The 55159-nt window shown below is 65.2% G+C and carries 52 protein-coding genes, 2 tRNA genes, 1 other RNA gene and 1 pseudogene (2 of these 56 only partly in view); 28 read left to right on the forward strand and 28 right to left on the reverse strand.

Features of this window, described 5'->3' with window-relative positions; genetic code table 11:
• On the forward strand, positions 1-1099 hold the 3' end of the coding sequence (locus ADAD_RS16050; RefSeq protein WP_010414859.1) for a PAS domain-containing hybrid sensor histidine kinase/response regulator. It extends 1799 nt beyond the left edge of the window; 1099 of the gene's 2898 nt are visible here — the last part of the coding sequence; the start codon falls outside the window, past its left edge; the stop codon is at positions 1097-1099.
• A 175-nt stretch (positions 1100-1274) separates the two neighbouring features.
• Positions 1275-2942, forward strand: a complete 1668-nt coding sequence (locus ADAD_RS0113685) for a response regulator (RefSeq protein ID WP_010414860.1) — start codon at positions 1275-1277, stop codon at positions 2940-2942.
• Here the strand turns inward: ADAD_RS0113685 and ADAD_RS0113690 are convergent.
• Complete coding sequence (locus ADAD_RS0113690) at positions 2936-4363, reverse strand: WecB/TagA/CpsF family glycosyltransferase (protein ID WP_010414862.1); 1428 nt, start codon at positions 4361-4363, stop codon at positions 2936-2938. The two genes, ADAD_RS0113685 and ADAD_RS0113690, sit on opposite strands and share 7 nt — an antisense overlap.
• A gap of 298 nt (positions 4364-4661) precedes the next feature.
• Here ADAD_RS0113690 and ADAD_RS0113695 point away from each other — a divergent pair, with 298 nt between their 5' ends.
• The 5 genes from ADAD_RS0113695 (at position 4662) to ADAD_RS0113725 (ending at position 9413) form a co-directional block, all read left to right on the forward strand.
• Positions 4662-5936 (forward strand): oligosaccharide flippase family protein, encoded by a 1275-nt coding sequence (locus ADAD_RS0113695; RefSeq protein ID WP_010414865.1) that lies wholly within the window; start codon positions 4662-4664, stop codon positions 5934-5936.
• The gene (locus tag ADAD_RS0113700) at positions 5936-6868 is read left to right on the forward strand and encodes a glycosyltransferase family 2 protein (protein ID WP_010414867.1); all 933 of its coding nucleotides are present in this window, start codon (positions 5936-5938) and stop codon (positions 6866-6868) included. Before ADAD_RS0113695 ends, ADAD_RS0113700 begins: the two co-directional genes overlap by 1 nt.
• A 27-nt stretch (positions 6869-6895) precedes the next feature.
• Positions 6896-7885 (forward strand): glycosyltransferase family 2 protein, encoded by a 990-nt coding sequence (locus ADAD_RS0113705; protein ID WP_010414869.1) that lies wholly within the window; start codon positions 6896-6898, stop codon positions 7883-7885.
• Positions 7882-8913, forward strand: a complete 1032-nt coding sequence (locus ADAD_RS16055; protein ID WP_010414871.1) for a glycosyltransferase family 4 protein — start codon at positions 7882-7884, stop codon at positions 8911-8913. The genes ADAD_RS0113705 and ADAD_RS16055 overlap by 4 nt, the downstream gene beginning before the upstream one ends.
• A gap of 197 nt (positions 8914-9110) precedes the next feature.
• Positions 9111-9413, forward strand: coding sequence for a hypothetical protein (locus tag ADAD_RS0113725; RefSeq protein WP_158005195.1), 303 nt, complete (start codon positions 9111-9113; stop codon positions 9411-9413).
• Positions 9414-9431: 18 nt separating this feature from the next.
• Here ADAD_RS0113725 and ADAD_RS0113730 read toward each other — a convergent pair whose 3' ends face one another.
• The 3 genes from ADAD_RS0113730 to ADAD_RS0113740 are packed head-to-tail and all read right to left on the reverse strand — an operon-like array spanning position 9432 to position 13338.
• Positions 9432-10718 (reverse strand): membrane protein, encoded by a 1287-nt coding sequence (locus tag ADAD_RS0113730; RefSeq protein ID WP_010414875.1) that lies wholly within the window; start codon positions 10716-10718, stop codon positions 9432-9434.
• On the reverse strand, positions 10673-12094 hold the full coding sequence (locus ADAD_RS0113735) for a GumC family protein (RefSeq protein ID WP_010414878.1): 1422 nt from the start codon (positions 12092-12094) through the stop codon (positions 10673-10675). The genes ADAD_RS0113730 and ADAD_RS0113735 overlap by 46 nt, the downstream gene beginning before the upstream one ends.
• Complete coding sequence (locus ADAD_RS0113740; RefSeq protein WP_010414882.1) at positions 12094-13338, reverse strand: polysaccharide biosynthesis/export family protein; 1245 nt, start codon at positions 13336-13338, stop codon at positions 12094-12096. Before ADAD_RS0113740 ends, ADAD_RS0113735 begins: the two co-directional genes overlap by 1 nt.
• A 47-nt stretch (positions 13339-13385) precedes the next feature.
• On the opposite strand from ADAD_RS0113740, the gene ADAD_RS0113745 reads away from it, so the two are divergent.
• The gene (locus tag ADAD_RS0113745) at positions 13386-14141 is read left to right on the forward strand and encodes a heme NO-binding domain-containing protein (RefSeq protein WP_237700832.1); all 756 of its coding nucleotides are present in this window, start codon (positions 13386-13388) and stop codon (positions 14139-14141) included.
• Positions 14141-15559 (forward strand): sigma-54-dependent transcriptional regulator, encoded by a 1419-nt coding sequence (locus tag ADAD_RS0113750; RefSeq protein ID WP_010414887.1) that lies wholly within the window; start codon positions 14141-14143, stop codon positions 15557-15559. The genes ADAD_RS0113745 and ADAD_RS0113750 overlap by 1 nt, the downstream gene beginning before the upstream one ends.
• Before the next feature lie 172 nt (positions 15560-15731).
• On the opposite strand, the gene ADAD_RS0113755 is transcribed toward ADAD_RS0113750, so the two are convergent.
• Together ADAD_RS0113755 and sppA are read right to left on the reverse strand one after the other, a co-directional pair.
• A tRNA-Val gene (locus ADAD_RS0113755) sits at positions 15732-15806 on the reverse strand.
• Positions 15807-15944: 138 nt separating this feature from the next.
• A complete protein-coding gene (gene sppA / locus ADAD_RS0113760) occupies positions 15945-17831 on the reverse strand; it encodes a signal peptide peptidase SppA (RefSeq protein WP_010414889.1) in 1887 nt (628 codons plus the stop codon).
• Between the two features lie 111 nt (positions 17832-17942).
• Between sppA and ADAD_RS0113765 the strand changes: the two genes are divergently transcribed.
• Both ADAD_RS0113765 and ADAD_RS0113770 read left to right on the forward strand, forming a co-directional pair.
• Entirely contained in the window at positions 17943-18992 is a 1050-nt protein-coding gene (locus ADAD_RS0113765) for an aspartate carbamoyltransferase catalytic subunit (protein ID WP_029140152.1), read from the forward strand.
• Between the two features lie 10 nt (positions 18993-19002).
• Positions 19003-20232: a dihydroorotase gene (locus ADAD_RS0113770; RefSeq protein ID WP_010414894.1), complete on the forward strand. Its 1230-nt coding sequence runs from the start codon at positions 19003-19005 to the stop codon at positions 20230-20232.
• Positions 20233-20242: 10 nt separating this feature from the next.
• Here the strand turns inward: ADAD_RS0113770 and ADAD_RS0113775 are convergent, their stop codons facing one another.
• The 3 genes from ADAD_RS0113775 to ADAD_RS0113785 are packed head-to-tail and all read right to left on the reverse strand — an operon-like array spanning position 20243 to position 23041.
• Positions 20243-21607 carry an SPOR domain-containing protein gene (locus ADAD_RS0113775; protein WP_010414899.1) on the reverse strand — a complete coding sequence of 455 codons (1365 nt, stop codon included), beginning with the start codon at positions 21605-21607 and terminating at the stop codon, positions 20243-20245.
• Positions 21608-21611: 4 nt separating this feature from the next.
• Positions 21612-22313, reverse strand: coding sequence for a hypothetical protein (locus ADAD_RS16435; protein ID WP_010414902.1), 702 nt, complete (start codon positions 22311-22313; stop codon positions 21612-21614).
• Positions 22314-22327: 14 nt separating this feature from the next.
• Positions 22328-23041 (reverse strand): ParA family protein, encoded by a 714-nt coding sequence (locus ADAD_RS0113785; protein ID WP_033193383.1) that lies wholly within the window; start codon positions 23039-23041, stop codon positions 22328-22330.
• Between the two features lie 287 nt (positions 23042-23328).
• Between ADAD_RS0113785 and ADAD_RS0113790 the strand changes: the two genes are divergently transcribed.
• The 4 genes from ADAD_RS0113790 to bfr all read left to right on the forward strand — a co-directional run bounded on the left by ADAD_RS0113790 (position 23329) and on the right by bfr (position 26958).
• Positions 23329-24570, forward strand: a complete 1242-nt coding sequence (locus ADAD_RS0113790; RefSeq protein ID WP_010414908.1) for an SPOR domain-containing protein — start codon at positions 23329-23331, stop codon at positions 24568-24570.
• A 103-nt stretch (positions 24571-24673) separates the two neighbouring features.
• Positions 24674-26020 carry a DUF418 domain-containing protein gene (locus ADAD_RS0113795; RefSeq protein ID WP_010414911.1) on the forward strand — a complete coding sequence of 449 codons (1347 nt, stop codon included), beginning with the start codon at positions 24674-24676 and terminating at the stop codon, positions 26018-26020.
• Positions 26021-26125: 105 nt separating this feature from the next.
• Positions 26126-26314 (forward strand): (2Fe-2S)-binding protein, encoded by a 189-nt coding sequence (locus ADAD_RS0113800; protein ID WP_010414914.1) that lies wholly within the window; start codon positions 26126-26128, stop codon positions 26312-26314.
• A 140-nt stretch (positions 26315-26454) separates the two neighbouring features.
• Positions 26455-26958 (forward strand): bacterioferritin, encoded by a 504-nt coding sequence (bfr, locus tag ADAD_RS0113805; RefSeq protein WP_010414918.1) that lies wholly within the window; start codon positions 26455-26457, stop codon positions 26956-26958.
• 6 nt (positions 26959-26964) lie between these two features.
• Here the strand turns inward: bfr and ADAD_RS0113810 are convergent, their stop codons facing one another.
• Together ADAD_RS0113810 and der are read right to left on the reverse strand one after the other, a co-directional pair.
• Positions 26965-27456, reverse strand: a complete 492-nt coding sequence (locus ADAD_RS0113810; RefSeq protein WP_010414921.1) for a DUF2721 domain-containing protein — start codon at positions 27454-27456, stop codon at positions 26965-26967.
• A complete protein-coding gene (gene der / locus ADAD_RS0113815) occupies positions 27456-28853 on the reverse strand; it encodes a ribosome biogenesis GTPase Der (RefSeq protein ID WP_010414923.1) in 1398 nt (465 codons plus the stop codon). Before der ends, ADAD_RS0113810 begins: the two co-directional genes overlap by 1 nt.
• Positions 28854-29083: 230 nt before the next feature.
• Between der and ADAD_RS16440 the strand changes: the two genes are divergently transcribed.
• Entirely contained in the window at positions 29084-29770 is a 687-nt protein-coding gene (locus ADAD_RS16440) for a CHAP domain-containing protein (protein ID WP_010414926.1), read from the forward strand.
• A gap of 6 nt (positions 29771-29776) precedes the next feature.
• Here ADAD_RS16440 and ADAD_RS0113825 read toward each other — a convergent pair whose 3' ends face one another.
• Together ADAD_RS0113825 and ADAD_RS0113830 are read right to left on the reverse strand one after the other, a co-directional pair.
• Positions 29777-30109, reverse strand: a complete 333-nt coding sequence (locus ADAD_RS0113825; protein ID WP_010414929.1) for a DUF3297 family protein — start codon at positions 30107-30109, stop codon at positions 29777-29779.
• Positions 30110-30181: 72 nt separating this feature from the next.
• Positions 30182-30391, reverse strand: coding sequence for a hypothetical protein (locus tag ADAD_RS0113830; protein ID WP_010414933.1), 210 nt, complete (start codon positions 30389-30391; stop codon positions 30182-30184).
• A gap of 206 nt (positions 30392-30597) precedes the next feature.
• Between ADAD_RS0113830 and ADAD_RS0113835 the strand changes: the two genes are divergently transcribed.
• Together ADAD_RS0113835 and tig are read left to right on the forward strand one after the other, a co-directional pair.
• A tRNA-Leu gene (locus tag ADAD_RS0113835) sits at positions 30598-30682 on the forward strand.
• A 59-nt stretch (positions 30683-30741) separates the two neighbouring features.
• Entirely contained in the window at positions 30742-32406 is a 1665-nt protein-coding gene (tig, locus tag ADAD_RS0113840; protein ID WP_010414935.1) for a trigger factor, read from the forward strand.
• A gap of 76 nt (positions 32407-32482) precedes the next feature.
• Here the strand turns inward: tig and ADAD_RS0113845 are convergent, their stop codons facing one another.
• The 3 genes from ADAD_RS0113845 to ADAD_RS0113855 form a co-directional block, all read right to left on the reverse strand.
• Positions 32483-34090, reverse strand: a complete 1608-nt coding sequence (locus ADAD_RS0113845; protein WP_010414939.1) for an amidase — start codon at positions 34088-34090, stop codon at positions 32483-32485.
• A 59-nt stretch (positions 34091-34149) separates the two neighbouring features.
• Positions 34150-35103 carry a Coq4 family protein gene (locus ADAD_RS16070; protein ID WP_010414942.1) on the reverse strand — a complete coding sequence of 318 codons (954 nt, stop codon included), beginning with the start codon at positions 35101-35103 and terminating at the stop codon, positions 34150-34152.
• A gap of 180 nt (positions 35104-35283) precedes the next feature.
• The gene (locus ADAD_RS0113855; RefSeq protein ID WP_010414944.1) at positions 35284-35913 is read right to left on the reverse strand and encodes an ATP-dependent Clp protease proteolytic subunit; all 630 of its coding nucleotides are present in this window, start codon (positions 35911-35913) and stop codon (positions 35284-35286) included.
• Between the two features lie 145 nt (positions 35914-36058).
• Here ADAD_RS0113855 and ADAD_RS0113860 point away from each other — a divergent pair, with 145 nt between their 5' ends.
• The 3 genes from ADAD_RS0113860 (at position 36059) to ADAD_RS0113870 (ending at position 38648) form a co-directional block, all read left to right on the forward strand.
• Positions 36059-36745 (forward strand): ATP-dependent Clp protease proteolytic subunit, encoded by a 687-nt coding sequence (locus ADAD_RS0113860; RefSeq protein ID WP_010414947.1) that lies wholly within the window; start codon positions 36059-36061, stop codon positions 36743-36745.
• 198 nt (positions 36746-36943) lie between these two features.
• Positions 36944-38212 (forward strand): ATP-dependent Clp protease ATP-binding subunit ClpX, encoded by a 1269-nt coding sequence (gene clpX / locus ADAD_RS0113865; RefSeq protein WP_010414950.1) that lies wholly within the window; start codon positions 36944-36946, stop codon positions 38210-38212.
• Positions 38213-38312: 100 nt separating this feature from the next.
• Positions 38313-38648: a low molecular weight protein tyrosine phosphatase family protein gene (locus ADAD_RS0113870; protein WP_010414952.1), complete on the forward strand. Its 336-nt coding sequence runs from the start codon at positions 38313-38315 to the stop codon at positions 38646-38648.
• 105 nt (positions 38649-38753) lie between these two features.
• Here ADAD_RS0113870 and ADAD_RS0113875 read toward each other — a convergent pair whose 3' ends face one another.
• From ADAD_RS0113875 to ADAD_RS17245, 9 genes and pseudogenes are all read right to left on the reverse strand, one after another.
• Positions 38754-39353 (reverse strand): fasciclin domain-containing protein, encoded by a 600-nt coding sequence (locus ADAD_RS0113875; RefSeq protein WP_010414955.1) that lies wholly within the window; start codon positions 39351-39353, stop codon positions 38754-38756.
• A 101-nt stretch (positions 39354-39454) separates the two neighbouring features.
• A complete protein-coding gene (locus ADAD_RS0113880; protein ID WP_010414959.1) occupies positions 39455-40204 on the reverse strand; it encodes an anti-sigma factor in 750 nt (249 codons plus the stop codon).
• Positions 40201-40770: a sigma-70 family RNA polymerase sigma factor gene (locus ADAD_RS0113885; RefSeq protein ID WP_010414962.1), complete on the reverse strand. Its 570-nt coding sequence runs from the start codon at positions 40768-40770 to the stop codon at positions 40201-40203. The genes ADAD_RS0113880 and ADAD_RS0113885 overlap by 4 nt, the downstream gene beginning before the upstream one ends.
• The gene (locus ADAD_RS0113890; RefSeq protein ID WP_139020463.1) at positions 40767-41552 is read right to left on the reverse strand and encodes a polysaccharide deacetylase family protein; all 786 of its coding nucleotides are present in this window, start codon (positions 41550-41552) and stop codon (positions 40767-40769) included. The genes ADAD_RS0113885 and ADAD_RS0113890 overlap by 4 nt, the downstream gene beginning before the upstream one ends.
• A 65-nt stretch (positions 41553-41617) precedes the next feature.
• A complete protein-coding gene (locus ADAD_RS16075; protein ID WP_010414967.1) occupies positions 41618-42529 on the reverse strand; it encodes a cation diffusion facilitator family transporter in 912 nt (303 codons plus the stop codon).
• Positions 42530-42821: 292 nt separating this feature from the next.
• On the reverse strand, positions 42822-43490 hold the full coding sequence (mtgA, locus tag ADAD_RS0113900) for a monofunctional biosynthetic peptidoglycan transglycosylase (protein WP_010414970.1): 669 nt from the start codon (positions 43488-43490) through the stop codon (positions 42822-42824).
• A gap of 82 nt (positions 43491-43572) precedes the next feature.
• Positions 43573-44478 (reverse strand): RNA polymerase sigma factor RpoH, encoded by a 906-nt coding sequence (rpoH, locus tag ADAD_RS0113905; RefSeq protein ID WP_029140156.1) that lies wholly within the window; start codon positions 44476-44478, stop codon positions 43573-43575.
• Positions 44479-44612: 134 nt separating this feature from the next.
• The gene (locus ADAD_RS0113910) at positions 44613-45590 is read right to left on the reverse strand and encodes an RluA family pseudouridine synthase (protein ID WP_443101004.1); all 978 of its coding nucleotides are present in this window, start codon (positions 45588-45590) and stop codon (positions 44613-44615) included.
• A 99-nt stretch (positions 45591-45689) separates the two neighbouring features.
• Positions 45690-45851: pseudogene (locus ADAD_RS17245) on the reverse strand (GIY-YIG nuclease family protein); the annotation flags it as partial.
• Between the two features lie 102 nt (positions 45852-45953).
• On the opposite strand from ADAD_RS17245, the gene ADAD_RS0113915 reads away from it, so the two are divergent.
• The 4 genes from ADAD_RS0113915 (at position 45954) to rnpB (ending at position 48244) form a co-directional block, all read left to right on the forward strand.
• A complete protein-coding gene (locus tag ADAD_RS0113915; RefSeq protein WP_010414979.1) occupies positions 45954-46343 on the forward strand; it encodes a Mov34/MPN/PAD-1 family protein in 390 nt (129 codons plus the stop codon).
• A gap of 129 nt (positions 46344-46472) precedes the next feature.
• Positions 46473-47123 (forward strand): histidine phosphotransferase family protein, encoded by a 651-nt coding sequence (locus ADAD_RS0113920; RefSeq protein WP_010414982.1) that lies wholly within the window; start codon positions 46473-46475, stop codon positions 47121-47123.
• Positions 47124-47149: 26 nt separating this feature from the next.
• Positions 47150-47854 (forward strand): N-acetylmuramoyl-L-alanine amidase, encoded by a 705-nt coding sequence (locus ADAD_RS0113925; protein WP_029140158.1) that lies wholly within the window; start codon positions 47150-47152, stop codon positions 47852-47854.
• Positions 47855-47860: 6 nt separating this feature from the next.
• Positions 47861-48244, forward strand: an RNA gene (gene rnpB, locus ADAD_RS16450) — RNase P RNA component class A.
• Positions 48245-48258: 14 nt separating this feature from the next.
• On the opposite strand, the gene ADAD_RS0113930 is transcribed toward rnpB, so the two are convergent.
• The 3 genes from ADAD_RS0113930 to nhaA form a co-directional block, all read right to left on the reverse strand.
• The gene (locus ADAD_RS0113930) at positions 48259-49581 is read right to left on the reverse strand and encodes a UDP-glucose dehydrogenase family protein (RefSeq protein ID WP_010414988.1); all 1323 of its coding nucleotides are present in this window, start codon (positions 49579-49581) and stop codon (positions 48259-48261) included.
• A gap of 30 nt (positions 49582-49611) precedes the next feature.
• Positions 49612-50427 (reverse strand): metallophosphoesterase family protein, encoded by an 816-nt coding sequence (locus ADAD_RS0113935; protein ID WP_010414990.1) that lies wholly within the window; start codon positions 50425-50427, stop codon positions 49612-49614.
• Between the two features lie 100 nt (positions 50428-50527).
• Complete coding sequence (nhaA, locus tag ADAD_RS0113940; protein ID WP_010414992.1) at positions 50528-51757, reverse strand: Na+/H+ antiporter NhaA; 1230 nt, start codon at positions 51755-51757, stop codon at positions 50528-50530.
• Between the two features lie 87 nt (positions 51758-51844).
• On the opposite strand from nhaA, the gene ADAD_RS0113945 reads away from it, so the two are divergent.
• From ADAD_RS0113945 to ADAD_RS0113955, 3 genes are all read left to right on the forward strand, one after another.
• Positions 51845-53242: a glycosyl transferase family protein gene (locus tag ADAD_RS0113945; RefSeq protein WP_010414994.1), complete on the forward strand. Its 1398-nt coding sequence runs from the start codon at positions 51845-51847 to the stop codon at positions 53240-53242.
• On the forward strand, positions 53239-54459 hold the full coding sequence (locus ADAD_RS16445; protein WP_010414996.1) for a hypothetical protein: 1221 nt from the start codon (positions 53239-53241) through the stop codon (positions 54457-54459). Before ADAD_RS0113945 ends, ADAD_RS16445 begins: the two co-directional genes overlap by 4 nt.
• A gap of 64 nt (positions 54460-54523) precedes the next feature.
• Positions 54524-55159, forward strand: the 5' portion of a protein-coding gene (locus ADAD_RS0113955) for a sulfite exporter TauE/SafE family protein (protein ID WP_010414997.1). It continues 279 nt past the right edge of the window; the window shows 636 of its 915 coding nt (coding positions 1-636); the start codon lies at positions 54524-54526; its stop codon lies beyond the right edge, outside the window.

Genomic DNA, 55159 nt, shown 5'->3' on the forward strand with positions numbered 1-55159 from the left:
AGTAAACTGCCGCGTTTCGATGGAGCAGGGGCCGGAAAATCAGGAAACGCTATGCATCGCAGTGGAGGATTCGGGGATCGGCATACCGCCGGACCGGCTGGACGCCATTTTCCGTGAGTTCAGCCAGGCCGATGAATCCACCGCTCGCATATACGGAGGCACCGGCCTCGGCCTGACGATCAGCAACGAGCTTGCGAAGATGATGGACGGCGAATTGCTGGTCAGCAGCGAAGAAGGCCATGGCTCGGTCTTCACCCTGCGGCTCCCGCTTCTGCGGGCGGATGGCGATCGGATCGAACTGGCCAGGACACCGCGCAGCGAACGCGCACTCACTTTCGCCAGGCCGCCTCGCATCCTTGTCGCCGAAGACCATGACATCAACCAGGCCCTCATCATCTCCATGGCCAGCCGCATCGGATTGGCGGTCGACATTGCCGAGAATGGTGAGGAAGTGGTGCGCTTGGTCACCGATGCGCAAGCAGCCAGCAAACCTTACGATCTGATACTGATGGACGTTCAGATGCCCATCATGGATGGTCTGGAGGCCACGCGGACATTGCGGGACGCCGGCATTACCCCGGAAGAACTGCCGATCCTGGCGCAGACCGCCAATGCCTACAGCGACGACGTTGAGCGTTGTCTTGCAGCGGGGATGCAGGGACATCTGGCGAAGCCGATCCGGATGCGCAGCCTGAAGGCCGCGATCAAGGAATGGCTGCCCGTCGATCTCTTCCGCGAGGCAGCGCCCCGTTCGGAGCAGAAGGCTCCGCACAATCCGGAAGAAGCGCTGGTGAAGAGTTATGCGGAGCGGCGCGAGACGACGTTCGAGGCGCTCGACCAACTGGACGCGACCAACCCGCTAGACCGGGGCGAAGTCGAAGCGGTGGCGCAGATGCTGCACAAGCTGGCTGGTACCGCCGGGATGTTCGGCGAGGCAGAACTCGGCGAGGTGGCGCGCGCGCAGGAGCAGGCCATGCTCGATGCCGAAGAAGAGGACATGAGCGCGGTCGTTCGAACGGCGCAGAAAGTATTCGCCAAGTGGAAACTGGTTGAAGCGCCGACCACGCTGTTCAGTGGCGCGGGTGACGCTTCATCGTGAGCGGGTAAAACACCAGATTGATCGGGATTCCGGATAATCGCCGTCGATGCAGACCGGCCCTGATTGTCCAGGATTTATCATCCGTCTTGGCCATGTTTAAACCGCAGGCGGTTACTGTTTACGAGACGCTCACAGAACTGGCGGTGACGCCGCGATTGACAGATGGAGATTGCAGATGGTCAGCGACTGGGCTGATCTTCCACCTGAAGCGCAGATAGAGCTGCTGTCACGCCGCCTCACGCGCGCGGAGAGGGCGCTCGAGGACGCGGAAACGATGCTCGACCAGCGCATGCGCGAGCTCGACCGTGCAAACAGGGATTTGCGCCAGCGCGAAAGTGAGCTTGTCGAACGGCTCGATATCGAGAACCAGAAGCTCTTGAATGCGCAGCGTCTCGCCGAGCTGGCGACCATCTACGTCGAGCACGGTCGCCATTTCACGGCATCTGCGAACTTCGCGGTGCTTCTGGGCTATCCTGAAGGAACGATCATCAGCAAGAAGCGGCTGGGCGAGGCGATCCATCCGCTCGACCGAAAGCGTTTCACAAGCGTTGCACGCAACGCCTTCGCCTCGCTCGAGCCGGACAGGGATCATACCTTCCAGCATCGCATCCTTCGGCCCGACGGAGAGGTGCGCTGGCTCGATTGGCACGTACGGCGCGAGAGCACGCCCGTTGAGGATCAGTTTGTCGTGTTCGCCACCGCGCGCGATGTCACCGAAAGCCGTACCAATGCCCGCCGCGTCCGCGCCCTGCAGTTGCGGGCCGAGCGCCGGGTGAAGGAACTGGACCGGCTCACAGACGCACTTCGTCTGGCGCAGGCGGAGACGGGCAGGGCGCTGGAGAAGAGAAACCGCTTCATTTCCGAGATGGCCCACCGCATTCGCACCCCCATGGGGGGGCTGACCGGCGCAATGGAGCTGCTGGTCCAGCGCTATCCGGGTGACGAACTCGCCAACCGGGGCCTGGATGCCGCGGACAATCTGGCGGCGATTGCCGATCAGCTTATTACGACTGCCGATGAGACTGGCACCAGGCAACGTGAAGATCGGCCAGTGCCCGTCAGCGTTCCGACCACTGAATTCACGGCGCTCCGTACGGCAGATGGCCAAGCGCCAAAGATACTGCTGGCCGAGGATACCGAGAGCAATGCCTTCGTCATCACCCAGCTGGTCGAGATCATGGGAGGGGAGGTCACTGCGGTGACCAACGGACGCGATGCGGTAGATGCCATCCGCAATGGCGACTTCGACGCGGTGCTGATGGATGTGATGATGCCGATCATGACTGGGGAAGAGGCGACGCTCGCCATCAGGGCGCTGCCCGGACCGCAGGCCCGCGTCCCGATCATCGGCATAAGCGCGCACAGCCTGCAGGCGGAAAGGGAAAGCCTGCTGACCGCGGGCATGTCCCAGTGTCTCGTCAAACCGATCAGGCGCGATGCACTCGATGCCGCCTTGCGCGCGGCTCTGTCAGCCGACAGCGCGCAAGCTGGGGAAACGGCGCTGTTCGATATCGAGGTTTTCCTCGAAGCATTCCTGGTCCTGCCCCCATCCTTTCGCGAAAAGATGCTCCATGCGTTCCGCAAGGATCTGAGAAAGAATGGTGAAAAACTGGTCAGCGCAATCCTCGCCAGCGACGATGAACTTACTGACAGGCTTGCCCACAGTCTCAAGGGCATCTGCCTGAACGTTGGCGCTGTCGCGATGGTGACTCAGCTGGGCGAGATCCGCAGCGCACCGGTCGATCAGCGGGAGAGCCTGGTCGACCCTTTGCAGCACACGATCGCCGCAAGCCTTGCGGCTTGCGACGACCTGTATGGTGAGCGTGTCGCGCATGCTCAGTAAGCACCCCGACCGGTAGCGACGGCCGGAACCGTGCGCAGCAGCAGCGACAGATCGGTCAGCAGGCCACGCCGGCGCAGGTATGCGCAATCCATGGCCACCTGGCGCCTGAACGGGATTTCGGCCCGTCCACTGACCTGCCAGATGCAGGTGATGCCCGGCTTGCCGCCCAGTCGGCGCCAGCTCTGCCCGGCGTAGGTCACGACTTCGGATGGCAAGGCAGGGCGCGGGCCGACCAGCGACATCTCACCCGTCAGCACGTTGATGAGCTGCGGCAATTCGTCGATCGAGGTCCGGCGGATGAAGCGCCCGACCTTGGTGATGCGCGGATCGTTCTTCATCTTGAAGCAGGTTCCGTCGCGCTCCGAGTGAGCAAGCAGCGCCGCACGCCGCGCTTCGGCATCGGTGTACATCGAGCGGAACTTGATCATGCTGAAATTGCGTCCGCGCTCACCGATGCGGGTCTGGCGGAAGAACACCGGGCCGCGATCCTCTAGCCTGATCGCCAGCGCGACGGCGAGGAAGACCGGACACAGAGCCACCAGCGCCATCGCGGCGATCGCCATGTCGGTGGCGCGCTTGATGGCTGCAGACGCTTTGTCCATCGCACCGCGACACTCCAGCGCGTGGCGCGCCGCATGCGCCATGAAAACCGCGTTGCCGACGATATAGCGCTTGGCCAGGCGACGCGGCTCCATTGCGAGGCGCCATGCCCATTCGCAGCCGATGGCGCGAACCGCCTTGGGCGCGCGGGGGATGCGGCCCGAGTAGTAATCGAACAGGCCGCCGACGCCGAGGATGACAGGCACTTCGATCCGGTGACGGTTCTCGGCAATCCACTTTTCCTGGAGCGGCACGCCGAAGCCGACGAACAGGATCGAGGCGCCGGAGCGATTGATCCGTTCGATCAGGGCGTCTTCCTGCCCGGCATCGAAATAGCCGTGCCAGGTGCCCGCAATATCGATGCGAGGGAAACTGCGCGCCGCCCATGCTGCGGCACCGTCGGCCACGCCATGGTCGCCACCCAGCAGGAAGATCGCCTGGCCGCTATATTCGGCGAATTCGCAGATGTGCGGAAACAGATCGGTCCCGTTGAGGTTCTCGCCCAGTTCCACGCCCGCCATCCGTGCGGCGAGAGACATGCCGCTGCCATCGGGAAGGATGCGGTCGCTGGCCTCGAGGGCGCGGCGATATCCGGCATCGTTGTAAAGCGTGTTCACGCAATGGGCGTTGACGAAGTTGACGACCGTGCGCTCTCCGCGAGCGGCGCGCGACACGATCTCGCGCGCGGTATTCTCACGGGTGCCTTTGACGAGGGTGTGGCCGAACAGATCGACCGTCGGCTGCGCCTCCGCCGCGTTGATCCGCTGCATGAACGCGGCGAAGTCGTAGGTGGTGAATTCGCTTGTCGGATTATGTCTCATGGAAGCGTTCCTTCTATTGGATGGCTCCCACCCAGCAATTGCCGTGCCAAATCTTGAAAAGTACGCAATTACAGTGAGATAGAAGATACGCATTGGGGCGGCCCCGGTCCCGTTCGATTTCATTTCGCAATTTGCGCGTGCTTGTTTTCGCGGATTGCCACGGGTCGCGTTGCAGAATGCGAAAATGCCCACCTCGCTTGTGGGGGGCGGCATCCTCCGGCTATCGAAAAGCCCAGAAAACAGGGATTGGCACAGTCCTTGAAACAATGCGGTGAACCCATTCGAGGACCCGCATTCAATGTTCGCACGTACCATCTCCAACCGGCTGCCCGCAGGCATCGCGCCGATTGCCAAAGGCCTCGTCGCCTATGGCTCGGCCGAGGCGGCGACCCGGGTCGTGCGCATCCTCGCGATTCTTGTGATTGCGCGGCGCACGTCGCCCGAACTGCTTGGCACGGCGGCGCTGGCGCTGACCTTGTTCGAACTGATCCGCGTGCTCGCAAATGCCGGCATCGGCCAGCGCATCATCGCCGCAAGCGACGAAGAGCTGCCTGCCCTGTGCAATACTGCCGCCCGCCTGTTCTGGGCGGTCTGCCTGGGCGTCGCCAGCATTCAGCTGGGCATTGCAGGCGCGCTGTTCGCGATCTGGGATCTCTCCGAAGCGGCGCTGATGCTGGCGGTGCTCTCGGGCGTCTATGTCTGCATGCCCCCTGCGCTGGTGCAGGTTTTCCTGCTGATGCGCGACGGGCGCCTGACCACGACCGCGCGGATCGGCGCCACGCAGACGATGGCGGACCATTGCCTGACACTGGCGTTGGTGGTCGTGTGGCCAAGCGCATGGGCGATCGTGCTGCCAAAGCTGCTGACCGCGCCATTGTGGACCGTGCTGACGCGCCGCGCCCGTAAATGGTCCGCCAATCCCGCCGCGGGTTACGCCCCGGTGCGCGAGTTCGCGGCCTACGGCCCGGCCATTCTCGGTTCCGAGCTGATCGCCGCGCTGCGCATCCATGCCGACAAGCTGGTTATAGGCGCGCTGCTGGGAAGCGAAGCGCTGGGCCTGTACTACTTCGCCTTCAATGCCGGGCTGGGCATCACCCTGTCCTTCGTTGCGGCCTGCAACACGGTGGTCTTCCCGCTGCTGTGCAAGCAGGCAGGCGATGCGGACCGCGCCCGCCTGTTCCGCCAGTCCTTCGTGCTGGGCCTGGTTCTGCTGGCCCCGGTCGTCGCCGCACAGGCGCTGCTGGCACCGGTCTATGTGCCGCTGGTGTTCGGCGCCGAGTGGATCGACGCTGCCCCCTACATCGCGCTGCTCTCTCTGGCTGCGCTGCCGCTCTACGCCGGTTCGCTGATCGGTGCCTGGCTGCGCGCCCGCCAGCGGCCTTTCGTGGAAACGCGCCTGGCTCTGGCTGCCACCATCACCGGCCTCGCCGGGCTGGCCGCCGGCTCCACCCACTCTCTTGCCGCGGCATGCACTGCCTACGCCGCCGGCCTCGCGCTGGTGATGCTGCCCGCGGCCATCGCGCACCTGTTCGCCTCGACCCTTCAATCCAACCCGACCCCAGGAGAAGCCTGATGCACACCCCCCGTTTTTCCGTAATCATCCCGGTTCACAATGCCGAACGGACCATCGTCGCCGCAGTGCAGAGCGTGCGCGCCCAGTCCTTCAAGGACTTCGAGATCATCCTGATCGACGATGGTTCGAGCGATGACAGCGTGCGCGCAATGCTGCCATTTGCAGGCAACGACCACCGCGTGAGGCTGTTTTCAAAGAACCAGGAAGGCGTTTCGGTCACCCGCAATTTCGGTGCCCAGCTGGCCCGGGGCGAACTGATCGCATTCCTCGATGCGGACGATTGCTGGCGCCCCAACAAGCTGTTGCAGCACGACCGTCTGCACGGGATCTATCAAGGCATTGAGGCAAGCTTCGCCAAGATTGCCTTCCGGTCCGAACGCGAAGACGGCACGCTTGCCGATCCGCTGACCTATTCGACCGTTCAGGTCGATCCGCTTCGCCTGGATGCGGTCCTGTCGGAAAACCCCGTCTGCACCACCTCGAACCTGGTCATCAAGCGCGAGACCTTCCTTGCGATGGGCGGCTTCCAGGACGGCATGAACCACGCCGAGGACCAGGAGTTTTTGGCACGTTTCGTGGATCAAGGGCGCAAGATCGCCGGCATCGACCAGTGCCTGGTGGATTACCGCCTCAGCCCGGACGGCCTTTCCTGCGACTACGAGGCCATGCTTGCAGGCTGGCGGGAGCTCGCAGCCAAATATGAAGGCCGCTTCGACATGCGCCGGAGCGAAGCAATCTACTGCCGCTACCTCGCTCGCCGCATCCTGCGCGCAGGCGGGCCCGCACCGCTCGCCCGGCAGATGGCCTTCGATGGCCTGCGTGCCGATTACCGCGGCTTCTTTTCCGACACGCGCCGCGGCGGCCTCACGCTTGGCGCGGCGATCGGAAGCAGCCTGCTTCCGCAGGCCGTGCGCACCAGCGTTTTTGCCTGATTTCAAGACTTTCAAAGGGGACTTCCAATGACCAATCCGAAAATGTCCATCGTGATGCCCGTCTACAATGTTCAGGACTATGTGGCCGAAGCGATCCAGTCGGTTCTGGCCCAGACCTTCACCGATTTCGAACTGATCATCGTCGACGATGGCGGACAGGACGGCTCGATGGAGATCGTGCACAGCTTCTATGACGAGCGTATTCGGATCGTCACGCAGGCCAACCGTGGTCTGGCCGGTGCTCGAAACAGCGGGATTGCAGCGGCGCGCGCGCCCTATATCGCACTGCTCGATTCCGACGATCGCTGGCACCCCGAGAAGCTGCGACTGCACTACGTGCATCTGGAAGCGGACAAGTCGATCGGCGTCAGCTTTTCGGGGTCGCGGATGATCGATCAGGTCGGCAACGAGCTGGCGGTGGCGATGCGCCCCAAGCTGACCGGCATTCGCCCTCAGGATATCCTGCGCCGCAACCCGGTCGGCAATGGCAGCGCCGCAGTGCTGCGCCGTTCGGCCATCGACGCCGCAATGTTCACCCACCCGGAGGAATCCTGGCGCAAATGCTGGTTCGACGAGAGTTTCCGCCAGTCGGAAGACATCGAATTGTGGGTACGCCTGTCGGCAGCGCACGGGGTGCGTTTCGAAGGGATCGCGGGCGAACTGACCGAATACCGCATCGTCGGCGGCGCGCTTTCGGCAAACATCGTGAAGCAGTATCTCAGCTGGACCGAAATGCTGGACAAAGCCATGCGCTATGCGCCCGATCTGGTTGCGAAACATGGCGTAGCGGCACGGGCCTACCAACTGCGATATCTTGCTCGCCGTGCGGTCCAGCTCGGCAATGCAGAACTGGCCGCCGACCTGTTCGCCCAGGCCGTCCGCCTCGAGCCGCGCATGCTCGTGGCAGAACCGCGCAAGAGCGCGACCACGGCCGGTGCCGTCGTGGCGGCGAAGGTCCTGGGCCCGCAACGCTTCCGCGCGATCTCGCAGCACTATCTCAAGCAGGCTGCGGCATGATCGACGTTGTTCACCTGCTCGACGATTTCGCCTTTGGCGGCGTGTCCCGGGCGCTCACCGTGTTCGAGCGCCCGGAATTGACCGGGCATGCCCGGTCGCGGACCGTGGCCATCGAACAGGACCGGCTGGCCCCCGTATTCGATGCGGATCTTGTGGTGACGCATGTCCCGCCCTGCTGGTCGCGGCTTGGGTACCTCCTGTCGCTGCGCATGCGCAATCGGTCTGCCCGTCTCGTCCATGTCGAGCACAGCTATACCGAGGGTTTCGTGCGCGAACGCGTCCAGGCTCCGGTCAGGTTCATGACACTGCTGCGGCTCGCATATTCCCTGTACGACGAGATCATCTGCGTTTCGCAGGCGCAGTGTCGCTGGCTTGCCCATGACGTCGGCATTTCAACCCACAAGCTGCGCGTCATCCACCCGTGGTGCGGGCGTGAGGAATTGTTCTCGCTTCCTGGCATCCCCCAGGCGAGGAAGGGCCCCCTGCGCCTCGTCGCCTATGGTCGTTTCGCGGGGGAGAAGAACTTCGCGGCGCTCATCAAGGCAATATCGCTTCTCCCGCAGGGCGAGATCGATCTCCAGCTGATCGGTGAAGGCCCGGAAATGGCCGCCATGCGCGAAGCGGCGGGCGAGAATCCCCACATTCACTTCCGCGGTCGGATCGACGATCCCGCTACGTTCCTTGACGATTGCCATGCCGTGATCGTGCCGTCCCGGCATGAGGCTTTCGGTCTGGTGGCGACCGAAGCGCGGATGGCGGCGCGGCCCATTCTGGTCGCCGATGTGGACGGGTTGCCCGAACAGGTCGGCGCGGCCGGCCTGGCGCGCCCCATGCGTACACCGCAGGAAATCGCCGCGGCCATCGACGAGTTCGCCCAGCTGCCGCTCCCCGAGCTGGGCCATGCGGGGCGCTTCGAGGTGTCGGGTCTCCCGGATGCGATCCTGGCCGGATGGCTGGAAGTCTTCGCCGCCGCTGGCAGTGAGACGGCAGGCGAAGTGCATGCCCCCTTCTGGAGAATGGCCGCCTGAAGCGAGCCTGCCCCCCATCAGGGCTCGCTTGGGCCGCCCCGCTGCATCTGGCAGCGGGGCGGCCCTTTGCTTTTTGGGGCAGAGAAAATCGGCACGTTCGACCCAAGGGAACTGCCTGTGCACCCTTACCTTGATTATGGGGGCAGGTGCTAATCTGCGAGTGTTGGATGATGGAGAGGCGCGCATACGATCGACTGATGCACATACGGTGCGCTGACCTGGGCTTTTGCGGATGCATCAAGCACGAACGACCGATGCACGTCGATCTGCTGATCCCGCCCGAAGGCCCGGTGACAGCGGACCAGTTCGTCGAGTGGGCTTTCCTCGCGGATGATATGAACCCCAATAGCGAAGCGGAACGCTGGCAGCCCCACAAGGCCGCCATCCGAACCGCTTTTGTCGAGTGCATGGGGGCGGACACCGTCGATGCCTCCCGCCTGCGGTGGAGTCGCGAGCGAGAAGAGCAGAGCGGGGCGGATGAAAGCGGCGAGGGCTGCTAGCCCGGAGCCCTCCCCGCGTCAGGCGTCTTCCCGCTCTGGCCTGGCACCGCCGCCGGGTTTAGCCAGCACCTTGCCCACCAGAACCAGTGCGGGCCAGAACAGATAGGCGAGGATCTCGAGGTTCTCGCCGAAGCTGTAGAGCACCAGAACCAGCACCATCGACAGCGCGACCCGCTCGGCGCTGCCCTGCCGCGCCCGCCATGCGAGCACCAGCAGCGTGCTGAACAGCGGCACCGCCAGGGCAATCGCGCCGGTCAGTCCCTTGACGAACAGCAGGCCGTACCAGCTGTGATGGCTGCCGATGGGCATGTATTCGACCAGATGCGGCCCGTTCTCGACGATCCCGTGGCCGAACCAGTATGCTTCGCCCTGCCAGCGTTCGATTGCAATGCGCCCCAGGGCTGCGCGCACCCGGCTGGAATCGGCTCGCGCGGCGGAGAAATCGTTCATCAGCGCCTCGACGATCTCGATCAGCGCGGGCCCGAATATCCCCAGCAACACCATGGCGGGAGCGGCGAGATACCACATCCACGCGCGGTCCATCCGGCCCAGGCCCCACACGACAGGAGCGATCACCGCCAGCGCGACCAGAGCCAGCCTCGATTGCGAAAGGATTGCCAGCACAAGCCCGGCGATGATGCCGACCGTGCGCCAGCCCACGTGCTTGTCGCGCGCGGCAAGCAGGACGAAGATCACCGCGACCATGCCGGCCGCCGGGGACCACGGAGCGAAGAACTGCCAGCGCGGCGTGCCGGCGCCCGGCTCGATCGTATAGAGCGTGGTGGCGAAGTATTCCGGACCCGGGCCGCCGACGGCCTTGAGCGGAGAGACCCACAGGGTCTCGGGCAGTCCGATGAAGGGCGCCAGCACGAACAGCGGCAGCAGCATCAGCGTCTGCGCGCCGAGCTTGCAGACCGCGCGATAGATGACCTCCTCGCGCACCTGCAGCAACGCGCCTGCCAGCGGGAACAGCGCGATCAGCGCCCAGCCCTTGGCCCAGCCGATCGAGGATTTGATCGTCTTTCCCGTGCCCAGATCGAAGTTCGCGTGGCCCGCCCAGAGGATCAGCAGCATCGCGGCCATTCCCAGCAGCCACAGCCAGATCGTCAGCGGCAGGTTGGCGAAACGCTCGCTCACCCTCCGGTCGACATAGGCCAGCCAGCACGCCATCAGCGCGAGCGTCCAGCCGATCACCGGCCCGGCGATATACAGTCCACCCACCAGCCAGAGCAGCCAGGTGGACTGTATCGCGACCGAGATCAGGCGTTCGGCAGGAGTTTGCGGATGATCGGTTGACGCAGCCACAGCAGCAGGAACCCAAAGAGGACAAAGATACTGGCACCAAGGGCACCGGCGAGGGCGATGATCGGCGACGGGGCCGAGCGACCGCGCGGAAGCGAGGGCACTTCCAGCGTCTGGACCAGCGGGTAGGACGCGAACGGGTCCGCCTTGTTGGTATCGAGCCGGGCCAGGGCCGAGCTGAACACTGCCTCGGCAACGCGCAGATCGCGCACCAACCCGGCAAGCTCGGACGCCTGGGCGACAAGCTCGTCACTCCGGCCCGATTCCTGGCTGATCTGGCGGCGAAGCTCCGCCAGGGCGGCCTGATTGCCCGCATGCATGCTGTCGCGATTGGTCAGCGTTTCGAACAGCCGTTCGCGCGTGTCGGACACGGCGAGATCGGAAAAGGCGAGCACATCCTTGTTGCTGGCGCCGGTCAGGCGCGCACCACGGCGCGCCAGCGCTTCGCGCAGTTCAGAGCGTTCTGCGCCGAGCTTTTCCATTGCGCCATGGGCCGAACCGAGCGTGCCGCCCCGCTGCGTCTCTTCGCCGACCGTCGCGGCGTAGCGCGTGAGCAACTGCGAGAAGACGGGATCCGCCTTCAGCTGCATCGCCAGCCGCGCCTGCGGAATGCTGATCTGCAAGGAAGACGCCAGGCGACCGGCGGTGCCACCGCTTTCCGCCACGAGCACACGGCGGTCGCGCTCGGCGGCCTTCATCTGGTCGAGACTGGAGACCCGCCCGGCAAACTGGTCGAGCGAGACGAGCCCGGTTTCGCCCTGGAACTGCAGCAGCGCCGCCTGAGCGGCATCGACCTTGTGTTCCAGTTCGGCGATCCTGCGTGCGTCTGCCTTTTCGCGCGTCGCCGCCTCGTCCTTACGCAGGGTGTCGAGCGCGGCCATGAAGGCAGCCTGCACGTTCTCCATCCGGGCGCGCGCCTGCTCGGGCGAGGTGCCGGGAATGGTCAGTTCAATGAGGTTGGTCTGGTCGATCAGCTTGACCTGCGGCGCGGGAAAGGCGTCTTCGTCCTCGCCCGACCGATGGGCCGCGTCGCGCAACACGATGTCGGACGTGATCAGCCGCTTGTAGTTTTCCGTCGGGCTCAGCGTGGTGCTGGAGAAAGCGGAGGCCGAGGTGGACGTTGCCTGGCCGATCGACTCCAGATTGACCGAGCCGCCCACGCCCGAACCGGGGAGGATCAGCGTCATCCGGCTGTCGTATCGGTCGGGCACCAGCGCCAGATAGGCGATGGTGACGATCCAGATCGCCGCCAAGGGGATCGCCATGGTGACGATGTAGCGGCGATAGCGGCCCACCGCAGGCATGCCGTCGCGAACGAAGGCCCATACCCTCAGCAGCCAGCGCGGCGCCGGTTTGTAATAGGGATCGGTGCGGTCCATCAGTCGGCTCCGCTGAGCAGGATGGCCGGGGTCACACTGCCCGCAGCATTGCCGATCGAACCGATCACTTCGTTCAGGTTCGACAGGCGGCTGTCATAGCAGGCGATCGCATCGCTGGGCATCAGCAGCGGATTGGCCGCATCGCGCCCTGCACCGCGCACCAGCTTTTCGATGTCGCGCTCCACCACGATGCTCTGCCCGTTCAGCGGATTGCGCGAGATCAGCACCGCGCGCCGATCCGACTGCATGTAGGACCCGCCGACGCAGTTCATGGCGACCAGCGCCTGCAGCAGCCGCGTGCCGTAGGGCAGGGAGGTGGTATCCGACCCGACGCCGGCGCCCGCATTGTTGTTGGCACCCTTGGTTAGGTTGGACATGAAGACCTTGATCCCCGGAGGCGTCAGCGGGGTGGGGCGGGCCAGTGCGGGATCGAAACAGCCGCGGCTCGGCACGATCACCCGGTCGCCTGCGGCAATCGCGACGTCGTTCGCGGTCCAGCCACGCGCCAGGCCGGAGAGGTCCAGCTCGATATAGGCATCGCCGCGAATGAGGTAGATGCGCTGCACGTCCGCATCGGGGCGAACCCCGCCCGCTGCCCGGATCGCGGTGGCCACGCTGCGCGACACGTTGTCGTCGCCGCGCACGTCGCCTTCCTTCAGGCCGATCCGGCTTTCCGGGGTCCGTTCCCCGGCGCGCACCGCGCCTTCCATGAACACCGCGCCCGATACCGCGACGGGCACGCCCGCCGCCTCGATCAGCGAGAGCGACACGGCATTGCGCAGCGGCCGGACCACACCCGATCGCACGAGTTCCGCGCGGATCGCCTGCTCGGCTTCGGTGATCGAGCGGCCTGCCAGCATCAGCGGCCGGTGGCCGGGCACCACGATCGTGCCGTTGCTTTCGATCACGTATGTGCCGCCAAGCTCGTCCTCGTCGCCCAGCAGGCTCAGCGTCAGTCGATCACCCGGAGACAGGGGCGCGGTGCGCGCGAGGAATTCCTCCGGCCGCGCACGGCGCAGCGTGTCGAGTTCGCGTGGCGCGCGCCAGTCGCAGGTCGGCGCACCGCGCGCGGCCGGCGAGGCCATGACCCAATCGCCTTCGGGATGACCACTGGTGCGAGCCAGGTCCTGGCCAGGCAGCCAGGCGGAGCCGGAGATGTTGGCCGGGGCAGGGCCCGATACGCAGGCACCCACCGAAGCCGCCATTGCAAGAACGGAAATGCGGCGATTGAAATTGAAAGACATCGAACCTGACCCTCTGGATTGCATTTGGGCCAGGTGTTTCAAGGAGCGTGCCAGATGGCGCGCATGGCGGTTTTCGGGCGTTCGGCGCCGCCGAAGTCTTCGGCTTCGCATTTTGCGAAGGGCTATCTTCGCATTTTGCAAAGGTATTTCGCATTATGCTTCGGCCAATGGCCCGGATTTACGCTTTTCCGCCGCTCGAAACCGGCACGCATCTTGCTCCTGTGAATGCGTCCGCGCGCAAGCGCTCTCCGTTGAGACAGGAGCTTCTTTTGAAAGGCCTTATATTTTCAGAACTCATCCGCTTCATGGAAGAGGAGCAAAGTCCGCTATTCGTGGAGCAGGTTATCGCCGCGGCGGATCTGCCGAACGATGCCGCCTTTTCGCGCATCGGCGTCTATCCCACAGCGCACGCCCTGCTCCTCGTGGGGGAGGCGTCGAAGCTGTCGGGCGTTCCGGTCGCTGCCTTGTGCGAGGCTTTCGGCTGCTACCTGTTCGGGCGCTTCACGATCCTCTATCCCGAGATCATGTCGTCCTACTCCACTGCCGAGAGCCTGCTCGAACATGTGCGCGGCCATATCCACGAGGATGTGAAGGTGCTCTATCCGGACGCGACCCCGCCCGAAGTGACGACCGAGACGCGCGACGGGCAGTGCATCGTCGAATATCGTTCGCACCGTCCGCTGGCGCATATTGCTTGCGGCCTCATCCGGGGATGTCTCGAACACTTCGGCGACGAGCGAAAGATCGAATGGGTCAACTGTAGCGAGAGCGGCGATGCCGCCACATTCAGGATTGCGGCATAATGGCAAACTCCGTTCTGATCGTCGAAGACAGCGCCTCCATCGCGCTCGGATACGCGGCGCAGCTGCAAAGTGCCGGACACAAGGTCGATGTCAGCGAGACACTGGCCGACGCACAGGCGGCCCTGAAGAGGAGCGATTTCGACGTCGTCCTGCTGGACCTGCAATTGCCCGACGGCAATGGAATGGACCTGATGAAGGCCGGTTCGTCGGGCGACAAACCGGCGCCTGCGTTCATCATCGTCACCGCAGATGGCTCTCTTGCCCGCGCGATCGACGCGATGCGGCTGGGCGCGTATGATTTCCTGGTCAAGCCGGTGGCGGGCGAGCGATTGCTGACCACGGTGCGCAACGCCGCCGAACGGGGCCGGCCCGCGCGCAAGGCACAGCCGCCCAAGCCTGCGGACACCGCAAACGGGTATCATGGCTTCATCGGCAAATCGCCTGCCATGCAGCAGGTCTACGACGCGATCGAGAATATCGCGAGTTCCAAGGCGACAGTCTTCGTCACCGGCGAGAGCGGCACGGGCAAGGAGGTGACTGCCGAAGCGATCCATGCCGCAGGCGCGCGCAGCAATGGCCCCTTCGTGGCGATCAACTGCGGCGCCATTCCCGAGAGCCTGCTGGAGTCCGAGCTGTTCGGCCATGTGAAAGGTGCCTTCACCGGCGCGGTCGAAAACCGGATCGGCGCTGCCAAGGCGGCTGATGGCGGCACGCTGTTTCTCGATGAAATCTGCGAAATGGAGCTGAAGCTGCAGGTCAAGCTGCTGCGTTTCCTGCAGACCGCGACCGTCCAGCCGGTCGGGTCGAGCAAGGTCGAACCGGTCGATGTGCGGATCGTGTGTGCCACCAATCGGGATCCGATTGCGGAAGTGGCAGCGGGGCGGTTCCGCGAGGATCTGTTCTATCGCCTGAATGTCATCCCGCTCGAACTCCCGCCGCTGCGCGCGCGCGGAACGGACGTGCAACTGATCGCGGAGCAATTCATGGCGCGCTTCGGCAAGGAAGAGGGGCGCGAGATGACCGCGTTGAGCGAGGAAAGCCGCGCCGCGCTGTACGAACATCCATGGCCCGGTAATGTCCGCGAGCTGCAGAACACCGTCCGCCGCGCTGTGGTCGTCGGGTCGGGTCCGACTCTGGAACTCGCATTGCAGCGGCATCCCGGCACACCCGCCCAGCAGGCGGGCTCCGCCAGCCATGCCCAACCGGATGCGAGCACGCCGACCCCGCTCGGCGCGGAGCAACAACCTGCGCGGCAGGACGTGTGGGAAGGGATGACGCTGGATCAGATTGAGCGCATGGCGATTCACGCAGCGATCAAGCGATGCGATGGGAATGTCACCAAGGCGGCGAAGGCGCTCGATGTCAGCCCCTCCACCCTCTATCGCAAGCTGGAAAAGTGGGGGGCAGCTGTCAATTGAGCGGTCATGGCTTGGCGATAATGCCCCGGATGGCCGCCAACCGGCTTCGCCAATCTCGCGGGTGAGCGCCTGCTTGCAGGGGAAACCGCCAGAGTTCTGGCGGTAATGACTGCCGGTCTTTCCCAGGTTTTCTATGGACCACCTTTGCGGTCCGCATAAGCCACGGAAAAGATGGTGGGCGCGGCAAGGATTGAACTTGCGACCCCACCCGTGTGAAGGGTGTGCTCTACCACTGAGCTACGCGCCCGGCTCACCGTTACCGATAATCGCATGGGCCGAAAAAGGCATGGGATCGGAACGGGCCGAGGGGCGCCTTTGCCAATCCTGTCGCTTCAGCGCAAGCGCTTTAATCGGCCAGACCGGCAACCCGGCCGATCTGCCCGTATTACCCGGCAGCCAGACGCATGAGCGTGGTCAGCCAGTTGCCCTGGCCCGGCCCGGCAACGGAGCGCTGCACCGCAGTCTTGGGTTCCGGACAGCCGAGGCAATACACGCTCATGCCGGGGCGTTCCATCAGGCGTTCCATGTCGTGCGCAACGCGGGCGGGGGTCTGCGCCTGCTGGCGCGCGACCAGGGCGAACAGGTCGCCGCCGGAGCCCCGCGTGTCGCCGCCCAGCATCTGGGCCAGCAATGTCTGGAACTCGTCGGCACCGCCACCCAGGAAGGCGGCATGCCAGTCGCCGTCTTCCAGTTCGGCCTGCTCGGCCACCCAGGCGAGGGCGGCGTCGAGATCGCCGAACTGGTCCACGAGGCCATTCTGGCGGGCGGTACCGCCATCCCAGACGCGGCCCTGGCCGATGGCGTCGATCTGCGCAGTGCTCTTCCCGCGCGATTTGGCAACGATCCGCAGGAAGCGGTCGTACCCGTTTTCGATGGAGGCCTGCAGAATCTGCTCGGTTTCGGGATTGAACCCGGCCACGAAATCGGGCTGTCCCGATAGCGGCGTGGTGGAAACGCCATCGGCGCTCACGCCCCAGTCGTCCGCCAGCCGTTCGAATGTCGGCAGGACGGCGAAGATGCCGATGGAGCCGGTGATCGTTTCGGGCTCGGCAAAGATGCGGTCGGCGGGGGTGGAGACCCAGTAGCCGCCGCTGGCCGCAACATTCGCCATGCTGACCGCGACGGGGATGTCCATCGCCTTGTGCCGCAGGATCGCCTCGCGGATCGCTTCGGACGCCAGCACCGATCCACCGGGCGAATCCACCCGCACGACCAGGCCCTTCAGGTCATCGTCCAGCGCATCGTCGAGCAGCTTGGCAATCCGGTCCCCCCCGGCGGTGCCGGGCCCGGCGTCCCCGTCCACGATTTCGCCCGCGATGGTGACGACGCCGATCGCATCGCCGCTATCGTCCATCGGATTGTCGTCGAGCCAGGCCCCAAGCTCGGTTCTGGCGAAGGCGCCGGGCGCCTTGTCGCCCGGATCTTCGCCAGCGATTTCCGCGACGCGCTCTCCGAAGTCGGTCCAGCTGCCCAGCTTGTCGACGATGCCCGCATCCAGCGCGGCCTCGGCAATGTCGCCGTCGGCGGACTGCACCCATTGCGCCGGGGTCTGTGCCACACGCTCGATATCGATCTTCGGCCGCGCCTTCTTCACCCGCGCCTGCCATTCGCTCCACAGCTCGCCATAGAGCGCCTGCGCGTTCTCGCGCGCGGGCTCAGACATGGAATTGCCGAGATAGGGTTCCACCGCGGACTTGTAGGTGCCCACCTTGAACACGCGCGCGTTCACGCCGAGCTTGTCGAGCAGTTCGCCATAATACAGGCGGTTGCCGCCGGTCCCGGCGATGACCGCGCCGCCCAGCGGATCGAGCCAGACTTCGCTCGCGTGGGCGGCCAGCCGGATGCTGTCGTCTGTGTAGGCGGTGCCATAGACCAGCACGGGCTTTTCGGCGGCCGTCACCTTGTCCATCGCCGCGCCGACTTCGCGCAGGTGGACGGCGCCCGCGCCCAGAAATTCGCGCAGGTCCAGCACGACGGCCTTGATCCGGTCGTCCTCGGCTGCGGTTTCGAGCGCGTGGATCACGTCCTGCACGTCATGCTCGCCAGTGGGCGCTTCTCCGGAGAAAAGGACGGCGAAGGGATCGAGAGGGGCGGGCTCTTCCACGATGAACCCGTCGAGGTTCATCAGCAGCGCGCCTTCCTTGATCGCCGCGGCATTGGGCCGCGCGGTCAGAATGGCAAACAGCAGCGCGAAGAACAGCAGCAGGAACACCAGCGAGAGGCCGTCCTTGATCGCGACCAGCAGTTTCCAGACGTTCTTCGCAAATTCCATGAGGCCCGTTTCCCGTAGCTTTTAGCTTCCCATCCCTAAAGGCGCTGAAGGAATGTCGCCAGCCGAATGTGCTTGAGCGACCTACATGGCTCGACTAGTGGCATGGCCTCGATGGCTTCCGCAGGATCACCACCCGGCACGGGCTCCGGTCGCTTCCCCGCAGGGGGGCATGCCTTTCCCCATCCCAGTCTGACCGGCATCGCCCAGCTGGAGCGGCACGAGATCCTGTACCTGCTGCACGAGGCGGAGCAGTGGGTGGAGTTCAACCGCCAGCCGGACAAGCACTGCGATCTTCTGGCGGGGATGACGATCATCAACGCCTTCTTCGAAAATTCCACGCGCACTCTGCTGAGCTTCGAGATCGCGGGCAAGCGGCTGGGGGCGGACGTGGTCAATATGCATGCCGCGCAGTCGAGCGTGAAGAAGGGCGAGACCCTGCTCGATACCGCGATCACACTGAACGCGATGCGCGCCGATGCGATCGTGATCCGGCACGGGTCGAGCGGTGCGGTCGATCTGATCGACGGCAAGGTGGACTGCCCGGTGCTCAACGCAGGCGACGGCAGCCACGAACACCCCACCCAGGCGCTGCTCGATGCGCTCGCGCTGCGCCATGCGCTCGACGAGCGGGGCGAGGGCGCGGAGGACTTCACCGGACTGGTCGTAACGATCTGCGGCGACATCGCGCATAGCCGCGTGGCGCGCTCCAACATCCTGTGCCTTCAGGCGCTGGGCGCGAGCGTGCGGGTATGCGCGCCGCCTGCGCTGATGCCTGCGGGAATCGAGATGATGGGCGCGAAGCCCTACGTCGATTTCGATGCCGCGCTGGACGGGTGCGACGTTGTTATGATGCTGCGCCTTCAGGCCGAACGGATGAGCGGGCAGTTCATCCCCTCGACCCGCGAATACCATCATCTCTACGGGCTGACGCAGCAGCGGCTGCGCCGCGCCGCGCCCGATGCGCTGGTGATGCATCCCGGCCCGATGAACCGGGGTGTGGAAATCGACAGCGATGTGGCCGACATGCTCGACCGCTCGATCATCACCCGGCAGGTGGAAATGGGCGTGGCCGTGCGCATGGCGTGCGTCGACGTGCTGACGCGCCGCGCGCGGCAGTTGCCCGGCTGGGAAAGCCCGCTGGGGCAGGGACAGTGGAAGTGAGGGGGCGGCGATGAAGCAGACGCGGCCACTCACCCTCGCCAACGGCAGGCTGGTCACGCCCGATGGCGTGCGCGATGGCGGCGTTCGTATCGTCGATGGCGCGATTGCCGCGCTCGGCGAGGATGTGGCGCAGGACGGCGATGAAATCGTCGACGCAAAAGGCGCGCTGATCGTGCCCGGTCTCGTCGATCTGGGCGTTTTCGCCATCGACAAGCCCGCGTTCCACTTCGGCGGGATTACCCGTGCGGCGCTGATGCCGGACCAGTCCCCGCCGCTCGATCTGCCGAGCCGCGTCAACTACATCGCCAAAAGCGGCAAGCCCGATCTGTGGGTCCATCCGCTCGCCGCCGCGACCCGCGGGCTCGGTGGGGAGGAGTTGGGCGAGGTCGCGCTGATGCGCGAGGCCGGCGCGCGCGGCATCGCCACGGGGCGCGGCTGGATCGCCGATAGCGGCGTGATGCTGCGCGTTCTGCGTTATGCCGCGATGCTCGATCTGGTGGTGGTCTCCCATGCCGAGGATAGCGGGCTGGCGGGCGATGCGGTGGCCACGGCGGGCGAGATGGCAACGCGGCTGGGCCTCCCCAGCGCCCCTGCCGAGGCCGAGGCGCTGGCCGTGGCCCGCGACATCGCGCTGGCAGAGATAGCCGGGGCGCGATTGCATTTCAGACAGGTGACCACCGCCGCCGCGCTCGATCTGGTGCGCGGCGCGAAGGCGCGCGGCGTACCTGTGACTGCCGGGGTCACGCCCGCGCACTTCATGCTGTCGGACCTTGCGATCGGCGACTTTCGCACCTTCGGCAGGCTCTCGCCGCCGCTGCGCAGCGATGACGACCGGCACGCGGTGGTCGCCGCGATTGCGGACGGCACGATCGACGTGGTCTCCAGCGGACACGATCCGCGCGGGCCGGAGGACAAGCGGCTGCCGTTCAGCGATGCCGAGCCGGGCATGGCGGGGGCCGAAACGCTGCTGTCCTGCACGCTGACTCTGGTGCGCGACGGGGTGATCGATCTGCCGCGCGCGTTCGATCTGCTGGCGGGCGCGCCTGCCCGGCTGCTCGGTGTCGAGGCCGGGACGATCCGCGAAGGCGCCGAAGGCGATATCGCGCTGGTCGATCAGGAAAAACCGTGGGTGGTGGACCGCCGCAAGATGGAAGCGACCGCCGATAATACGCCCTTCGACGGTCAGCCCATGCAGAGCCGCGTGCTTGGTCTGTGGAAGGGCGGCGTCAAGGTCGACTGACGCCGCGCGCTTACCTGCTGGCGACGCGGCGTCCGGAATCGAGCGTGCCCGGCAGCGGCCTGCTCTGCTCCCACGCGATGCAGCCCTGGCCCTTGGCCTTCACCGAGGCACATAGCGATCGCGCGCTCGACGAGGCGAGATTGCCCGCCGAAAGACGATAGTAGATCTTGCCGCGCACCCTGGCGCGGGTGATGACCTGCTCGCGGTCCGAAATCTGCGGATAGCGCTTGGCCAGAATGGCCCATCCGCGCTTCGCGTCGGCTTCGCTGCCATAGCTGCCAAGCTGCACCAGATGCGTGCCGCCAGCCAGCGCGCTTGCCGTATCGGCACGTTCGCGTGCGGGGGCGGGGGTGGCGGGCCTGGGTTCGGGCTTCGGAGCCGGTGTGGATGCGACGGAGGTGCGCACGGGCGTGCTCTGCACGACCGGATTGCTCACCACGCGCGAGGCCGCGCTGGTGTTCTCACCGCCGAATGCGCGGTCGAAATCAGCCGGGTTCGTCTGTGTGCCGCCACGCGCGCCGACCGGCTGGGCAAGCGGCTTGAGTTCGCGTGCCGCGCCGTTCGCGGCGAGCAGGTCGACGGGAGGCAATTCGCCGCTCGCAGTCGCCGGGGCCGCTTCGGATGCCGCCGCGGCCTGTGCCAGCAACTGCTCGGGCGCCGTGGCGCCGTTGATCGCCAGCCGCGTCGGCATTCCTGCATCGACCTGGGGCTGCACGCCGAGCAGCGCAGCCACCCGCGCGGTGTAATCCTCGGGCCGGGCGACGCTGGCCCATTGCGAGATGCGCTGGTCCAGTTCGGCAGGATCTACATCTTCTGCCGCGAGGATGCGCGCAGACGCCCATTCTCCGCCCAGCGCGTTGGCATAGGCGAGGTTCTGGCGCACGATGGGCGTGTTCTGCCCGCTGCGCAGCGCGTTAGTGAGAATCTGCGCCCCCATTTCCGGGTTTCCGGCAAGGGCATAGGCCAGGCCGAGATCGGCTGGGTCCATCGCGTCGCGCCATTCCTCAAGCGTTTCGATCGCGGCGCTGTTGTCGCCCAGCGCAATCGAGGAGAGCACGAAGCCGAGCGCGGTGCGCGGGCTTACATCGCCCAGCACCAGCGCATCGTCGAAGGCTGCCCGCGCGGACTGGAAACGACCGGCGGCGAGATAGGAATGGCCCAGTTCCGCCTTGGCTGCGGGATCGCGCGGTGCGGCCAGAGCCGCCTGCTCTGCAATCGCGATCGCCTTGTCCGTCTTGCCTTCGCTGCGCGCTTCGGCAGCCGATGCGAGAGCCTTGGGGCCCGAGCCGCCCGAACCAGCGGTACAGCCGGTGAGCGCCAGCGTTCCGCACGCGGCACCGATCAGCAGGGCCTTGGAAAATGTCTGGCGGATCATGGAATTATCCCTCCTGGTGGGTTCGCGTCTGGACGCGGGCAATAAGTGGATCGAGCTCGGGCATTTCAGCGAACATCGCGTCCACCGCTTCGGTTACGAGAGACTGCGCGCTGCGGCCCGTGAGCGTGCAGGCCATGCGCAGCTTGAGGTGGCGTTCGGCGTCGAGCCGCAGGGTGAATGCGGTGCGTTTGCCCCTGGTTGTGGGCATTGGCGCCACGGGATCGTCCGAAACGGGATTGCTGGCCGCCAGCCGTGGGCGCGGCAGGCGCGGCGCGCGTTCGTGGATCGGTGTGACGCTTGCGGAGTGCGCTTCCTCCGCCGCGTTGCCCCTGGCGTGACGATCCAGCGGCGCGAAATCGCCTTCGGTCGTGTCGTCTTGGGCAAGATCGTCTTCGACCTCGTTGGTATTGCTGGCGACGGCATGGCTGCCGGAAGCAGCGCTCTGGGTGTCGCTCGTCTGGAGCTCCGCACTCCCCGCATCGGGGCTGTCGGCGGTGGCACCCTCCTGGGTGGTTTCGCCAAGGTCGTTCCAGCCCAGGTCTTCGAGACGGTCCGCTTCCCCGCCGTCGGTCACGCCCGGCTGGTGCGGCTGCGCATTCGTCAGCGCGTCCGAAATCATCGGCGACTGGCGGCGCATGGCCGGCTTGGCCCCGCCCTTGCGGGCAAGCAGTGTCGGTGACAGCGAGGCGAAGCTCATATCGGACATGCCGGCGGCGCCTCCTACTGCGCGATCCGGCGGCCGAAGCCGCCCTGACGCGGGGCGTAGGGCATGTGAACGGTTGCCCCCGGGGCGGAGAACACCGTGCGGCGGAAGTTCTTTTCCAGCCGGTCGGCGACATAGTTCCACAGCGCGGCGACCTCTGCCGAGGACCGGCAATCGGGGTCGATCTCCATCACCGTGCGCCCGTCGATCATCGACGCGGCGAAATCGGTGCGGTGATGCAGCGTGACCGGCGCAACCGTGCCATGCTGGCTCAGCGCAACGGCGGCTTCGGAGGTGATGCGCGCCTTGGGCGTCGCGCCGTTGACCACGAAGATCAGCGGCTTGCCCGCGCGCTCGCACAGGTCGACCGTGGCCCCCACCGCCCGCAGGTCGTGCGGGGAGGGGCGGGTCGGCACGACGACCAGCTCGGCGACCGAAATCACGGACTGGATCGCCATGGTGATGGCGGGCGGCGTGTCGATCACGGCCAGCTTGAAACCCTGGCCGCGCAGCGTGTTGAGGTCGTGCGCAAGGCGCGCGACGGTGGTCTGCGCGAAGGCGGGATAGTCCGCCTCGCGCTCGTTCCACCAGTCGGCGAGCGAGCCTTGCGGGTCGATATCGATCAGGACCACGGGCCCCGCGCCTGCGCGCTGTGCCTGCACCGAAAGGTGGCCTGACAGCGTGGTCTTGCCCGATCCGCCTTTCTGTGAAGCCAATGCCAATACCCGCACTGGGCGTACCCCCCGAATGATGCGTTTCTGTCTCGCGCTTCGGCCCACGCATGGCCCGATGCACGCGAATGCTTCGCAGGATACCCTTTATTTTGGGTTAAACCGGGCGGTCGCGCGCCGGCCGCCAGCGGCGCGGGGCGGCCCCTGCTGGGCGTCGCGAAACGGGGCGGCGGCCATGGGGGCGTGGCGTGCCGGGCACTACGGTGGTAATTGCGCGTTAACCAACTGGCGCTAGCGCAACCGTGAAGTATTGCGACAATCTGCCTTTGGCCAAGGACGGGAAACCCATGACCATGCGAAGCACCGAAAGAAAAGGGCGTAGCTTTGGCCTCAAACTGGTCCTTGCCGGGGCGCTCCTGACCGCGCCCGGACTGGCGCTGGCCGATGTGAATACGGGCGTCGCCGCGTGGCAGCGGGGCGATTATGCGACCGCAGTTGCCGAATGGCGCGAACCTGCAGGGCAGGGCGACGCCGATGCGCAGTTCAACCTGGGCCAGGCCTATCGCTTGGGCCGCGGGGTGGAACAGAACACCCGCCAGGCGGAAGTCTATTACGCCAAGGCAGCGGCGCAGGGCCACCTGAAGGCGGCCGACAACCTTGGCCTGCTGCTGTTCCAGAACGGGCGGCGCGAAGATGCCATGCCCTACATCCTCGATGCGGCGGGTCGCGGCGATCCGCGCGCGCAGTATCTGCTGGGCATCGCGCACTTCAACGGCGATCTGGTGGAGCGGGACTGGGTTCGCGCCTACGCGCTGCTGACGCTGGCGAATGCTGCCGGTCTGCCGCAGGCGGCGGGCGCAGTGCGGCAGATGGATACGCATATTCCGCTGGACCAGCGCGAACGCGCGCAGGCGCTTGCGCCCCAACTGAAGCGCGAAGCCGATGCGCGGCGCACCAGCCGTCTCGCCGCTGCCGACCTGGGGAGCAGCCCGCCTGCACCCGCGCGCCCCTCTGCCGATCCCGCCAGCAGCGCCACGCCTGCCAGTGCCATGGCTTCCGCGCGCGCCGCGCGCGTGCCGCGCCCTGTCGAAGAGACGCGCGTGCCGCCGTCGGTCATTGCCGCGCAGTCCGCGATTGCCGAGGCGAGCCGGGTCACCGGGACCGAAAGCCCCGCCGATGCCGGGGCGACCTTTGCGCGGCGGTCCGCGCCTGCGGCAGTCGCCAGTCCAGACTATGTCGAGCCCGAGCCCACGACACCCGTCGTCGCGCGGGCAGCCCCGCAACCCGAACCGCGCCCCCAGGCGAGGGCGGAGCCGCGCGCGCAGCAGCCTGCCTCGCCAGGCACGCAGACGCGCGCAATGGGCGGCCCGTGGAAGGTCCAGCTCGGCGCCTTCGCGGTCGACGGCAATGCGGAACGCCTGTGGGCGCGCCTCAAGAGCCGCGCCGAGCTGGCCGGTGCCAGCCGCGTGCTCGAACCCTCGGGCCGCGTGACGAAGCTGCTCGCAGGCGGCTTTGCGAGCCGCAGCGATGCGCAGAACGCCTGCAATGCGCTCAAGCGCGGCGGGCAGGACTGCCTCGTAACCCGTTAGACGGCTTCGCTGGTTGAAATCTGTCGGCGCTCACGCGTCGTCCGTCGATCGCAATTCCCCCGGCTCCGCTACGCTGCTAAGCAGCAGCTCAGGGGGATTCTTCATGAGCAGCACCGACGACCTGCGCCGTGCCGAGCGCGCGTTTACCGACACCGATGATGCGACGCCCGATCAGGTCAAACCCCTGTCGGCCAGCGGCGGCAACCGCCTGCTCAGCCTGGATTTCACGCGCGGAATCGCTGTGATGGGCATTCTGGCGGCGAACATCGTCGCCTTCGGACAGCCGATGATCGCCTATATGTGGCCCGATGGCTTCCTGACGCCGCACGGGGAAACATCCGACTGGATGTGGGTGGCGCAGTTCGTGCTGGTCGATGGCAAGATGCGCGGCCTGTTCACCCTCCTGTTCGGCGCGGGGATGATCCTGTTCCTGGAAAAGGCGTGGGAGCGGGGCAAGGGCCGGGATCTGCAATTGCGGCGATTGCTATGGCTGCTGGTGTTCGGCCTCGTGCATTTCTTCTTCATCTGGCGCGGCGATATCCTGACGCTGTACGCGATGTGCGGCATCTTCTGCCTGCTGTTCGTCAAATGGCGCCCCCGAACTCAGCTGGGCGTGGGCATCACATTCTACCTGGTCGGCGCAGCGCTGTTCACCGCCATGTCGGCTTTCTTCTACTGGGTGATGGAAGCGGGCGGGGCACAGGCCATGGCCGCCACCGGGGCCGAGAGCGGCGGGCCATCCGATCCCGAGCAGGTGCGCGCGCAGTTCGAGGCGATGAAGACCCAGGGGCTCGACACCGCGCAGGTCGAAACGCCGATGATCCAGGCCGGCGATTACCTGGGCTGGGTGCAGTACAACCTGATCGAGCACTGGGCCGAGCCGCTGAGCGGGATCCTGATCTTCGGGTTCGAGACGATCCCGCTGATCCTGATCGGCATGGCGCTGTATCGTTTCGGCCTGTTCGACGGCAGGATCAACGCGAAGAAGCAGGCGATCTGGGGTTCGATCGGCGTACTCGTCGGCCTCGCAGGCTCGCTTGCGATCGGCCTCTGGACGCTGGAGCGGGACCTGAGCTTCTATTCCACCTTCATGAGTTTCGTGGGGACCAGCACCTTCGTCCGCCTGCCTTTCGTGATCGGCCTTGCTGCGCTGCTGGCCCTGTGGGGGCCGAAGGCGACCGGCTGGCTGGGCTCTCGCGTAAGCGCGGCGGGCCGGATGGCCTTTTCCAACTACCTGGGCACCTCGGTGCTGATGCTGTTCGTCTTCCACGGCTTCGCGCTGGGGCTGTATGGCGAACTGACCCGCCCGCAGCTCTACATCGTGGTGGTGGCGACCTGGATCATCATGCTGGCGTGGTCGAAAGCGTGGCTGTCGGTCTTCCGCTTCGGCCCGCTCGAATGGCTGTGGCGTTGCCTCACCTACGGCAAGCTGTTCGCCATCCGGCGCTAGCAAGCGCCGACGGCCTGAGAAGGAAAAGTCACAAAGCCTCTTGTTTATGAGAACAAGTCGCATTAACAAGAGTCCTGCAAGCCGTTCGCAGGAGTTCTTGCCGCAATGTTTATCTGCATCTGCAACGCCATCAGGGAAACCGAGCTGCGCCGGGCGGCGCGGCATTGTTCGGGCGATGCGGAAGCCTGCTACGCGATGCTCGGCAAGCGGCCGCAATGCGGATCGTGCCTGTGCGATGCGGACGATGTCGTCTTCGAAGAGCGCGAGCTTGGCCTGACTCCGGCTGCAGCCTAGACCCATTCTCAATTGGAACACGCCTTTGAGAGGCGCTTGCAAAAGCCCGGAATTCCGGGCTTTTTTCGCGTCCGGCCCTTGCGCGCGCTGCCTCGCGCGGCCATGACACCCGGCAACCACCAGTCACAGGAGTACGGGCCATGAAGGGCGATCCCCAGGTCATCGACTATCTCAACAAGGCGCTCACCAACGAATTGACCGCCATCAATCAGTACTGGCTGCACTACCGCGTGCTGGCCGACTGGGGCGTGACCAAGCTGGCCGAGTACGAGCGCCACGAATCGATCGACGAGATGAAGCACGCCGACTGGCTGGCAGAGCGTATCCTGTTCCTCGAAGGGCTTCCGAACTTCCAGGCGATCCACAAGCTGAAGGTCGGCGAAACGGTGGAGGAAATCCTCAAGGCCGATCTCGCGATCGAGATGGAGGCGATCCCGCTGCTGAAGGACGCTGCCGAATACGCCAAGAGCGTGAAGGACTACACGTCGGAGCAGCTGTTCGAGACCATCCTCGCGAGCGAGGAAGAGCATGTCGATTTCCTCGAAACCCAGTTCGACATGATCGAACGCATGGGCCTGCAGAACTACGTCCAGCTGCAAAGCCACCCGGCGGGCGAGGGCGAAACGGGCGCAGGCGCGCCCTGATCCTGCCTAGCTCTTGCGGTTATGGGAGGCCCTGCTCGCGGGGCCTCTCGCCGCAATCCACGTCTCGCGGAAGAAGAAGGACAGCCCGGTAATCAGCAGGGCCATCGTCGCCACCCACAGGATGGCGATGAGCGTGCCGATCTTGAAGGTGATCGAGGCCGAAATGAACAGCGCGGCGATCAGCACGCTGATGAGACCGGCGGCCGCAGTGGAGAACATCACCGCACGCTGCGAAATGCCGCGTCGCCGCTCCAGCCACGCCACCTCGTCGGAACACGGCTCTTCGGGCTTGTCCTCGTACTTGGCTTCCAGCCGCTCGATCCGGTTGGCGACCCAGGTCAGCCGCGCCATCATGACGTTCATGATCGATCCGATGCCCACCAGCAGGAAGGCCGGGGCAAGGCTGAACTGAAGCATCTGCAGCACGCGCGGTGTGCTCGATGTCTGTTCCAGAATGCTCAGCGCGGCCTGCGGGGTGGCGATGGCGAGAAGATCCATCACTTGTCCTCTGCGTAGGGATTCTTCGATGGTTTGAGCACCACGCGCACCGGCACCGCGCCGAAGCCGAGTTCGCGGCGGATGCCGTTGACCAGATAGCGTTCGTACGAGGTGGGCAGCATGTCCAGCCGGGTGCCGAACACCACGAAGCGCGGCGGCCGGGTGCCGGCCTGTGTGATATAGCGCAGCTTGATCCGCTTTCCGCCGGGGGCGGGCGGCGGATTGGCTTCCAGCGCGTGATCGAACCAGCGGTTGAGCGCCGAGGTCGAAACCCGGCGGCTCCATGCCTCGCGCAGTTCGAATGCGGCGGTCAGCAGCGCGTCGAGCCCCTTGCCGGTCTTCGCGCTTACCGCGATCACCGGCAGTCCGCGCACCTGCGCCAGCCCTTCGTCGAGCGCGAAGCGGATGCCGTTGTAAAGCTTGCTGGGCTCCGCCGCGACATCCCATTTGTTGATCGCGATCATCAGGGCGCGGCCCTCTTCCAGCGCGAGGCTGGCGATCTTGAGATCCTGATGCTCCAGGCCCTGGGTCGCATCGAGCATCAGCACCACGACTTCCGCGAAATCGACCGCGCGGCGTGCATCGGCAACCGAGAGCTTCTCCAGCTTCTCCACCACATTGCGCTTCTTGCGCATGCCTGCGGTGTCGATCAGGCGGATCTCGCGCGTGTCGCCGCTTTGCGGATCGGTCCATTCCCAGTCGATGGCGATCGAATCGCGGGTGATCCCGGCCTCGGGCCCGGTCAGCAGGCGGTCCTCGCCCAGCAGCCGGTTGATGAGGGTGGATTTGCCCGCGTTGGGCCGTCCGACGATGGCGAGCTTGAGCGGCCCGGTCGGCACGCCGTCCTCGTCCTCGTCCTCGCCTTCGTCGATTGCCAGCAGGGCATCGCCTGCTTCCGACTTTTCTCCGATGATCGGCCACAGCGCCTCGAACAGATCGGCGGTGCCTTCGCCATGCTCGGCGGAAATTCCGAGCGGCTCACCCAGACCCAGCGAGTAGGCGTCGAAGATGCCTGCGTCCCCGCTGCGCCCCTCTGCCTTGTTGGCAACAAGGATCACGGGCACGTCGGCGCCGCGCAGCCAGTTGGCGATCTCGCTGTCGAGCGGGGTAACCCCGGCGCGCGCGTCCACCACGAACAAGACCGCATCGGCATCCTCGATGCTGACCTCGGTCTGCATGCGCATCCGCCCGGGAAGCGTGCTGGGGTCGTCGTCTTCCCACCCGGCGGTATCGACCACGGTGAAGCGCATGCCCGCCAGCGTGACATCGCCGAAGCGGCGGTCGCGCGTGACGCCGGGCTGATCGTCGACCAGCGCGAGGCGCTTGCCGACCAGCCGGTTGAACAGCGTGGACTTGCCCACATTGGGGCGACCGATGATGATGACACGTGGAAGCATGGCTAGGCCGCGTGAGGTGGAGGTTCGCGGGCCACTTGGCAAGCGGCGTCAGCGGGTAAACGAAGATGGTTGATTCGCGTTAACCACCTTTGCGAGGGTGATCGAAAGACGAAGCGGCAAGAATTTGCCGCATGACAAACCGCCCTCACATCCTCCTTGCCCCCCTTGCAGCTCTTGCCGCAACTATCGGAATTACGCAGGTTTCTCATGCGAAACCGGTAGTCCTCCCCGTGGCGAATGCGGCAACGAGCGGCCAGGAATTGCCGGCCTACCTGCAATGCGTGCCCTATGCGCGGGATGTGACCGGCATCGATATCTACGGCGATGCGCATACCTGGTGGCAGCAGGCCGCCGGTCGCTACGGGCGGGGCAATACGCCGCGCGTCGGTTCGGTGATGGCGTTCGCGCCCACCAGCAAGATGACGCTGGGCCATGTGGCTGCAGTGGCGCGGGTGATCGATTCGCGCACCGTGCTGCTGGACCACGCGAACTGGTCGCCGATCGATGGCCGTCGCGGCCAGATCGAGCGCAATGTGAAGGCGGTGGACGTCTCGCCGAACAACGACTGGAGCCAGGTGCGCGTGTGGTATCACCCGCTGCAGGCTCTGGGGACGACCGCGTGGCCCGTGCATGGCTTCATCTATCCGGACGGCAAGGCGCAGCCGCGTCAGCGATTTGCACAGGCGCAGACGCAGCGCAGCGCGCCTCAGCCGACCCGCGAGGAGCCCTCGCGCGCGTTTCTGGCGGCGTTTTCGAATACCCCCGAGCGCGCCTCGCCCGAACGCAGGGCGCCGCGTGCCGCGGCCAGCAGGCCTGCGCCCCGACTGGCCTACGCGACGGCCCGTCCGCTTGCGCCGCGCGGCAATAACGACCGCGCCGACGCAGTGGTCGAGCGCGCGGTCGCGCTTTACGAATGATGTAAGCTAGTCGTCGAGCCTGGCGACGGGGGCGTCTTCGCCCAGATCCTCGAACCAGGCTTCGACCGGACCTTTGAGCTTCAGCGTCAGCGGCTGGCCCTTGCGATCCATCGTGCGGCCCGCCTGAACGCGGACCCAGCCTTCGGGAATGGAATATTCCTCGATATCGGTGCGCTGGCGCCCCTTTAAGCGGATGCCCACGCCGCGTTGCAGCGCCGCCTGATCGAAATGCGGGTTACGCGGATTGACCGACAAATGCATCGGCGGCACGTCCGCGCCCTTGTCTGCCGCGGGTTCGGGCGTGTTCTCGGGGCTCTGTTCGGGGGTTTCTTCGCTCATGGCGCAGGCCGATAGACAGACCTGAAGGGCCTGACAATACGGCACAAGAGGCGCGGGGTCGCGCCCGGCCGGTCAGTCGGGCGTCATGCTCGATCGATAGAGCGAAAAACGCCGCGCCTGTGCCGTGCGCAGACCGGCGTCGCACCGCTCCCGGTCGATCTCGCTGGTCCAGGAACTGCGTACGAGCAGGGGATTTCCGCCCGGGCCATCCTTTTCCAGCTCTTTCGACGAGAGGCGGCCATTGGCCGGATCGACGGGCGGGACCATCGGTTTGCGGAGCATGTCAGCTCGATTGTTCATATGCGGCCCATCCAAATTTGACATTTTCGTTACGTTATCCCGAAGGTAAGTAACAAAAGCGTCATAATCAAGTCCGTACGCGGTTCGGCGAGGATATCGGCGGAGTGCTTGCCCTTTGGAGCGAGAGGCTCTAGACGCGCCGGTCTGTCGTGAATGGCATCTGCCGTTCGCGCGTCCTCGTTCGGATTGCGGGCGTGGCGGAACTGGTAGACGCGCTTGGTTTAGGTCCAAGTATCGCAAGATGTGGGGGTTCGAGTCCCTTCGCCCGCACCAAGCTCCCGCCGCGCGATGCAATCGCCACCACTTGTCGGAAAGCACGTAAGACACACCCCATGCAGATTAACGAGACCACCAATGAGGGCCTGAAGCGCGAGTATCGCATCGTGATTCCGGCGAGCGAGATCGACGACAAGATCAAGGCCGAGGTGAAACGCATCGCCCCGCAGGTGCGCATGCCTGGTTTCCGCCCGGGCAAGGTGCCCGCCAATCTGGTGCGCAAGATGCACGGCGAACAGCTGCACGCGCAGGTGGTGAACGACACGATCCAGTCCTCGGTCGACGAACTGATCAAGGACAAGGGCCTGCGTCCCGCAATGCAGCCCGCCATCGAACTGAGCGAAGGCTACGAGGAAGGCAAGGACGCCGAGATCGACGTCAAGCTGGAAGTTCTGCCCGAGATCGAGGCGCCGGAAGTCGATGGCCTGAAGCTTGAACGGCTGGTCGTGCCCGTGGACGAGAGCGCGATCGAGGAAACGCTTCAGCGCATCGCGGACCAGAACAAGACCTACAAGGATGCCGCCAAGACCAAGAAGGCGGCCGATGGCGATCAGGTCATCATCGATTTCGTCGGTTCGATCGACGGCACCGAATTCGAAGGCGGCAAGGCCGAAGACGCCCCGCTGGTGATCGGATCGGGCACCTTCATCCCCGGTTTCGAAGAGCAGCTGAAGGGCGTGAAGGCGGGCGACGAGAAGACCGTGAAGGTCACGTTCCCGGAAGAATATCAGGCCGATCACCTGGCCGGCAAGGACGCCGAATTCGCCGTCACGGTGAAGGCGGTGAAGACGCCCGAGGACAGCAAGATCGACGACGATTTCGCCAAGAACCTCGGCCTCGAGAGCGCGGACAAGCTGCGCGAGCTGGTCAAGGCCCAGATGGAGCAGGAAACTGCCGGCCTCACCCGCACGCAGATGAAGCGCCAGCTGCTGGACACGCTGGCCGCCGGCCACGACTTCCCCGTGCCCGAACGCATGGTCGAAGCGGAGTTCGAACAGATCTGGGCGCAGCTGAGCCAGGAAGCGCAGCGCGAAGAAGATCCCGAAGCCGCGATGAAGGAAATCGAGAGCGAGCGCGACGATTACCGCCGCATCGCCGAGCGTCGCGTGCGTCTGGGCCTGCTGCTGTCCGAAATCGGGCAGGCGAACGAAGTGCAGATCAGCGGGCAGGAAATGTCCATGCTGATGCAGCAGGCCGCGCAGCAGTATCGCGCCGAGGATCGTGAACGCTTCATGCAGTTCATCCAGAACGATCCGATGGCCGCCGCGCAGCTTCGCGCCCCGCTGTACGAAGACAAGGTCGTCGACTTCCTGTTCGAAAAGGCCGAGGTCGAAGAGCGCGAAGTGACCCGCGAGGAGTTGGAAGCGGCGATCGAAGCCGAGGAAAGCACCGAAGCCGAAGCCGCCAAGGCAAAGAAGGCCCCCGCCAAGAAGGCGGCTGCCAAGAAGGCCCCGGCGAAGAAGGCTGCGGCCAAGTCCGACGATGCGTCCGACGACAAGAAGCCTGCCGCCAAGAAAGCGCCTGCCAAGAAGGCGCCCGCCAAGAAGGCCACCGCATCCACTGCGAAGGACGGCGAGACCAAGAAGGCCCCGGCGAAGAAGGCTCCGGCCAAGAAAGCGGCTGCGTCCACTGCCAAGGATGGCGAGGCCAAGAAGGCTCCGGCGAAGAAGGCACCGGCCAAGAAGCCCGCTGCCAAGAAGCCTGCCGCGAAGAAGGATTGATCCTCACGCCAGTCCTGGCGTCAAACCGGATAGAGCGGGGCGGTCGGCATATGTCGGCCGCCCCTTTTCGTATCGGCTATTGCGCCGGGTCGCCGGCGGCAGGTTGCCAGCGGTTGAAATCGGGCGTGGGGAGCGTGGCGGTGCGGGCGCGTTCGTAAGCGGCGCCCGCCTTCAGCACCTCCCAGTCCCGCCACTTCTGCCCGATGATCGACAGGCCGACCGGCAGATCCTCGACCCCGCCCATGGGCACGGTCAGGTGCGGATAGCCCGCGATCGCCGCCGGACTGCCAAAGCCGATGCTGCCGTTGAAATTGTCGCCATTGACGAGATCGCTCGTCCACGCGGGTCCGCGCGTCGGGGCGACGAGGAACTGCACATCGTTCTCCGCCATCAGCCTGTCGATCCCCTGCTGGCCTGCAAGGTGAATCGCATTCTCGCGCGCTGATTCATAGGCGGCGCGATCGGTGGTGGTTTCTGCCAGTTCGAAGATGCCCTGTCCGAACCAGCGCATCTCGGTTTGCGCGTTCGCCTTGTTGAAGGCGATCAGGTCGGCAAGACTGCGCGGAGTATCGCCGCCCTCGATGGGCGGAATCGAGCGCAAATACTCGCCCATCTCCTCGCGCAGTTCGAACAGCAGGATCTGGAAGCTGTCGCGGGACATTTCCTCGTCGGGCTCGAACTCGATATCGACCAGCACAGCCCCCGCGGCCTCCAGATCGCCGAGCGCCTGTTCGAACACGGCGCGGACATCGTCGTCGTCGCCGATCTGGCCGCGCATGACCCCGATCCGAACTCCCGCCAGCGAGGCGTCCTCCAGCCCCTCGGTAAAGTCGCGCTTGTAACGATCCGCTTCGGCGGTTGCCGGATCAGCCGGGTCGCTGCCTGCTATGGCGCCGAGTAGCATGGCGGCATCGCGTACGCTCATCGCCATGGGCCCGGCGGTGTCCTGCGTGCTCGAGATCGGCACCACATGCGTGCGGCTGACCATGCCCACGGTAGGCTTGAAGCCGACCACGCCGTTGATGCTGGCGGGGCAGGTGATCGATCCGTTGGTCTCCGTGCCGATGGCCGCCCAGGCGAAGCCCGCCGCGACCGCCGCGGCGCTGCCCGAGGACGATCCGCAGGTATTGCGGTCGATGCCGTGGGGGTTGCGGGTCAGCCCGCCCACCGCGCTCCAGCCGCTGGTCGAGCTGAAATCGCGGATATTGGCCCATTCGGAGAGATTGGCCTTGCCCAGCACGACGCCACCGGCGGCGCGCAGATTGGCGATCAGCGGGGCATCGCGTCCGGTATTATTGCCGAGCAGCGCCAGCGAACCGGCGGTGGTCGGCAGCTCGCGCGTTTCGATATTGTCCTTCACCAGCACCGTGCGCCCGCCCAGTGGCTCGCCGCCCAGGCCTGCAAGGGCAGCTTCACATACCGCGTCGGGATTGACCGATATGACCGCGTTCAGGCCATCCTCACCGCCATTCAGCTGCGCAATCCGCTCCAGCTGGGAACGTGCGTCCGATTCGGCGCGGCCCCCGGCACGCGGTAGCGAGCAACTGCTTTGGAGCGCCGCTTCAGCGGAAAAGGAACGCACTTGCTGCACGTCGTCGACCTTTCTTTCGGCGCTTTGAGCCGAAACGGGGGAGGTGGCAGCGAGCGCGAAGGCAAGGGCGGCGAAGGAGGCATGCAATTTCATGCCCGTGAACCTGCGTCAGCGGTCCGGCCCGGTCAATCGAGCAATCGGGAAAGATCGGCTCAGGCGCGCTCGTGCCGGTCTTGGCCCTCTGCCGACTTCTCCTGCGCAGGCTTCTCTTGCATTGCGAAGACAGACGGCCCCTTCGAAAGCTCTTCGGGCGAGGGCACGGGGTCTTCGCGGTAGACAGAGGTCTTGGCATCGTCCGCCAGGATCTTGAGCGGGTCGATCCCCTCTTCCTCCCAGATATCCTGGCACTTCTGGTACCATTCGACCGGCCCGATACCGAGATGGCTGCGCGCTTCGTCGATCGTCATCGCCAGCAGTTCGCGGATCGATTCCTCCGCGATCGGACGGCACGATTTGCCGGACCGCTTGGCATCGTGGATGGCGCGCAGCACGGGCGCCTTGGTCTTCACATTGGCCTTGATCACCGCCGCCCCGGCATAGCCCAGGATCAGGTGCCCGTGGCTGGGCCGCTGCTGGAAGACATAGGCACCCAGCGCCTGTTCGCCCAGCGTATCGCGGCCGATGGTGGTCAGCAGGTGGAGCAGGTCGTGCGTGTCGCGCAGGCGATCCGCATACCATTCGATCTGGTCGTCCAGCCGCGGGCGATCGCCGCGGAAATCGTCGTATTCCTGCACCAGACCCGCCGCGCTGAGGCCTTCACGCTCCATGTAGTCGCAATAGTCATGGGCGAGCGAGCCTGTGGGGTATTCCCGCCGCAGCATGTCGTGATCGTCGAGGATATCGGGCAGGAAGGGCTCGGTCTCGAACACGTACTGTCCGCGCTCTGTCGAAAGATACTCGCGGACATGTTCGGGCATGCCGAGCCACGGAAGATGTTCGAAGAAGCGGAAGACCTCGCTCGTCTTCTCCTTGTCCTTCTTGAACTCCCAGAAATGATGCCAGGCGCGGCGGATGTTGCGCTTCGCGGGCACGCGATCGGGGTGGGAGAAGGGGATGGTCGACAGACGCGACCCCGGGGTGCGAGCGACGGTGGCGGCTTCGGTCATGGCTATTCCCACACGCGGGGACGCAACCCGTCGCCGCACGACCCGCGGCGAACATGCTGTTCCGGCCCTCCGGTAAGGAAATATAAACCATGCGCCGCAAGGCGCGCAACCCCTGCTCAATCCACGAGTCGCGCGCCTTTCTGGCTGGTGATTTGAGGGGCTTTGGAGTGCCCCGAAACGCTAGCCCCAGGTCACTTCCTTGGCGCTGTCGATCACGGTGCCGAGGATGCCGTAATCCTTGGCTTCCTTCGTGCTCATCCAGAAATCGCGGTCGATATCCTTCAGCACCTTCTCGTGCGGCTGGCCGGTGGCATCGGCGATCTTCTGCGCGATGCGTTCGCGCATCTTCACGATTTCCTGCGCCTGGATGGCAATGTCGCTCGCCGGGCCGCGCGCGCCACCCGAGGGCTGGTGGATCAGGAAGCGAGTGTTGGGCAGGCAGAAGCGGCGCTCTGCCGGGACGCTGAGGAAGATATGCGTCGCGATGCTGGCGACCCAGCCGGTGCCGATCATCGCGACGGGCGAGGCGATGAAGCTGATCAGATCGTGGATCGTATCGCCCGATTCCACGTGGCCGCCCGGCGAATTGACGATCACGCGGATCGGTTCGTTCGAAACGTGGTCCAGATAGAGCAGCTGCATCGAGATGCGCTCCGCCATCTTCTGGTCGACCCCGCCGAAGATCAGCACGGTCCGCGCATCGAGGAACTTGTTCATCATCGCTGCGCCAGCGTTGCTCATGTCCTTCTGCTCGTCCTCGTCATCGTCGGCGCGAAAGGGGAGGGGGGTGTTGGGCATCGAGATCATCATCAGGCTCCTGCGGTGCGCTCCGACGCGAAATCGCGACGGCGCTTGGTGTTGGCGGGACAACTGGCGTGGCCGGGCTTTCCATTCAAGCCTTGATGATGAAGAGGTGAGGTCAGATATAGGCGTCGACGAGAGACAAGGACACTTCATGCAATTCGACGAATCCGGCTACTTCCGCGATCCCGCAACCGGCGCCCTGGTGCCCGTCGTGGTCGAACAGACCAGTCGCGGGGAACGCAGCTTCGATATTTTCAGCCGCCTGCTGCGTGAACGCATCGTGTTCATCACCGGGCCGGTGGAGGATGGCATGGCCAGCCTGGCGGTGGCGCAGCTGCTCTTCCTGGAGAGCGAAAACCCCTCCAAGCCGATCAGCATGTACATCAATTCGCCGGGCGGCGTGGTGACGGCGGGCATGGCGATCCACGATACCATGCAGTACATCCGTCCGCGCATCTCCACGGTGTGCGTGGGCCAGGCGGCCTCGATGGGCAGCTTCCTGCTGGCCGCGGGCGAGCCGGGCATGCGGATCGCGCTGCCCAATGCACGGATCATGGTCCACCAGCCTTCGGGCGGCGCGCAGGGCATGGCCTCGGACATCGAGATCCAGGCGCGCGAGATCCTGCGCATCCGCAAGAACATGAACGAGCTTTACGCCAAGTACACCGGCAAGGAGCTGTCCGAGATCGAGGAAGCGATGGATCGCGATACCTTCCTCGATGCGAAGGAAGCGATGAAGTTCGGCATTGTGGACAAGGTGTTCGAGACCCGGCCCCAGGGCGACTCCGGTGACGATTCGGATGACGATGACACCGGATCGGGCGGTGCACCTGCCTGAACACCGGGCTGTCGCGGTGTGCCGAAGCTGGCCACCGCGACACACATGTTTGAATTTTTAGGGGTAAATTTACGCGGGGGCTGTCTTCAGCCCTTCGCAAGGCGGCCTGTGGCAGGATAGCCATCTGTTGCAATGGCGCGCGTGAAAGTTACATTCGGTAGGTTCCCGCCCACGCGGGGATTCGAGGATTAGAAGGTTATGAGCAAATTGAGCGGAACGGATAGCAAGAGCACGCTGTACTGCAGCTTCTGCGGCAAGTCGCAGCACGAAGTGCGCAAGCTGATCGCCGGGCCGACCGTCTTCATCTGCGATGAATGCGTCGAGCTTTGCAACGACATCATTCGGGAAGAGACCAAGGCGGGGCTGACCGGGCGCAAGGAAGGCGAAGTGCCTTCGCCGTCCGAAATCTGCGCCACGCTCAACGATTACGTGATCGGGCAGGAGCGTGCGAAGCGCGTGCTCTCCGTCGCGGTGCACAACCATTACAAGCGCCTGAAGCATGCGGGCAAGCAGGGCGACGTCGAACTGGCGAAGTCCAATATCTTGCTCGTCGGGCCGACCGGCTCGGGCAAGACGCTGCTGGCGCAGACGCTGGCGCGCACCTTCGACGTGCCGTTCACGATGGCCGATGCGACCACGCTGACCGAAGCGGGCTACGTGGGCGAGGATGTGGAGAACATCATCCTCAAGCTGCTGCAGGCCAGCGACTACAACGTCGAGAAGGCGCAGCACGGGATCGTCTATATCGACGAGATCGACAAGATTACCCGCAAGGCGGAAAACCCCTCCATCACCCGCGACGTGTCGGGCGAGGGCGTGCAGCAGGCGCTGCTCAAGCTGATGGAAGGCACCACCGCCTCCGTTCCGCCGCAGGGCGGGCGCAAGCATCCGCAGCAGGAATTCCTGCAGGTCGACACCACGAACATCCTGTTCATCTGCGGCGGTGCCTTTGCCGGGCTCGACAAGATCATTGCCGACCGTCTGCAGAAGCGCAGCATCGGTTTCGGCGCGCATGTCGCCGATCCGGACAAGCGCCGCATCGGCGAACTGCTGGAAAAGAGCGAACCGGAAGATCTGCTCAAGTTCGGTCTGATCCCCGAATTCGTCGGTCGTCTGCCGGTGATCGCCTCGCTGCACGATCTCGATGTCGATGCATTGGTGACGATCCTGCAGGAACCGAAAAACGCCATCGTGAAGCAGTACGCCAAGCTGTTCGAGCTGGAAGGCGTGGAGCTGACCTTCAACGACGACGCGCTGCGCGCGATTGCCGAGCGTGCGATCAAGCGCAAGACCGGCGCACGCGGCCTGCGTTCGATCGTGGAAGGCCTGCTGCTCGACACGATGTACGACCTGCCCGATCTGGAAGGCTGCAACGAAGTCGTGATCGACAAGGACGTGGTCGAAGGCCGCAAGGAACCGATCCGCGTGTTCGACGGCGAGGGCAAGCGCGCCTCCGACGCGGCGTGATAGTGGCCGGCTGATATGAGCGGGATCGCAGCTTCTTTTCCGGGGCTGGCGATCCTGTTCCTGTTTCTTTCGGGCCTGACGCGCGCAGGGGTAGCCTAGCTTGGCAGACCGCAACTACCTGTTCGTGTGCAGCCAGAACCGCTTGCGCAGCCCCACGGCCGAGCAGGTCTTCTGCGAGACGGCCGGAATAAACGCGCTTTCGGCAGGCACCAACAACGATGCCGAAAATCCGCTGTCGGACGAACTTGTCGAATGGGCAGATGTGATCTTTGCGATGGAGAACACCCATCGCAACAAGCTGCGCAAGAAGCACAAGGCCGCGCTGAAGGACACGCGCGTGATCGTGCTGAACATCCCGGACGATTACGCCTTCATGGACCCAGAGCTGATCCGCCTGCTCAAGGCCCGGATGTGGAAGTGGCTGCCCACACACTAGCAATATGAAAAACCCCGCCCGGCCGGGTTACTGGCCGAGCGGGGTCCCTGGTGCGACGCCGGTGTTAGCGGGGTGGAGGCAACCGACGCCGCGAGGGGTCTGAAATCATCCGGGCAGCGACACCGCGTTGGTCACGTGGATTACGCCGTTGGACTGGAACACATCCGCCTGGGTTACCGTGGCGGTTCCGCCCCTGGCGTCCACCAGCACCACGTTGCCGCCTTGCATGCGCGCGGTCAGCGTGCCGCCATTGACGGTTTCCAGCCTGGCCATGCCCCCGCCCTCGCGGATCATCTGCATCAGCTGGCTGGCCGAAACGCGTCCGGGGACGACGTGATAGGTGAGAACGTCGGTCAGCATCTGCTTGTTCTGGGGCTTCAGCAGCGTGTCCACCGTGCCGGCGGGCAGCTTGGCGAAAGCGTCGTTGGTCGGCGCGAAGACGGTGAAGGGGCCGGGGCCCGAAAGCGTATCGACCAGACCGGCGGCCTTTACCGCAGCAACCAGCGTGGTGTGATCCGCCGAATTGACCGCATTCTCCACGATATTGCGCGATGGGTACATCGCGGCGCCGCCGACCATGACGGTGGTTTCGGCATTGGCGCTGGCCATCTGGCTGCCATCATCCATGCCGTAGGTCTCGCACCCGCCAAGCATGGCTGCGCTGGCGCCGAGCATCAGGGCGGCATGGGTTTTCTTGAGCAACATCGTCGATCTCCTCTATCCAACAGGTCGTTTCTTCCCGTCGGTGAGGAGTTACGAAGCGGGCCTCGCTCCGGATGCAGCGACGCCCGAAATTCTTTTCGGGCTCAGGTTTTCAGCAGTGTCCCTTCGGCCACCACCGGGCCGGGCGCGGACTTGTCGGGTGCGCCACCGATCGGCTCCTGGCTGAGCAGGATCTGCGCACCTTCATGCATCGATCGGGCCGTCTCCGTTTCGAGCGGAACGCGCTTCTGCGTTCCCGGAGCGATGATGCCCAGCGATTGCACCTGCGCGCCTTCACCGGGAGGCAGCAGCCACAATTCGTGGTCGTGGACACCATCGGCGCTGAGCCCCTCGGCAGCTACCAGCAGTTCCTCTCGCCCGGGAATGTAGGTCACGCCGATGCGCAGAGGCGTATCGGCAATGGGGATCGAGGCGACCAGCGGCGTGCTTTCCTGCGCAGGGGCCGGGCCGGGCGCCTGCACAAGTGGCACCAGAAGCAATGCGAGCGCGGCAACGGCCGCAACCGCGCTGCCTGCCGCGACACGCTGCCAGAGCACGACCCGGCGGTGCAGTGAGACAACCTCGCTCTCGCCTGCGCCATCCTCGATATCGCTGGCGATACGGCTCCAGAGTTCGGGCGGAGGGGCAAGGCCCTCCACATCGTCGAGCATGGGGACAAGGCGCTTTTCCCACTGGGCGACCAGCCCCGCGAACGCCGGTTCGCGCGCGATCCGCCCGCGCGTGGCGAGCAGGGCTTCGCCTTCCAGCAGGCCCATCGCGTATTCCGCTGCCTGCCGTTCATCGCCCGCCAGTTCCGGGCCGTTGCCGGGTGTCTTGTCGTCCGCCGCGCTCATTCGCCGCGCTCCATGCATTCGCGCAGTTTCAGCAAGCCGCGCCTGATCCAGCTTTTCATGGTGCCCAGCGGCACGCCCGCCTGTTCCGCAAGCTCCGCATAGGTACGCCCGTCGAGAAAGGCGGTGCGGATGGGTGTGCGCTGCTTTTCGTCCAGCGTTTCGAGGCAGGAATGCACCCGTGCCTCGCGCTCCGCGTCGATCAGCATGGTGTCCGCTGACGGGGTATCGTCGGAAAGACCGGCTGCCTCGTCCACCGATACCGCGCCGCGGCGGACCTTGCCCGAACGCAGCCGATCGACCGCGCGGTTGCGCGCGAACGTCGCCAGCCAGGCGATCGGGCTCGCACGGGTGCCGTCGTAACGGTCGGCATTGCGCCAGAGAGTGATGTAAACGTCCTGCAAGGCGTCTTCGGCTTCTTTCCTGTCCTGCAAGATACGCAGGCAGATGCCGAAAAGCTTCACATTGGTGAGGCGGTACACCTCTTCGAGCGCGGCGCGATCGCCCTTCGCCATGCGCAGCATGGCGGCTTCGAGTGCCTCGCGGGCTTCGGGGCTGGAGGGTATCAAGGAATCGATGTCCCGCTCGCGACCAGTTCGGACAGGGTGACGGGCCGCAGCCCGCGCTCCTCGAGACCACGCAATACGATCGGCAGGGCATCGCGCGCCGTCTGGTTATGGCGATACATGGGATGCATCAGGATGATCGATCCCGGGCGCACCCGATCGAGGATATCGTCCGCAAAGGCCTGCGGATCGCCATCAAAGTCCTCCGGACGGTCTTCGACATCCCACATCGCCAGACGATATCCGGCACGCTCGACCTCCTGCGGCAAGCCGATCAGCCGTCGACCGAATGGGGGACGAAACCAGACCGGTGTCGCCCCGGCCTGTTCCAGCGCATCGTGCGTGCCGGAGATTTCCTCACGGTAGAAAGCACGGTTCTTGCCGATGTTGCGTTGGTGGGACCAGCTGTGATTGCCAAGCTCGTGGCCCGCCTGCAGCAATCGCTCGGCCTGACCGGGGAATTTCTCCATCCGGTTGCCGATCAGGAAGAACGTGGCCTTCGCACCATGCTCTTCGAGGATCGGCAGGACGGCGTCCACTCCTTCAGGGGTGGGGCCATCGTCGAAGGTCAGTGCCACCAGCGGCTCTTGCGTATCGACCGAACACACGAATTCGCCCGTGAGCTGGAAACAGCGGCTCTTGGACAACCGGTTGACGCCGAACGCGAGGACCACGGCGAGCGTCACGGCGCAAAGAAGTGCGATGCCCAGCGTGCGCCATCTATTGAAGGTCATGATCGAACCGCCCGCCATCTTCGCTTCCCTACTGTCATTGTCGCGGGACATCCATCTGGCCACAAGGACAAAGTGCGTTGGCGGCGATGTTCGCGAACGCTCCGAAGCAGTGCCGCTCAGCAGCCGCTGCTGCAGTCGCGTTTCTCTTCGATCTGAAGCGTGGCATGGCCGATATTGTGATCGTGCGAAAGCCGGTGCGCTACTTCCGCAAGAAACGCGTCGCCAGGATGGCCTTCCGGTATCACGAGGTGCGCGGTCAGCGCGGTTTCAGTGGTCGACATCGGCCAGATATGCAGGTCGTGGACCTCGGTGACGCCCGGCTCGCTTTCCAGTGTGGCACGCACTGCCGCTTCGTCGATCCCCTCGGGCACGCCCAGCAGGCCGAGCTTCAGGCTGTCGCGGGCAAGGCCCCAGGTGCCCCAGCCGATCACCGCCAGGATGACGAGGCTGGTGAGCGGATCGATCCAGATCGCGCCGGTCAGCAGAATCGCGGCGCCCGCAACCACCACGCCTACCGAAACCAGCGCATCGGCCGCCATGTGAAGAAAGGCGCCGCGGATGTTGAGATCGTCCTTGCGGCCGCTGACGAACAGCAGCGCGGTGGCTGTGTTGATGACGATGCCCACGCCCGCAACCCAGATCATGGTCCAGCCTTCGGGCTCTACCGGGTCCAGCAGGCGGTCGATCGTCTCGAACAAAATCGCGCCGATAGCGACCATCAGCAGCGCGGCGTTGGCCAGCGCGGCGAGGATGGTGGAACTCTTCAGGCCATAGGTGAAGCGGGGCGAGGGTGGGCGCTTGGCCGCCGCGCTCGCCCCCCAGGCGATCAGCAGGCCGAGCACGTCGGACAGGTTGTGGCCCGCATCGGCGACCAGCGCCATCGAGCCGGAGATATAGCCGAAGGTCGCCTCGACAATGACGAAGGCGGTGTTGAGCGCGATGCCGATGGCGAAGGCGCGCCCGAAATCGGCCGGAGCATGGGAGTGCCCGTGCGAATGACCGTGCGCGTGTGAGTGATCGTGTCCCAAATCGCCCTCTGTCGCCGCGACCCCGGTAAATGAAGGCGCGGTCGCCCGAAAATACCTGCGCGCCCTATCGCGATCTAGGAGGGCGGCAAAACTTTTTCTTCTGTTTCAACATGATATGCCATACCATTCCGGACGTTTTCAGTGCCTTGCGCCGGCGATATCGCAGGCAAATAGAAGAACTTGCTGCTCCGATCGGCCAGTGCGGGGCGCGGTGATCGCGTGTGACTGCCCGTCGCTATGCGGTCAAGCAGCCCGGCAGGCTAGCGTTGAGAATCGCTGGGGTCCGCGCGAGTCACTCGTACACGCACGCATCCAGCCCCTCGCGGGCCATGGTGTCGATCGCGCGCGCCGTGCGGTCGCCGTGGCGGCGCAGCCAGCCCTGCGGGTTCTTCACCTCGCGCTTCTTGGGGCTGGGCAGGGCGACCGCCATGCGCGCCGCCTCGGAATTGCTCAGCCGGTCCGCCCCGTGCCCGAAATAGCGTAGCGACCCGGCCTGCGCGCCGTAGGTGCCGATCCCCGTCTCCGCGACGTTGAGGTACACCTCCATGATCCGCCGCTTGGTCCACAGGTTCTCGATCAGCACGGTGAACCAGGCCTCCAGGCCTTTGCGGAAGAAGCCGCCGCCCTGCCACAGGAACACGTTCTTGGCGGTCTGCTGGCTGATGGTGGAGCCGCCACGCTGCTTGCCGCCCTTCAGGTTGTTCTCCATCGCCGCCTGCATCGCGGCATAGTCGAACCCGTTATGCTCGCAGAAGTTCTGGTCCTCCGCCGCGATCACCGCGCGCACCAGGCTGCGGTCGATATCGTCCAGCCCCCGCCAGTCCTTGGTATAGCCGTTTTCGTCCATCAGCATGGTCGCGGTGACGGGCACGGGCACGAAGCGCCATGCCACCGTCAGGAACAGGCTGAGGCCGATGAACGTCGCGACCAGCGCGGTCAGGATCTGCAGGATGCGGAACATCGCGGAGGCCTATGGACGAAAGGCGGCGCGGCAAGCCAGTGCCCGCCGCGCCGCGCTGTAGGTATTCAACGATCCGTCCGCGTCAGGCCGCGACCGGCATCAGCTTTTCGCCCGCGATCCGCTGCATCGCCTTCTGCAGCTTCTCGAACGCGCGCACCTCGATCTGGCGGATGCGTTCGCGGCTGACGTCGTAGACCTTGCTCAGCTCTTCGAGCGTCTGCGGGTCTTCGGTCAGGCGGCGTTCGGTCAGGATGTGCTTTTCGCGGTCGTTGAGCGAATCCATCGCTTCCAGCAGCATTTCGTGGCGCACATGCGCTTCCTGCGCTTCGGCGGTGGTCTCGTCCTGCAGGGGGCGGTCGTCTGTCAGCCAGTCCTGCCACTGGCTGGCGTTTTCTTCCTCACCGCGCATGGAGACGTTGAGCGAGCTGTCGCCGCCCATCATCATGCGGCGGTTCATGTTGATGACTTCCTGCTCCGGCACGCCCAGATCGGTGGCGATCTTCGCCACGTCATCGGGGTGCATGTCGGAATCCTCGTAGGCCTCCAGCTGCTTCTTCATCCGGCGCAGGTTGAAGAACAGCTTCTTCTGCGCGGCGGTGGTGCCCATCTTCACGAGGCTCCACGAACGCAGGATGTATTCCTGGATGCTCGCCTTGATCCACCACATCGCATAGGTCGCCAGGCGGAAGCCGCGATCGGCTTCGAACTTCTTGACGCCCTGCATCAGGCCGACATTGCCTTCGGAGATGAGATCGGACACGGGCAGGCCATAGCCGCGATAGCCCATCGCGATCTTGGCCACGAGCCGCAGGTGGCTCGACACGAGCTGTGCCGCGGCCTCCGGGTCCTCATGCTCTTCGTACCGCTTGGCGAGCATGTATTCCTGCTCTGCCGTCAGCACGGGGAATTTCTTGATTTCCGACAAATAGCGGTTGAGGCTTTGCTCCCCACCAAGGGCCGGTATGGCTACTGCCTTGCTTTTACTCACTTCGTCCCTAACCTTTCTATAGTCGACCTCACCCCCCTGTTTGGGCCGGACCCCTGCTGGGCATCCGTAAGTGGCGGGCCACCAATTCCCTTATAGGTCTTTTCGCCCCGGAATTCGAGCGCTGTTCATCGATTTCAACGAGCGATTTCGTCGATCAGTTCCGCCATGTCCCGGGGCAGGTCAGCCTGAAAATGGACCCGTTCGCCGGTTGCGGGATGAATGAACCCGAGGCTGGCGGCGTGGAGCGCCTGCCGGTGGAAGCCCAATTTCTCAAGAATCGGCCGCAGGGCCTTGGGATCGCGTCCATATTGTGGGTCTCCCAATAGCGGATGACCGATTGACGCACAGTGAACGCGGACCTGATGCGTGCGCCCGGTTTCCAGCCTGCATTCAAGAATGCTTGCGACCCCGAAAGAATCCGTTGTCCGATAATGCGTGATCGCATGCTTGCCGCGCGTCGCATCCGGGGGGAGCACGGCCATCTTCTTGCGGTCCCTGTCGGATCGGCCGAGCCGTGCGTCGATCGTGCCTTGCGCGGGTTTCGGCTGCCCCGCGCAGATCGCGATATAGCGGCGCGAAATGCTGTGATCGGCAAACTGCTTCGCCAGCCCTTCATGCGCGGAATCGGTCTTCGCAACGACCAGCAAGCCACTGGTATCCTTGTCGATCCGGTGGACGATACCGGGGCGCTCCACGCCGTTGATGCCCGAAAGCTGCCCCGCACAGTGGTGGAGCAGCGCGTTGACCAGCGTGCCATCCCGATTGCCCGCCGCCGGATGGACGACCATGCCCGCAGGCTTGTCCACCACGATCAGGTGCTCGTCCTCGTAGGCGACGACCAGGGGGATGTCCTGCGGTTCAGCCTCCAGCGGCGTGGGGGCGGGCAGGTGGACGGTGAAGGGCGCGCCTTCGGCCACCCTGGCGGAGGGCGAATTCGCACGCTTGCCGCCCACTTCGACCGCGCCGTCCGCGATCAGCCCCTTGATCCGCTCGCGCGACAGATCGGTGGCCTCGGCCAGTGCCTTGTCGAGGCGGGTGGAGGCGGAGATGACTCCCCCTATCAACTCCGCTCGTCCTGAGCCTGTCGAAGGACCGTCCTTACTTTTCGCCAATCGGGAGACGCCCTCCCAATCGCCCCGGATGAGCGCTTGCTTCTTTGCCCTCGACCATCCCTTGATGCGGCGTTCGGCCTCGAATGCTTCTTGTAGCGATGCAAATTCCTGAGACCACACGAGTTCCACCGGCAATTTGTCGGAGGTGAAACCGGCAATCTTTCCAGACCGGTGCGCAGATACGCGCTGATCGAGATCGTCGGTGTGCCCGGTGTAATAGGCACCGCCACGACAGTGGAGCATGTAGGCCCAGAACGGCATGGCTTCGGGAGTAAGAAAAGTACGATCCTTCGACAAGCTCAGGATGAGCGCGATATGGGTATTGATCGGGGCGGTTCGAAAAGCTCAGGGCAGGCGGGTTAAATGAAGATATCGAAACGAACGATAGACACCATCCTTGCTTGCGCGACCTCAGCCCACCCCCACGAATGCTGCGGGCTGCTGCTGGGTGAGGGCGGGCGGATCACCCAGGCGCTGCCCGCCGCGAACGTCCATCCCGAACCCGCCCGCCATTTCGAGATCGATCCGCGCGCGCTGATCGATGCGCACAAGGCTGCGCGGGCAGGTGGGCCGCAGGTGATCGGCTACTACCATTCGCATCCAAACGGCGATCCCCGCCCTTCGGACACGGATCGCGCCGCCGCCGCGCATGACGGGATGGTCTGGGCGATCGCCGCTGCGGGCGAGGTCCGCTTTTTCCGTGATGGGGAGGAGCGATTCGAGGCGCTTTCCTATATTGTTCAGCCACGCTAGGCAGGCGGCGATGATTGATCACAGCGCACCCTCGTACGGCCTGCTTACCACCCTGTCAGGTTCGCCCGGTTTTTCCGCCCCTGAACACTGTGTCAGGTGTGTCAGGGCGCTGGTCGGGAGCATGCCTGCATGACGGGCGAGACCGATCCCCTGCTGCTTGCCAGCCAGCTGTGCTCGCGCCTGTGCCATGACATGCTCAGCCCCGTGGGTGCGCTCTCCAACGGGCTCGAACTGCTCGCCGACGAGCAGGATCCGCAGATGCGGCAGCGCTGTTTCGAGCTGCTGGAGCAGAGCGCGCGGACGAGCGCGGCCAAGCTCAAGTTCTTCCGCCTGGCCTACGGCGCGGGTGGCGGTTTCGGCGAAAAGGTCTCTATCGACGAACCCAGGGCGGTGATTGAGACGCTGGCCGCCGATGCCAAGCGGATCGAGCTGGGCTGGCAGATCGAGACGCCGACCGTGACCAAGGCGGCAACCAAGGTTCTGCTCAATCTCGCGCAGATCGGCCTCGATGCGCTGGTGCGCGGCGGGACGCTGGACCTGGGCGTCGAGGAACGCGACGACGCGACCGAGATCGTGGTCCGCGCGGCGGGGGCCAAGATCGCCTTCGATCAGACGATCGGCGATGCGCTGGCGGGCCGGATGGACCCGGCCGAACTGACCGGGCGCACGGCACCTGCCCATGTGCTCGCCATGATTGCCGAGCGCCAGGGGGGCATGATCCAGACCCATGTCGAGAGTGGTACGCTGCTGCTTGGCGCAACCCTGCCGAACGGCGCATGAGGGACGATGTGCGGAGCGGGGAGGGGATGAGCGAGCTGGTCCATTCCGAGAGGCTTTCGCCCAATTACGACGAGCGTGATGCGCCGGTTTCCATGGTGGTCGTCCACTATACCGAAATGGAGAGCGCGGACGCTGCCCTGGAGCGCCTGACCGATCCGGAATCGAAGGTTTCCGCACATTACCTCATCAGCGAGGCGGGCGAAGTGACCCGGCTGGTGCCCGAAGAGAAGCGCGCGTGGCACGCGGGCGTATCCTACTGGCGCGGCGAAGCGGATGTGAACGCGGTGAGCGTGGGGATCGAGCTCGATCATCCGGGCCACAAGTTCGGCTATCGCGAGTTTGCCGATGCGCAGATCGCGGCGCTTGTGCCGCTGCTGCACGCGATCGTGAAACGCTACGATGTGCCGCGGGCCAATGTGGTCGGCCACTCGGACGTCGCCCCGCAGCGCAAGATCGATCCGGGCGAGCTGTTTCCCTGGGCTCGCATCGCGGAACTGGGCCTGTGCATACCGCGCCCCACGAAGCTGGAGCTGGGCGATCCGTTCGACAACGACAGCGCCTTCTATCTGGCGCTGGAGCGCTATGGCTACGATGTCAGCGACGGGCGCAAGGCGGTCGAGGCGTTCCAGCGGCGCTGGCGGCCCGAACAGATCGACGGCGTGATCGACGGAGAAATTCGCGCGATCCTGTTCCAGCTGCTCTTGGATCGGGACCGCGGGCTCGCTAGATAGTGCGTGCCAGGAGGCCGGGCAGCCGCGGGTATGCAAATACGCGAGGAAAGTCCGGGCTCCACGAAGCAAGGGTGGCGGGTAACGCCCGCCCGGGGCAACCCGAGGGACAGTGCCACAGAGAGTATACCGCCGATGGAGGCTAAACCTCACAGGCAAGGGTGAAAGGGTGCGGTAAAAGCGCACCGGGGGCCTGGTGACAGGTCCCGCCATGGCAAACCCCACCCGGAGCAAGGCCGAATAGGGACCCCGCGCCGGAAACGGCAGGAGCGCTTCGCTTCCGAGGAGGTCCGGGTTGGCTGCTGGAACCGTCTGGCAACAGGCGGTCTAGATGAATGGCTGCCACCCTCCGCAAGGGGGGAACAGAACCCGGCTTACAGGCCTCCTGGCACCTTGATTGCGGCCGCCTATTCGCGGCCCACGCTGGTGTACCGGAAACCCGCCTCACGCATGTCGTCGGGCTTGTAGATGTTGCGCAGGTCCACCAGCACGGGCGCCTTGGCGAGCTGCTTGACACGGCCGAGGTCGAGTGCGCGGAACACGTCCCACTCGGTCACGATCACGACCGCGTCGGCGCCTTCGATGGCCGCATAGGGATCGTCTTTCATCTCGACCTCGGGCATCAGCGGTGCGGCGATCTCCATGCCTTCGGGATCGAAGGCCGCGATCTCCACGCCAGCATCGGCCAGCGTCTGCGCCACCGCGATGGCGGGCGAATCGCGCATGTCGTCGGTATTGGGCTTGAAGGTGAGCCCCAGCATGGCGACCCGCTTGCCGCGCGCGGCATCGTGCCCGCCCAGCGCATCGACAACCTTGCGGCCCATCGCGCGCTTGCGGCTGTCGTTCACCTTGACCACGGCCTCGACGATCCGGGTCGGGCTGTCGTAATCCTCGGCGGTCTTGAGCAGCGCGAGCGTATCCTTGGGGAAGCACGACCCTCCATAGCCGGGGCCGGCGTGCAGGAACTTGGAGCCGATCCGGTTGTCCATCCCGATCCCGCGCGCGACATCCTGCACGTTCGCGCCGACCTTCTCGCACAGGTCCGCGATCTCGTTGATGAAGGTGATCTTGGTCGCAAGGAAGGCATTGGCGGCGTACTTGATCAGCTCGCTGGTACGCCGACCGACAAACAGGATCGGCGATTCGTTGAGGAACAGCGGGCGATAGACTTCGCGCATCACCTCGCGCCCGAAATCGTCCTCGGCCCCGATCACGATCCGGTCGGGCCGCTTGAAATCGCCGATGGCCGCGCCTTCGCGCAGGAATTCGGGGTTCGAGACGACGGCCACCTTCAGCCCGCGCTCCTTGACGGCCGGGCTTTCGACCAGAATCCGCTCCACTTCGTCGCCGGTGCCAACGGGCACGGTCGACTTGGTTACGACCACCGCGTCGTTGGACAGCGATTCGCCGATTTCGCGGGCCACGGCATGGACGAAGGAGAGGTCGGCGTGGCCATCGCCCCGGCGGCTGGGCGTGCCGACCGCGATAAAGATGGCCCCTGCATCCCTGATGCCCTCCGCCAGATCGGTCGTGAAGGACAGGCGCCCGGCGCGCGCATTGGTTTCCACCAGCGCATCGAGGCCGGGCTCGTAGATCGGCATGATCCCCTCGCGCAGCCGCTCGACCTTGGATGCATCCTTGTCGATGCACACCACGTCATGGCCGAAATCGGCGAAGCAGGCACCGGAAACGAGGCCGACATAGCCCGAGCCGACCATTGCGATTTTCATGCCAAGTTCCCTTTCACCGGGCGTCGACGCCTACGCGACTTCGGCCCATTTCTCGATTTCGATAGCGCCGCCATCCTTGCCGGATCGGTCGCACGCCTGAATGTAGCGCCGGGTCTCACCCTCCAGCACCAGCGCCGTCAAGCGCCCGTAGCGAAAAGCGCCGGTATCGATGCCGATCCGGTTGGCCCGCTGATCCACCTCTTCGAAGATGGTGTGGCCGTGAACGATCACCTTCTCGAACGGTGCGTCGTGGCCCAGGAAGCGTTCGCGGATCCATAGAAGATCCTGCCTCGCCTGATCGTGGAGCGCGCGCGTCGGTTCGATCCCGGCATGGGCGAAGGCATAATCGCCCGCTACGATGATCTCTTCGAAGCTGCGCAGAAACTCGCGATCCTCTTCGGGAACAAGGCTGTGCAGCCGTTCCTGCAGTTCGTCGAGCTCCAGCTTGCTGTATTCCGACTTGGCGATCGGGTAGCTGAGAATTGTCTCCCGCCCCCCGTGCTTGAGGAAGTGCCTGAGCACGTTTCGATCCTCGAAGCTGTCGAGAAACATCTCCTCGTGGTTGCCGGCCAGATAGCGCACCTTGCGGCGGGTGCCCCATTCGCGGGCCTTCGCGATTACCTGCGCGCTGCCCGGGCCCCGGTCTACCAGGTCGCCCAGCAGGATGGCTGTGGTATCGGCCGGTCCGGCCTGTGCATCGTCCGCCTCGATCGCATCGATCAGGGCATCGAACAGGCGGTCGCACCCGTGAATGTCGCCGATCGCGTAAAAGCGCGTGCCCGCAGGGGTCGAGGGGCGCGGGCCTTCGGGCGCGTTGCGGAAAAGGTTGCGAAGGGGCTTGAGCATCTGCAGCTGTCGGAAGCGGATCGGTGCGGATCAGACGACTCCCGTCCGCACCTGCACGGCGCCAGATAAGGGCAACCGTGCAGGACCGCAAGCGGGGCGGTCAGGGCGTGGCCTGCCGCGCTTCGTCGTACTTTTCCGAGTCTTCGGGATGCGTGGTGGTGAGCCGCAGCACCACATACCCGATAATCGCGGACAGGATCGAGCCCAGCAGGATGCCGATCTTCGCCTCTTCGACGAACAGGCGATTGCCGGCAAAGGCGAGTTCGCTGATGAACAGTGACATGGTGAAGCCGATCCCGGTCAGGATCGTGACGCCCCAGATTTCCATCCAGTTTGCGCGGTCCGGCTTCTTCGCGATGCCCAGCTTCACTGCCAGGGCCACGATGGTGAAGATGCCGAGCTGCTTGCCCAGGAACAGGCCGGTCGCAATGGCGAAGGGCAGCGGAGCGAACAATTGTTCGGTGGTCATGTCGAGCACGTTCACGCCGGCGTTGGCGAAACCGAAGATCGGCACGACGAGATAGGCGCTCCACGGTGCGAGGCCATGCTCTGCCTTTTCGAGCATGGAGTGCCCGTCACCCTTGCGCATCGGGATCGTCAGCGCGGCGAGCACGCCTGCAATGGTTGCATGCACGCCCGAGAACAGCACGGCGAACCACAATGCGATGGCCACCAGCACGAAGGGCCAGAACTGCTTTACGCCAAAGCGGTTCATGCCGACCATCAGGGCGAAGATGCCCGTGGCGATGGCGAGCCACATCACGTCGAGATGTGCGGTGTAGAAGACTGCGATCACCAGCACCGCGCCGATATCGTCGACAATCGCGACGGTCAGCAGAAACAGGCGCAGCGAGGAGGGCACGCGGCTTCCCAGGATGCCCAGCACACCCATGGCAAAGGCAATATCGGTCGCGGCGGGAATCGCCCAGCCGCGGATCAGCTGCGTATCGCCGCCCGCGATGGCGACGTAGATCAGTGCAGGGACTGCCATCCCGGCGACCGCTGCCATGATCGGCAGGGTCCGCTTGTCCGCGCTGGAGAGCTGGCCCGCGATCAGTTCGCGCTTCACTTCGAGGCCTACCACGAAGAAGAACAGGACCATCAGCCCGTCGTTGATCCACAGGTGCAACGTATTGAGGTAGAAGGTTTCCTTCGGCCACAAATAGTCGTTGAACAGGGCGTCGTAGTCTTCGGCCAGCGGCGAGTTCGCCACGACCAGCGCGGCCGCCGCTACCAGTATAAGGAGAACGCCAGCCGACGCATCGCTGACGAACAGCGCGCGCACGGGTGCGATGGCGCGGCGGAGGGGACTGCGGATCGGTTCAAGCATGGCAACCCTTTTTCTGAAACCTTCCCGCGTTGCAAGGCCCGGATGCGTTGGATAAACTGCAAACACGGCAAGGGGGACTTGGGCGATATGGACGTGGCGGCACTTTCGCCGGTCGATTGGCTGGCGCTCATCCAGCACGAACTGCTCTTGTTTGCGAGCCTGTTTTTCATTCTCGGCACGCTCGACGAGCTGGCGATAGACGGGCTCTATGCGCTGGGTCGGGTGCGTGGTCGCCTGCGAACCGCCTCGATCCCGAGAGGCGAGGTGGAGGGCAGAGAGCTCGCCGGGCCGGTGGCGGTAATCGTCGCGGCCTGGCGTGAGGACGATGTCATCGGGGCCACGATGCGCCACCTGCTTGCTGCCTGGCCGCAGCAGGGCTTGCGGCTCTACGTCGGCTGTTACGCCAACGATCCCGCCACCATCGCCGCCGCGTCGCGGGCCGCCAGCGGGCATGCGCGGGCGCGGATCGTGATCCATGCCGATCACGGGCCGACCACCAAGGCGGACTGCATGAACCGGCTCTACCGCGCGATCGAGGAGGACGAGCAGCGAGAGGGCATCTCCTTTCGCATGGTCGTGATCCACGATGCCGAAGACATGGTCGATCCGGCGGCGCTGCCGCTGTTCGACGCAGGCCTGGCGCGTGCCGAACTGATGCAGCTGCCCGTCGTCCCCATGCCGCAGACGCGTTCGCGCTGGGTCGCGGGGCATTACCTCGACGAGTTCGCGGAATCCCATGCGAAGGCGATGGTCGTGCGCGACTGGCTGGGAACCGGCTTCCCGTCGGCCGGTGTGGGCTGTGCCATCGCACGCGGGCGGCTGGCCAAGCTGGACGCGCAGTCCATGGGCCAGGGGCCGTTCGATGCGGCAAGCCTGACCGAAGATTACGAGCTTGGCCTCAAGGTGGCGGAGGCCGGGGGCAAGACCGCCTTTCTGCGCGTTCGCGGTGACGATGGCGCCCTGGTGGCCACCCGTGCCTATTTCCCCCACCGTCTGGAATCGGCGATCCGCCAGAAGTCCCGCTGGGTGTGCGGCATCGCACTGCAGGGTTGGGACCGGCTGGGCTGGACCGGCAATCTGCTCGACGGGTGGATGCGGCTGCGCGACCGGCGCGGGCCCCTGGCGGCGCTGGTGCTGTTCACCGCCTACCTCCTGCTGATGATAAGCGGAGCGCTGATCGTGCTGCAGCAGCTTGGCCTGGCGAGGCCGGTGCCCCTCACGCCGCTCACCGAGACCCTGTTGATAGCCAATGCGTTCAGCCTTGCGTGGCGAGCGGCATGGCGCTGCGCCTTCACGGCACGCGAATACGGCATGGCAGAGGGCATCCGGGCGATCCTGCGCATCCCCTTGAGCAACATCATCGCCATCATGGCCGGTCGCCGTGCGGTCTCGCAATATGTCGCCAGTCTCCACGGGGGGAGGGTGCGCTGGGAGAAGACGGACCATCACGGCCATCCCTCCATCGGCCAGCGGGCGGTCGCGTGACCGCCCGCGTGCGCCCCGGCGGTCGTCCGCTGATTGCGGTGCTGGCCCTCCTGTCGGGGTGGATCGCGATCCGTGCGAGCGTGTGGGAACCGCCTTTTCCGCTGCCTGCAGCCGACGCGCTCTTCGCACAGGCCCAGGCCACTGGCGAAACCTCGTACCGAACCCGCGATGGCGCGCAGGCGAGGGCGAAAATGGGCGCCGGCCCGCTTCGCCCGCAGCGTCTGGAGCTACCCGCGATGGCTCTCGCCATGCGTCGGCCGCACATCGTCGGGGCGCGGGCAGGCGGCTTCCCGACCAGTGGGGCGGCATACGCCTATCCGGCCGGAATGCAGCTCGCGCGCCTGCGGCAATATGCCAGTCACCAGCTGCTTTTTGCAGCCGCGCTGTCCTCCCTGCCTACCTATGGCGCCATGCCGGAAGGCAGGCTGGCGAGGGACAGGAAGGGCAGGCCGGGCCGCGGGCAGCGTCCTGCGGCGCTCGGCTGGCAGGCCATTGGTCTGGCATTGCAGACGCCGCCGGGTACAGGACCGGTGAAGCCGGCACGCAAGCCGGATCGCTGGGCCGTGGACGCATGGCTGCTGATCCGCGAAGGGTCGGGCCCAGGCCGTCTCGCCGGTACCGGTCCGGCAAGCTACGGGCAGGATCAGGCTGGCGCGGTTGTGCGCTATGCGCTGGCACCGGGTAGCGCTCTTCAGCCAAAGGCCTACGCCAGGGCCAGCAAGGCACTGGTGCGCGGCGGCGAAACCGAGATCGCTGCGGGAGCCAGCATCGCGCTTGTGCAAGACCCTCCCCTGACGATCCATGGCGAAGCCCGGCTGACCGACCGGCCTGGCGTCGCGGGCGACCGGACTGAACTGCGCCCTGCCGTCTTCGTGGTGACCGGATTTCCGCGCAAAGAGCTTGCAGGCGGGCTGGAAGCCGACGCCTACGTGCAGGCAGGCTATGTCGGAGGCGATTTCGAAACCGGCTTCGTCGACGGCAAGGCCAGCCTCGAAGCGCCCGTGCTGCGCTCGGACGCCGGAAACGTGACGCTCGGCGCGGGCGTATGGGGCGGCGCCCAGCGCGATGTCTCGCGGCTGGATGTCGGGCCGACGGCAAGCGCCACCGTGGCGACCGGAAAGGCGACGCTGCGCGCCTCGGTCGGCTACCGTTTCCGCATTGCGGGAGACGCCAATCCCGGCGACGGGCCTGCGCTAACGCTGGCCGCTTCATTCTAGGGTTCATATCTGGTCTAAGCGCGCTTTATTCGCGGGGCCGAAAGGATTACGGCTCTGGCCGCCCATGGATGTCTACCTCCCCATAGCCAACCTGTCCGTCAACGGACTGGTGATCGTCGCGCTCGGCGCGCTGACGGGCATCTTGTCGGGACTGTTCGGCGTCGGCGGCGGGTTTCTCACCACGCCGCTGCTGATCTTCTACGGCATTCCGCCCACCGTCGCCGCCGCCTCCGCCGCTACGCAGGTGACGGGGGCCAGCGTTTCGGGCGTGCTCGCGCATAACCGCCGTGGCGGCGTCGATTACCGGATGGGCGGCGTGCTGGTGGTCGGCGGGATATTCGGCGCGCTGATCGGGGCCCTGCTGTTCCGCTTCTTCCAGGCGATCGGCCAGATCGATGTCGTCATCAGCATCCTGTATGTCTTTATGCTCGGTTCGATCGGATCGCTGATGATGCGAGAGGCGCTGTCCGCGCTCAATATCCGCCAGTCCAAGGGCCTCAAGCGTGCCGCAAAACGGCGCCACCATCCGCTGGTCGCCGGTCTGCCCTATCGTTGGCGGTTCTACGCCTCGGGCCTCTACATCTCGCCGCTCGCGCCGCTGATCCTGGGCACGGGCGTCGGCATCCTGACCATGCTGATGGGGGTGGGCGGCGGCTTCATGCTGGTGCCCGCGATGCTCTATATCCTGGGGATGAGCGGC

The sequence above is a fragment of the Citromicrobium sp. JLT1363 genome (assembly GCF_000186705.1).
GTDB lineage: Bacteria > Pseudomonadota > Alphaproteobacteria > Sphingomonadales > Sphingomonadaceae > Alteriqipengyuania.

Excerpts from the sequence above, each read along its gene's own strand:
- ADAD_RS0113750 (WP_010414887.1), top strand. The coding sequence starts at position 14,141 with ATGGCAAACTCCGTTCTGATCGTCGAAGACAGCGCCTCCATCGCGCTC.
- bfr (WP_010414918.1), top strand. The coding sequence starts at position 26,455 with ATGAAGGGCGATCCCCAGGTCATCGACTATCTCAACAAGGCGCTCACC.
- ADAD_RS0113705 (WP_010414869.1), top strand. The coding sequence starts at position 6,896 with ATGACCAATCCGAAAATGTCCATCGTGATGCCCGTCTACAATGTTCAG.
- ADAD_RS0113775 (WP_010414899.1), bottom strand. The coding sequence starts at position 21,607 with ATGATCCGCCAGACATTTTCCAAGGCCCTGCTGATCGGTGCCGCGTGC.
- mtgA (WP_010414970.1), bottom strand. The coding sequence starts at position 43,490 with ATGTTCCGCATCCTGCAGATCCTGACCGCGCTGGTCGCGACGTTCATC.
- ADAD_RS0113690 (WP_010414862.1), bottom strand. The coding sequence starts at position 4,363 with ATGAGACATAATCCGACAAGCGAATTCACCACCTACGACTTCGCCGCG.
- ADAD_RS0113765 (WP_029140152.1), top strand. The coding sequence starts at position 17,943 with ATGGCTTCCGCAGGATCACCACCCGGCACGGGCTCCGGTCGCTTCCCC.
- ADAD_RS0113695 (WP_010414865.1), top strand. The coding sequence starts at position 4,662 with ATGTTCGCACGTACCATCTCCAACCGGCTGCCCGCAGGCATCGCGCCG.
- ADAD_RS16435 (WP_010414902.1), bottom strand. The coding sequence starts at position 22,313 with ATGTCCGATATGAGCTTCGCCTCGCTGTCACCGACACTGCTTGCCCGC.
- ADAD_RS0113770 (WP_010414894.1), top strand. The coding sequence starts at position 19,003 with ATGAAGCAGACGCGGCCACTCACCCTCGCCAACGGCAGGCTGGTCACG.
- ADAD_RS0113855 (WP_010414944.1), bottom strand. The coding sequence starts at position 35,913 with ATGATGATCTCGATGCCCAACACCCCCCTCCCCTTTCGCGCCGACGAT.
- ADAD_RS0113890 (WP_139020463.1), bottom strand. The coding sequence starts at position 41,552 with ATGTCCCGCGACAATGACAGTAGGGAAGCGAAGATGGCGGGCGGTTCG.
- der (WP_010414923.1), bottom strand. The coding sequence starts at position 28,853 with ATGCTTCCACGTGTCATCATCATCGGTCGCCCCAATGTGGGCAAGTCC.
- ADAD_RS0113945 (WP_010414994.1), top strand. The coding sequence starts at position 51,845 with ATGGACGTGGCGGCACTTTCGCCGGTCGATTGGCTGGCGCTCATCCAG.
- sppA (WP_010414889.1), bottom strand. The coding sequence starts at position 17,831 with ATGGAATTTGCGAAGAACGTCTGGAAACTGCTGGTCGCGATCAAGGAC.
- ADAD_RS0113800 (WP_010414914.1), top strand. The coding sequence starts at position 26,126 with ATGTTTATCTGCATCTGCAACGCCATCAGGGAAACCGAGCTGCGCCGG.
- ADAD_RS0113790 (WP_010414908.1), top strand. The coding sequence starts at position 23,329 with ATGACCATGCGAAGCACCGAAAGAAAAGGGCGTAGCTTTGGCCTCAAA.
- ADAD_RS0113845 (WP_010414939.1), bottom strand. The coding sequence starts at position 34,090 with ATGAAATTGCATGCCTCCTTCGCCGCCCTTGCCTTCGCGCTCGCTGCC.
- ADAD_RS0113725 (WP_158005195.1), top strand. The coding sequence starts at position 9,111 with ATGCACATACGGTGCGCTGACCTGGGCTTTTGCGGATGCATCAAGCAC.
- ADAD_RS0113700 (WP_010414867.1), top strand. The coding sequence starts at position 5,936 with ATGCACACCCCCCGTTTTTCCGTAATCATCCCGGTTCACAATGCCGAA.
- ADAD_RS0113925 (WP_029140158.1), top strand. The coding sequence starts at position 47,150 with ATGAGCGAGCTGGTCCATTCCGAGAGGCTTTCGCCCAATTACGACGAG.
- tig (WP_010414935.1), top strand. The coding sequence starts at position 30,742 with ATGCAGATTAACGAGACCACCAATGAGGGCCTGAAGCGCGAGTATCGC.
- ADAD_RS0113920 (WP_010414982.1), top strand. The coding sequence starts at position 46,473 with ATGACGGGCGAGACCGATCCCCTGCTGCTTGCCAGCCAGCTGTGCTCG.
- ADAD_RS0113685 (WP_010414860.1), top strand. The coding sequence starts at position 1,275 with ATGGTCAGCGACTGGGCTGATCTTCCACCTGAAGCGCAGATAGAGCTG.
- ADAD_RS0113740 (WP_010414882.1), bottom strand. The coding sequence starts at position 13,338 with ATGTCTTTCAATTTCAATCGCCGCATTTCCGTTCTTGCAATGGCGGCT.
- ADAD_RS0113875 (WP_010414955.1), bottom strand. The coding sequence starts at position 39,353 with ATGTTGCTCAAGAAAACCCATGCCGCCCTGATGCTCGGCGCCAGCGCA.
- clpX (WP_010414950.1), top strand. The coding sequence starts at position 36,944 with ATGAGCAAATTGAGCGGAACGGATAGCAAGAGCACGCTGTACTGCAGC.
- ADAD_RS0113810 (WP_010414921.1), bottom strand. The coding sequence starts at position 27,456 with ATGGATCTTCTCGCCATCGCCACCCCGCAGGCCGCGCTGAGCATTCTG.
- ADAD_RS0113825 (WP_010414929.1), bottom strand. The coding sequence starts at position 30,109 with ATGAGCGAAGAAACCCCCGAACAGAGCCCCGAGAACACGCCCGAACCC.
- ADAD_RS0113860 (WP_010414947.1), top strand. The coding sequence starts at position 36,059 with ATGCAATTCGACGAATCCGGCTACTTCCGCGATCCCGCAACCGGCGCC.
- ADAD_RS0113830 (WP_010414933.1), bottom strand. The coding sequence starts at position 30,391 with ATGCTCCGCAAACCGATGGTCCCGCCCGTCGATCCGGCCAATGGCCGC.
- ADAD_RS0113880 (WP_010414959.1), bottom strand. The coding sequence starts at position 40,204 with ATGAGCGCGGCGGACGACAAGACACCCGGCAACGGCCCGGAACTGGCG.
- ADAD_RS0113735 (WP_010414878.1), bottom strand. The coding sequence starts at position 12,094 with ATGGACCGCACCGATCCCTATTACAAACCGGCGCCGCGCTGGCTGCTG.
- ADAD_RS0113915 (WP_010414979.1), top strand. The coding sequence starts at position 45,954 with ATGAAGATATCGAAACGAACGATAGACACCATCCTTGCTTGCGCGACC.
- ADAD_RS16055 (WP_010414871.1), top strand. The coding sequence starts at position 7,882 with ATGATCGACGTTGTTCACCTGCTCGACGATTTCGCCTTTGGCGGCGTG.
- ADAD_RS0113930 (WP_010414988.1), bottom strand. The coding sequence starts at position 49,581 with ATGAAAATCGCAATGGTCGGCTCGGGCTATGTCGGCCTCGTTTCCGGT.
- ADAD_RS0113795 (WP_010414911.1), top strand. The coding sequence starts at position 24,674 with ATGAGCAGCACCGACGACCTGCGCCGTGCCGAGCGCGCGTTTACCGAC.
- nhaA (WP_010414992.1), bottom strand. The coding sequence starts at position 51,757 with ATGCTTGAACCGATCCGCAGTCCCCTCCGCCGCGCCATCGCACCCGTG.
- ADAD_RS16070 (WP_010414942.1), bottom strand. The coding sequence starts at position 35,103 with ATGACCGAAGCCGCCACCGTCGCTCGCACCCCGGGGTCGCGTCTGTCG.
- ADAD_RS0113935 (WP_010414990.1), bottom strand. The coding sequence starts at position 50,427 with ATGCTCAAGCCCCTTCGCAACCTTTTCCGCAACGCGCCCGAAGGCCCG.